Origin of the sequence: Mucilaginibacter sp., from assembly GCF_025362475.1 — a bacterium.
Taxonomy (GTDB): Bacteria; Bacteroidota; Bacteroidia; order Sphingobacteriales; family Sphingobacteriaceae; genus Mucilaginibacter.
Genome location: NZ_JANYGH010000011.1, coordinates 1 through 57,671, shown reverse-complemented (window position 1 = coordinate 57,671; position 57,671 = coordinate 1). Strand labels below are relative to the sequence as shown.

Sequence of the window (57,671 nt, the reverse complement as noted above, 5' to 3'; positions counted from 1 at the left end):
AGCCTCTGCAGGATAATTGACCGTATTATTTAAATGATTAAATAACCCAACATAATCGTCTTTAACAACTATAGGTGGCGGCGGAATATCCATTGGGATTTTTTTAACCTTTAATCCTGCCGGAAATTTATAACCGTAAACGTCATACAGCATCGACTCACCGGATACATTGCATTTGCTGGCGTCAGCTATAAGTTTTTTGCCTTTCTTATCGGTAATGGTGGCAATAAATCCCAGGTGGCCGTTAGCTGTGAAACTTTTTTCATCAATTATGTAACCCTTTGCGTTAACATAAGGCTTAGAAACATGTTGCACTATCGTATCTGTAAGCACTCTTTTTGGCGCAAGGTCAACCAATACATAGTTTTTACTGAATGCTAATGTGGATGCGCAAAGCATCCCCGCGCAAATGGGTAAGGCTACCAGGTATTTTAGTCTTGCTAAGTTTCCCGAACGTTTTTGGTTTAACATAATGATTCTCTTTTTTAACAGGTTATAATTGAAAAATGAATGTGTAATGGATGAGCCGTTAAGGCCATAAGCATTATTAACAAGGAAAGCAGAGTAGGCAAGGGTATCGTTTTCAAGGGTGGCGGTTTGCTCATCGGCTATATATTCATGCAGGGTTTTAAGGCTTATCTGCATCAAATAAATAATGGGATTAAACCAGTTGATGATCCTGATCAGTTCCAAAAAAAGGATATCAACGGAGTGTTTTTGCCGGATATGCACCAGCTCATGCCTGATGATGGTATCATTACCCGCGGTATTTTTGCCAATAAAAAGGTAATTGAAAAACGAAAATGCGGTGTTTGAACTATCAATATCAATCAATTTATACTTGTTCCCAATAATAGTTTTGGCACCGGTGGTCATTTTGATCAGCCTATATATCTTGATGATTAATATCAAAGTGAGTATCGCGATACCAATAAGGTAACCATACCAAATAGCATCCTGAAAGTTAAAATGGCTTAGCTCTGGCTGATAATTTACTGGCCCCGGAGCATTATTGGCATGCACATTTTGTATCACCGTAGTATATGTTTGGGTAGCCGGCTCTTCGGTTGATTTTAAGGAGCCAATCTGGAAAACAGGTAAAATAAACGATATGATACAGCTTAGCAGCAGGTAAATCCGGTTAAGCGTATAGTAAGTTTCCTTATTTAAAAACAGGCAATACCCGGCGTAGAATACCGCAAGGTAGATGTTTGCTTCGATGAGGTAGTGCAGCCAGTTCATTGATTTTTGTTTTTAAGGTTATCAATCAGGGAGGTTAATTCATCCAATTCTTTTACTCCAAGCTTCTTCTCGTCAACAATAAATGATACCAGGCTTTGGTAGGAGTTGCTGAAATAGTTTTTCATCATTTTATCAAAAGTGAATTTTTTGTATTGATCATCACTAATGAGGGGGAAGTATACATGTGAATTGCCATAGGCCTTATGATCAATGAAACCCTTGCCTTCCAGTACCCGTACCACGGTTGATACCGTATTGTAGGCGGGTTTAGGATCGGGCATTTGTTCAATAATATCTTTTACAATAACTTCTTTTAACTGCCACAGTATCTGCATTATCTGTTCTTCGGCTTTAGTGAGTTCTTTAAGATTCATAGCAAACTATTTTTATAGTTACATAAAGGTAGAACTATTTTTATAGTTTGCAAACTATTTTTGTAGTTTTTTATTCAGATGTACAGATATGTAAATTTCAGATATGCAGATGGGGGAGAAGATGTGCAGATTTCAGATGTGCAGATGCAGGGCGGGGTGTGGAGATTTTTGCGGTTAGATTGAAAATGAAATCTAAATATATTTGCTAATATTTTTAGGATTTGTATATTCGTGGTATTGATAGTGGCGTTTAATTTGCATATCTGCACATCTGAAATTTGCACATCTGTACTTAATCTGCACATCTGAAATCTATAATCTGCACATCTAATATGTCCTTACTCCATAAAACCGCTTTATCATTTGTTAAAAATTTGGGTCCGGTGGCGGCTAAATCATTAATGGCTTATTTGGGGAGTGCGGAGGAAATTTTCAGGTCTTCGCCGGCTAAAATGATGGCGATACCGGGTATTGGGGAAAAGAGGATTGCTCAGTGGAATTTTGAAGATGCCTTAAGGCAAGCCGAAAAAGAGCTGGCTTTTGTAGATAAACAGGGGATTGAGGTGATATTTTATACTGATGCCCGATATCCCAAACGTTTAAAAAACTGCGCCGATTCGCCCATATTATTGTATGCGAAGGGGAAAATGGAACTAAACCAACCGCAGGTGATAAGCATTGTAGGTACCCGTAACGCTACAGATTATGGCCGCCAATTATGCCGCCAGCTTATAGAGGAATTACAACAATACAACGTTTTAATAGTAAGTGGCCTTGCTTTGGGCATTGATGTAACCGCTCATAAAGAGTGTTTACGATTAAATGTGCCAACAGTAGGAGTGTTGGGGCATGGGCTGGACAGATTATATCCCAGCCAAAACCGGGCAACAGCTGATAAAATGTTAGAAAACGGGGGTTTACTTACCGAATATCCGTCTGGAACAGTGCCAGATAGGGAGAATTTTCCGCAACGTAATCGTATTGTAGCTGGCATGGCTGACGCTACTGTAGTAATTGAGGCCAGTTTAAAAGGGGGCGCATTGATAACTGCCGAAATTGCCAATTCTTATAACAGGGATGTATTTGCATTCCCCGGCAGGCTGGATGACGTTTATTCTGAAGGCTGTAACTTCCTCATCCGCAACAATAAAGCTGCTTTGCTCACCTGCATGGCCGATCTGGCTTTCAGCCTTGGCTGGGAAAAGGCTGATAATGCCAAACCTGTTGAGCAGTTTATGTTACCATTAGATTTATCAACGGATGAACGCTTTATTTTTGATATTTTACAAGAAAACAAAACGCCTTTAGCTATAGACGAGCTTACTATAAAAGCCAATATGCCTATGAGTATGCTTGCCATGAACCTGTTGAATATGGAAATGCAGGGCTACATCAGGTCGTTACCGGGGAAGACTTATAAGGTGAGTTAGTTGCGGGTGGTGAGGTTCGTGTTGTGTGTTGCGAGGTTCGTGTTGCATGTTGGATTGCGAAAATGTGGAAAATATGTTTGCCCAAAAAATCTTAACTTGATCTCTACAGCCCGCCACAGATCATCCTTTTGGTGAATCAAAAAAGCTTAAATGTCCGTCTTCTTCGCTGATGGATTGCCAGTCTTCGTTATCCAAAGTGATGAGTGCAACCGCACATGTAGGCATATCGCGAATTTGGCCGGTGAGGTAGTATAAAGCCTGGCTAATGCCTGGGTTATGGCCCACAATTCCGATAAAATCGTATTTATTTGGCAGGTCGTTAATCACTTTTATCCATCCTTGTTCGCCGGCTTCATATATTTTTTTGTCGGTATCTACTTTGGGTAGTTGCAGATGTTTGGCGAAAATTTTAGCGGTTGTAAGTGTACGCAATGCGGGACTGCTGATGATGATTTGAGGAATAATAGATTGCCCTTTTATAACTGAGGCCATTAATTCAGCATCATCTTTGCCTGATTGTTTTAGTGGGCGTTCAAAATCTACGTAACTGCTTTCGTGGGTTGCTTTTGCGTGGCGAATTAAGAGTAATTTTTTCATAACCGAGATAAAAGAGATACTTTATATTCTTTTTAAAATTAAGTTTATAATGATGTTTTTGTTTCTTTATCTCAACAAAAAGTTAAAAAATAAATCCCGCCGAAGCTCCAAAAACATGAGTTTTAAATTTGTTGCCCAAGGCATCGGGTGCAATATTCGATAGCCCGAGGTCGTAGTTTAAATTAAGAAGCAAGCCGCCTTTTAATTTTATTCCCGCAATTGCGCCAGCTCCATATTCGTCAGACCGGATATCGCCATCATCGCCAAACGTAATTTTATTATTTGATGTAACCATGGTATGCATGCCGTTATTGTTGTTATCGGCTGATAATTCCTTTTTTCCATACACGCCCATACCCACAAAGGGACCAGCGCCAATATAAAAATCACCTACGATAACAGGAACGTGATAAACCATATTCACAGGCACCTGTATATAATATAAATTATATTTGGTGTTTACCTCGCTTGTGGATCCATTAGGAAACGTACCGGTGGGGCCATAAAATGTGCCTCCTTTACCGGTAAAGTTAATGGCGGGTTGCAGCGAAAAGTGCCCGAGTTTTACATCTGCAAAAACGCCGACATTAAACGATGTTACTGACCCCGAATGAGCATAAACATTTGAACCTGAGATCATATTTGAAGGGGGGCCGGATGTACTCATTGTTGCAAAATTTATTCCCCCTTTTACACCTAAACCCGGTAATTGTGCAAAAGATACTATTGGAGAGATAGTTAAAAGCAACAGGAGCAATAGTTTTGTCATTGAACTAAGGTTAGGGAATTGGTAAAACAAATGTAAGCAATTTTAATAGCCAGAAATTCCTACCTGTTTGCAAATTCAATAATTCCACCTTCTGGCATATTATTCATGCATTTAAAATGCCCGAGCGGGCATTTCTCTAACCCGAATTTTGAGCATGGCCGGCAATCAAGCTCAATACCTGCAACCAGCACATCTTTAACCATATAGGGTTGTACACCCAATAATTCAGGCACCGTGCCTCCCCAAATTGAAACAATGGGTTTATTAAAAGCTTCGGCAATGTGGGTAAGGCCTGTATCAAAACCTATAATACTTTCGGCTTTTGAAACCAGGAAAACAGATTCATCAAGCGAGGTTTTACCGCAGGCATTATAAACAGATGCGCCAATGGCGTCCGCAATTACATCGCCATTAGCTTTAACATCATTACCACCTAATAATATAATGGGTAGTTTTAATTGGCGGCATATACTAATGATCTTTTCATTTGGCATTCGTTTGGTGAAATGTGTTGCCCCGATGATAAAGGCGATATACCCATTTTGGTGTGATGCAGGGAGTAGTTTATCAAGCTGATGTTCGGCTTTTATGTAGTAATCAATAGGCTTGCCGTCGTTTACAATACCCAAAGGTTTTGTGGCTTCAAGGTACCTGTCAACTAAATGAATAGGGGCAATCAGTTTTAATTTAAATTTTAAACTAAGCCACTTTTTGATAGGTTGTTTTTTATAAGTACTTGATTTTATGCCTGTACGCAATTTAATGAGGGTGGTGCGCAGGTTGTTATGCAAATCAACTATATGATCATATTGCTCTGCCTTTATCTCGTTAATAGTATCAGCGAGTGAAGGTTTTAGCAGCAGCAGCTTATCTACATAAGGGTTGTTATCATAGATGTATTTAAAGGCAGGCTTGGTTAAAAAGTGAACTTCGGCATTTGGGATCTGTTTTTTGAGACAGCGTACAACGGGGGTAGTATAAATAATATCGCCCATCGAGCTAAAACGGATCACCAGTATCTTCATGTTGTTGTGCTATCAGGTAATTTGATTCCTGATTTTATTAATTATAGATGTTGAGGAATAGCCCTCCACAAAATTAATGGTTTTTACCTCGCCTCCATTGGCTATTACTTCTTTTGCACCTACTATGTTTTCAACGGAGTAATCCGCACCTTTCACCAAATAGTCGGGCAGTAAAGTGCTGATCACATTCAGTGGGGTATCCTCCTCAAATACAACAATCGCATCCACAAAAAATAGGGCAGCTAATATAGCGGCACGGCTATTCTGGTCGTTAACCGGCCTGTTTTCGCCCTTTATGCGCCTTACAGAGCTATCGGCATTTAAGCCGATAACCAGCTTGTCGCCAAGTTCGGCTGCTTTTGCCAGGTAAGTGATATGGCCAATATGCAAAAGATCGAAAACGCCATTGGTAAAAACTACTTTCTTACCCTCAATTGCCCAGTTTTTCATCTTCGCCTTCAATGAAGGCAAATCGCTGATTTTATCGGTGATTGTTTTTTCGAGGTCGATTCTCATTGATATTTTTTGTAGCGACGCCTATTTGCGTCTCTCGTTTTGGTATGTTTTATAAGCGGTTTTTAATCAAAAAGATCATCGACTGCCTGGCACATAATATGACCTATGAGTATATGCATTTCCTGGATGCGGGCTGTTGCATTTGATGGAATTACAATATTAAGATTGCACAAGCCATTCATTTTACCGCCATCCCTGCCCGAAAGGCCTAACGTTTTACAGCCCAGTTTGGTTGCGGTTTCAAACGCGTTCAAAATACCCTGGCTATTCCCACTGGTCGAGATTCCAATAAACAGATCGCCGGGCCGGGCAAATGCCTCCACCTGGCGCGAAAACACCCTATCGTAATGGTAATCATTTGCAATAGCTGTAAGTGCCGAAGTATCAACCGTTAAAGCAATACCGGGAAGTGCCTGTCTTTCTTTCACAAACCTGCCTGTTAGTTCGGCGGCAAGGTGTTGGGCATCTGCCGCGCTGCCCCCATTACCCGCAAACAAAACTTTATTGCCGCTTTTTAAGGTAGTGGTCATCATTTCGCATGCCGTTTCAATATCGCCGGTAAGCTGGTCAATTACCAGCTGTATAGTATTTTGATGATCTTTAAGTTCGTCTAAAACCATTTTATAGTTCTAAGTTTCGTGTTGTAAGTGATTACGTTTTGCTGCCCGGCTTTTCCTTCACCCTAAAGCTAAACCTTTTATCACTAACCTATTTGCATGTCTTTTATTATCTCGTCAACAGTAGTGGTAGCGCTACCAACTTGCCTTATAACTATGGCTGCAGCATGGTTGGCCAGGTCGCAGGCTTCTTCGATGCTTAGCCCGCAAGCTATAAAATAAGCCATAGTTGCCAGTACTGTATCGCCGGCACCTGTTACATCAAATACTTCGGTGGCTTTTACAGGTAATAGCTTGTGGGTCAATTCACTTAATATCACCATGCCTTCTTCGGATAAGGTAACTACTATATATTCCGTACCGGTTTGCTCAAATATAACCTTTGCGGCTTGTTGTAAACTTTCCAGCGAATTAATCTTTTCGGTTTTGGCAGCTTCGGCCAGTTCTTTTCGGTTTGGTTTAATGATGAAAGCGCCTTTATACTTTTCGTAGTTTAACCCCTTAGGGTCTATTACTACTTTTTTACCGTGTTTATTAGCTTCGATGATAACCTTTTGGGTTAACGACGGCGAAAACAAACCTTTATTATAATCGGATAATACCACCATATCCGCCTGTGCAATGTAGCCGGCTAATTTACCAATCAGTTCATCTTCAATAGCTAAAGAAACAGGATCGGTTACCTCCCTATCCACTCTTACCAACTGGTGACTGCCCGCCAAAACCCTGGTTTTAACAGTGGTTGGGCGACTGCTATCTTTAATTATGGTATGCGTTTCCACGCCTTCTTCTGTTAATATATCTATCACCTGTAATGCAGAAGCATCATCGCCAATAACGCCGGCAACGGTTACTTTTGCACCCAATGACACCAGGTTTTGTACCACATTACCAGCACCACCCAGGGTATAAGTTTCCTTTTTAACGTTTACAATAGGCACCGGCGCCTCGGGCGAAAGGCGGGTGGCGCCACCTATTATATAGTGGTCTATCATTAAATCTCCTATTACCAGTATGGTAGGTTTGGTATTTAATGATTGTATGGCACGTATTTTATCTATCATTCTTTTTAGTTCGATGTGGGCTATAATTTTTTAGTCCCTTATTCTATTTTACTGCCGACCTTTTCTTTTCAAATACTTTTGTTATTTCTGGCAGTGATAATGCGTTTAGGCACATTTCCTTATTTAGGCCACCTTTACGGGCGGCCAAAACACCATAATGCATATCCAGATGTCCTTCCAAACGGTGTGCGTCTGGATTTATTGACAGCCAAACGCCCTTATCCAAAGCGTACTGGTGCCAGCGCCAGTCAAGATCAAGTCTTAACGGGTTGGCGTTAATCTCGATGATTACATTGTTTGCCGCACAGGCGTCAATAACTTTTTTATAATTGATAGGGTAACCGCCACGGCTCAACAATAGCCTGCCGGTAGGGTGGCCCAATATGGTAGTGTATGGATTTTCGATAGCAGTGATCAGCCTTGACGTAGCCTTAGCTTCATCCATTTTAAGTATTGAATGTACAGACGCAACAATGAAATCAAACTTTTTTAATATCTCATCAGGGTAATCCAGTGAACCATCATATAATATATCCGATTCTATACCTTTAAAAATATGAAAGCCATCAAGCTTTTTGTTGAGGCTGTCAATTTCCTCCTGTTGTTGCAGTACCCGTTCAATGCTTAAGCCCTTGGCATAAAAGGCGCTCTTGCTATGATCACACATGCCCAGGTATTCCAGTTTCAGGTTATCGCGGCAGTAAAGTGCCATTTCTTCAACGGTGTTTACGCCATCGCTCCAGGTACTGTGGTTATGCAAGCTGCCTTTTAAATCATGTGTGATGATAAGCGTTGGCAATTCATTCTTTTCGGCTTTTTCAATAAACGTGGTACCCTCACGCAGTTCGGGCTGCATCCAGGTTAAACCGGCTTGGGTATAAATAAGTTCCTCAGTTTCCGGTTCTTCTATTGGTTCTGTAATACGGGCGAGTACAGCCTGCACATGTTCATCATTGCCTGTATTTATAAATAATTCCTTATAGTATTCGCCGTTTGATGTGCAGATAATATCAACCAACAGACCATTGCCCAATTCTCCTGAAATATGGTTTTCATTTTGAGCTACATTTTTCAGGATGTTTGATTGCAGAAAAGTATTGTAGGCAATCTCCGGGTCAATGCTGCCTATCACAACTACTATCTCGGTAATGATGTCATTCGATCTGCGAAATTCACCTGCGAAATGTTTCAACGCGCTTGGGAATACCGCTTTTATTTCATCCATCAGTTCATTGGCTTCTTTCTCAACCTGGGCAAACAGGAATTTACCATTGCTGGCCATCCTGAACTCGATAGCTTTGCGAATCTCTTCCTGCGTTTTTAACCCAAAGCCTTTGGCCTCTATCAGTCGGTTTTCGTTGCAGGCATAAAAAAGCTCACCGGTATTTTCAATCCCCAATTCCTTCCATATAATGGCCACCTTTTTTGGGCCAATGCCCTTGATGCCCATCATTTCTACCACTCCATCAGGGGTGTTGGCCAGCAATTCGTCCATCTCGGCGATAGTGCCTGTATCAAAAAGTTCAATGATTTTTGCAGCGATGCTTTTGCCAATGCCATCCACTTTTTCCAGTTCCTGCAGTGTTTTGCCGGCGATAGGGAAGGGAAGTTTATCAACCTTAAAAGCAGCATTAGCTATCGACTTAATTTTAAAGGGATTAACCTCATGCAGTTCCATGAGTTGCGATAGTAAGCGAAGCGTGCGGGCTATGGGTTTGTTTTCCATTATAAAATTGAAGCTGTAAAAATACAAAAAGCCATTGTAAAGACAGTGCAGTAGAAGGGTTTGTTTTGTGGTGTATTGATTAAATTAACGAATGTTTCTAAATCTAATTGAGAGAAATGAGGGGGATGGATTTTTGATTAAGAATTCCCATAGTTGTTAAGTTGAAAAATTGGCGCGTTTTTATACCTAACTTTAGGTTAATATCCTTCAGGGAAAATACACTCATCAAGGTAGGTTAAACTTAACATCATGCCCGATTACATCCAGCTCCTTTACAGCATAGAGGTTCATGCTGTAGAAGATATTCAACGGTATTTTCGCGATGGCGGCAGCCCGAACGAGGTTCATGACGGTATTCCTCTTTTTACCACCATGGTGGAGATGTATTATCGCAGCCCCGAATTTAAAGATTGCGTCAGGGCTTTTATTGATGCGGGATTGGTATACGATGATCAGTCTTTGTTGGCTGTATTGGCCCATGATGCTGAGAAGTTAAACACCTATATCAGCAATGATCCTGCAATTGTTTCCAAAACGTATACCTTATATAATAACACTTATACCCCGTTAACCGGTGGAACCCTCATGCATTTTTGTGCCGAATATAACAGCTTGGACTGTGCTCAAATCCTTTTACAGTATGGAGCGGATGTAAATACCAAAGCTGCTGTTGATGAATATGGTTTTGGCGGGCATACACCTATATTTCACACCGTAAATCAAAATGGCAATAGTTCCATCGATATGCTTCATTTTCTGTTGCAAAATGGAGCCGAGCTGCTAATCTCCGTTAAAGGTCTCATTTGGGGTAAGGGTTACGAATGGGAAACGTTTATCCCGGCTGTTAACCCGATAAGTTATGCCATGATGGGCTCATTACCGCAAATGCACCGGAAAGAGAAAACGGTAATGGAGGTTGTATCCTTATTAATAAAACACGCTTTTGGAATTGATTATGTGCCTAAGAATGTGCCGAACGCTTATTTGAAAGGGTGATTTATGGAAATGTTTGGGTGATATAGGCTATCCTTAAAATATAAAAGCCATCTATCCTTGCCTACCGCACAACTCAAATAAAAAAGTGATGAATTTAAAGCATGTTTGTGGCTCTGTGGCTTTGCAGAGTCGGGATTATTTTTGAGGAAATCAATATTATTCTTTTAAATAAATCAGTGGCGTAGCCACGGCTAATATTGTAACAACTGATTTTAATCAGTTGAAATAAAAACAGCATACAAAAAGAACCATAGGTTCGGCCCATATGCTCAGCTGGTTAATTGTTACTTAGCATATATAATCAATGTGGGGATTCTTTTAAAAGCAAGATGCGCCGTGCCTATGGCACTCATTTTTATTTGGTTTAACATCAACGGATTAAAATCCGTTGCTACAAAATGTTCGAGCCAATGGCTCTATAAAGAAAATGATAATTAGCCTAAAATAAAAAAGCCATCCATCCGGACAGCTCTTTTATCAAAATATAAATAAAACTTACTTGATCACAATATCATAAGGCAATCTTGCCTGCGGAATCCGCATCATTTGGGTGATGCCTTTTATTTGTTCGTAAACCCGGTAGCTGTCGCCCAGCTCCGATTTCATCATTTTGGTTTTCATTTGGCTGGTTACATCGCCATCCAGTTGTTTAAAGAAACTTTTTTGTTCGGGATAGCTAACCAGGTTATAATTTGTAAGCTTAGCTTTTTTTGCTGCCGATGCAATAGCATCGTTGATATTGCCTAAGCGGTCAACCAAACCTAATTTTATGGCCTGGGTACCTGTCCACACACGGCCCTGGCCAATGCTATTAATGTAGGCCTGTGTTTTGCCACGCCCTGCGGCTACCGCTTTGGTAAAATCATCATAGCCATGGTTAACGTTGTTTTGCAAAATGGCTCTTTCTTCTGCACTTAGCGGACGGCTGATATCGCCCAGATCAGCATATTTGCCGGTTTTTACACCATCAAAAGTAACACCCAATTTATCATTAAACAGCTTTTGCATATTGGGCAATATGGCAAAAATGCCTATTGATCCTGTTATCGTGTTCGGTTCGGCAATAATGGAATCTGCAGCACAGCTAATATAATATCCACCCGATGCAGCATAATCGCCCATAGAAACAATGATAGGTTTTACCTTTTTTGTCATTGCAACCTCGCGCCAGATCACATCAGATGCAAGCGAACTACCTCCCGGTGAGTTTACACGGAGTACAACTGCTTTTACCTTATTATCTAACCGTACTTTGCGGATTGCCTTCGAAATTCTTTCAGATCCTATGCTGTTATCGTCGCCTTCGCCACCGTTAATTTCGCCGTTGGCGTAAACAATAGCAATGCGGTTATTTGATGAACCATCATCATCACCTTTGTCATCGGCTTTGCTTTTGGTGTATTCGTCAAGATCAACGCTTGCAAGGTTGCTTTTTAAACCGGTACCTGTACGGCGTTTCAACTCATCCAAAATTTCATCCTTGTATTTCAAGCCGTCAATAAGCTTTAATTTTAAAGCATCCTCGGGAAATTGTACACGGCCACTATTTGCATAGTTAAACAACGAGTCTTTATTAATCCCCCGGCTTTTGCTGATGCCTGTTAAAAAATGATCATACAAGGAGCCTAAATAAGAGGTAACCTGCAAGCGATTAGGATCGCTCATTTTGGTAAGGATTAAAGGTTCAACCGCACTTTTGTACGTTCCAACCTTAATGATCTGTGCTTCGATGCCCAGTTTATCAAGTGCGCCTTTTAAAAATGTTATCTGTTGACTAAAGCCGGTAAATTCAAACATACCCCGCGGATTCATGTATACCTTATCGGCAACGGATGCCAGGTAATAAAATCCCTGTGTGTAAATTTCGGAGTAGGCTACCACAAACTTACCCGATTTTTTAAAATTGATCAAGGCATTGCGAATCTCTTCGGTAGTAGCCTGGCCGGATGTCATGTAGCTTTCGTCAAGAAAAATGCCTTTGATGTTTGAATCGTTTTTGGCTTTTTTTATGTTGGCCAAAATATCATTCAGTCCGATCGACTTCTCGCTGTTCAATCCTAAAAAGCTTAGTCCGGCTAAAGGGTTATTGGGTGTACGTTCTGTAATAGGAGTAGTAAATGCCATGTGCAATACTGAATTTGATTCAACATCTACAGTTTTTTCACCACTTGCGGCTACCACTAAACCTACAACTACAAAAGCCAGAATCACTGTCACTAAAAATACCCCGAACATGGTGGCCAGAACGAATTTGAAGAATTGTTTCATTAATGCTATAAATCTTTTTAACTATGCAAACTTAGTAATTCAATACCGTATAATCTTAAGAGCCTGATCTATAATATTTGTTACAACATGATTGACGTTTTTTTACTTTTAGGCAGTAACCTTGGCGATAGAAAACTATTTCTGCAGCAGGCAATTGCGCGTATTGAGGAAGGTATTGCGCCCATTGTGCAGGCATCGGGAGTTTATGAAACACAATCATGGGGTAAAACAGATGCGCCCGATTATTTAAACCAGGTGCTGCTTTTACAAACAGATTTGCCTGCGCAAATGGTGCTGAAGAAAATTTTAAGTATTGAACTTTTGCTGGGCCGCAGGCGCGAGGAAAAATGGGGCTCACGAACTATAGATATAGATATTTTATTTTATGGCGATGCTGTTATTGATGAACCGGATTTAAAAGTTCCGCATCCCGAAATGCATAAACGGCGCTTCACTCTGGAGCCATTTGCACAGATTGCTCCTGATTTTATACATCCGTTAATAAAAAAAAATATTTTACAACTAAAAAGCGAACTTAAAGACGACTTGATCGTAAAAAAAGTATAATTTTGATTATTCATACATCTTTTATATGTCAGATATTTCACCCGAGCAAGACTTTGATCTTTCCTTTCTATATGAAATTGCCGATGGCAGTGATGAATTTATTGTTGAATCAATAGGTATGTTCCTGGAGCAAACCCCACTGTTACTTGGTAATATCAGCACCGCACTTGATTCTGGCGATTGGGCAGAAGCGGGTAAGGTATCGCACAAGCTAAAGCCCAACCTTGGTTTCTTTGGTATGCCTATAAGCCAGGCCACCATACAGGAAGTTGAGATAGCCTGTAAAGGAGGAGGACAAAACCCGGGCGAGATATTAGCTAAATTTAACCAGGTAAAGGCAACGGTTAATGCCAACCTGATTACGCTTAAACAAATTAAGGAAGAAAAAGAAGCAAGCCTTTAGAGAGCTGAAAGCTTAAAGCAGAAGGCTAAAAGCTTTATATACATAAAAGCAAAAGGCGACCATTATGGTTGCCTTTTGCTTTTATAATTTTTTAAGTGTCACAAATAGCTTTTGCTATCCGATGATTATGTGAAATATGTTGGCTTTTTGCTTTAAGCTTTCTGCCTTAAGCTACTACTTCTACTACTTTAAAAGTATAGCTTTCCATAATCAGGTTAGCAAGCAGGTTTTTACAAGCTTCATCAACTTTGCTATGGGCGATTTCAGCGTTGTCGGCTTCAATTTCAAGCGTGATGTGTTTGCCTATACGTACATTTTGTATTTCGGCTAAACCAAGATTTTTCATGCTTCCGGTTACTGCTTTTCCTTGAGGATCAAGTATTTCTTTTTTGGGCATTACGTCAATTTCAGCCTGGAACTTTGTCATTTGTGATTTTTGTTTGAATTAAAGATAAAGTGATGTAAATAAATATAACCACCGGAACTGCGACAAATTTAAAAAATAGAATCAGTATTGCCGAAAACAAGAGCAGTAAATAACGGAAAATGTTTTTATTGAAATCGCGGTTTTTAAATTTGAGCGACATGAGCGGCAATTCAGAAACCAGCAGAGTGCACATGATTATAATAAGCCCTGTTAAAATGTATGGGTTTAAGATGTAGCGGGCCAATACCTCATACTGCTCAATAATTAAAGGTAACGAAGCAATAAATATAGCATTGGCCGGTGTTGGCAAACCAATAAAACTATCCGATTGGCGGGTGTCATTATTGAATTTTGCCAGTCTTAACGCCGAGAAAACAGTTATAGAAAAGGCGAGGTAGCACAAATAAGTGCTTACATGATTAATTTGCGGAGCTTTTAAAAACAACTCATATAGTATAGCCGAAGGTAAAAAACCAAAGCTCACCATATCGGCCAGCGAATCAAGATCCTTACCTATAAATGAGTAGGAGTTAAGTACACGTGATGCAAAGCCATCAAAAAAATCAAAAATTGCTGCTAAAAAAATTGCATAGGATGCAATTAGCAAATTACCCTGAAAGGCAAACACTATCCCTATACAACCGCTAAATAAGTTTGCACAGGTTATTGTATTAGGAAGATGTTTTCTAACTCGTCTCTTCATTTGTGTTACGAAGTTATCAGGATTTTATTAAGTAATAATGAAGTTACAAATAATATTTACATTAAATATAACTTCATTATCGCAAAAATATTACGAATTCATAGAAATCAGGAATTCTTCGTTGGTTTTTGTACCCCTGATCTGAGCTTGTAGAAACTCCATTGACTCCTGTGAGTTCATGTCTGCCAGGTGGTTACGTAAAATCCAGATGCGTTGTAGCGTATCGCGATCAAGCAACAGGTCATCACGACGGGTACTTGATGCAGTGATATCGATAGCAGGGAAGATACGTTTGTTTGATAATTTACGATCAAGCTGTAATTCCATGTTACCGGTTCCTTTAAACTCTTCAAAGATAACTTCGTCCATTTTTGAACCGGTTTCTGTTAAAGCTGTAGCAATAATGGTTAATGAACCACCATCTTCAATATTACGGGCTGCACCAAAAAAACGTTTTGGTTTGTGCAATGCGTTGGCATCAACACCACCCGATAATATCTTACCTGAAGCAGGTGCTACCGTGTTATAGGCACGGGCAAGGCGGGTTATTGAATCCAAAAGGATCACCACGTCATGACCACACTCTACCATACGTTTAGCTTTTTCTAAAACAATATTGGCAATTTTTACGTGGCGCTCAGCTGGCTCATCAAAGGTTGATGATACTACTTCTGCACGCACGCTGCGGGCCATATCGGTTACCTCTTCGGGGCGTTCGTCTATCAGTAATATAATAAGGTATACTTCGGGGTGGTTGCGGGCAATAGCATTGGCCACATCCTTTAATAACATGGTTTTACCTGTTTTAGGCTGTGCCACAATTAACCCACGCTGACCTTTACCAATAGGTGAGAACAAATCCATGATGCGGGTTGAATAATTACCGGCATCAGTAAACAGGCTCAGTTTCTCGGATGGGAAAAGCGGTGTTAAGTGATCGAAAGGAACGCGGTCACGAACTTCGGCAGGGATACGGCCGTTAATGGCTTCAACACGTACCAAAGGAAAATATTTTTCGCCTTCTTTAGGCGGACGGATGCTGCCACGAACAGTATCACCGGTTTTTAAGCCGAATAATTTTATTTGTGATTGTGATACATAAATATCATCCGGTGAAGTAAGGTAATTATAGTCTGATGATCTTAAGAAACCGTAACCATCGGGCATAATTTCCAATACGCCTTCGTTTACAATAACATTATCAAAATCAAGGTTGATAGGCGGCTCCTGTGCTTTTTGCTGATTAGGGTTGCCATTGGCGCGCCTGTCAAATTTTTGCGGCGGACGAACATCTGCCGATGGCGTCTCCACTTTAGGGGCTGTTTCACCGGGTTGGTTATCAGTGGCTTCGCTGGCAACCGGCTCGGGTGCTGGTATATCATTCTGAGCGTCTTCGTTATTCTGTTGGTCTTCTTCTTCCTGATCAAACAGGTTGGTGTCATCCAAAGGAACTTCAACGCGGGGCTGAGTTTTAGGTTTTAATACACGGGTACGTTTACGTGCTTTTTCATTGGCTGCCTCGGCTGCCGGTTCTGCAGTAATAGGTGCATAATTTTGTTCAACAATGTTTTGTTGTGCCCTTGCGGCCTCAATTAACTGTTGTTGTTCAACAATACGGGTAATTAGAGAAGCCTTGCGTAGTTCGTCGGCCTCAGTAATACCTAAATTTTTTGCAATATCGCGCAACTCAGAAACGAGTTTGTCGTTCAATTCGATTTTATCAGACATGATATGAATTATAGTTCAAAAGGGATTTTTAATATTGTAATTAGTTTTCAAACGGTAATAAGGTTTTCAATGTGCATTTAAATTTTTGTATACACAGCGGCCTTATTGTAAATAATTGATCTTGAAACATTGATTAAATAAACATCTAAACCCAGTCAAAGTATTAATGAATAAATATCGTGGGGTTTTAAATTGTTTCTTTAGTGCAAGAAAAATTCAAAGGAAAACGATGCAATTGTAAACAATTATTTTTTAATTTCAAATTAATTAAATAAATATCTGATCCATTACAATGTTTAAGCTAAATTTTTAGTTTTTTTGACAATCAGAATATTTAAACACCCCGTCAGATGGTATCCCGCGAGCAGCTAATTGAGCAAATAAAGCAAAAGAAATCCTTTTTATGTGTAGGTCTTGATACAGATATTGATAAAATTCCAGAGTTTTTAAAGGAGTATCCGGATCCTATACTGGAATTCAACAAACGTATTATTGATGCTACTAAGGATCTGTGCGTATCCTACAAACCTAACGCGGCGTTTTACGAGGCACGTGGTATTAAAGGCTTGCAAAGCCTTATTGATACCTGGAAATACCTGCCTGCCGATACCTTAAATATAATAGATGCCAAAAGGGGCGATATCGGTAATACTTCCGATAAATATGCCAAAGCCTTTTTTGATGAAAATGCATCCGGGATGAGCTTTGATGCCATTACTATTACACCTTATATGGGTAATGATAGCGTAACTCCTTACCTGGCCTATGAAGGCAAATGGATCATCATATTGGCTCTTACGTCATCGGTTGGCAGTAAAGATTTTCAATACCTGCAAACCGGCGATGGTTATTTGTACGAAACCGTGATTCAAAAAGCCAATACCTGGGCGGGTGCCGATAGGATCATGTACGTGGTAGGAGCTACAAAAAGCACCGAGTTTACCAATATTCGCAAGTATGCCCCGGATAATTTCCTGCTGGTACCCGGGGTAGGAGCGCAAGGCGGAAGCCTTGAGGAAGTGTGTAAATATGGTATCACCAAAGATTGTGGCCTTATAGTTAACGCGTCGCGCTCTATTATTTACGCCAGTAACGGTAAAGATTTTGCCGAAGCGGCGCGTGCCGAAGCCAAAAGTATGCAACAACAAATGCAGGCGGAGTTGGAGAAGGCGGGAGTAATATAATTTGATGAGCAGTTAATTAAATTAATTATTGAAATTGACTGCCATAAGTTAACTTTCTGGTAAAAAGGCGGGCACCGGTAACTCCATGCTATCCAATGGTTTATTTGCACTTTTATTGAAATTTATTTTTGAAAGCACAGTTTCCAGAGCCGGGAGGGTGTTGTTGAGGCTTTTTGTTTTGATCAGGAAATTCCATACAGGTTCAAACTTTTTCCATCCTCCCGAATAAAATAAATGTTTTAATTTATGCAGATTGGATTCATGCTGCATACTGGCCTTGAATATATTGGTCCACTTGTAAAACTCTTTGTAGGCCCACCAGTAGCCGTCTTCCAGTTCCTGAGCGCTTAGGTTGATGGTTTGGTAAACAACTTTACGTGTATCATAAAGGTCCCAGTTTTTGGTGAGTATTCTTCCCTGGCGTTCCATACTTTTAAAAAGCTCGGTACCTGGGTATGGCGTTAAAACATGATAGGTTGATGTAGTAATTGAATGTTTCACGCCCCAGTCAACCGTTCTTTTAAAAACATCTTTGTCATCATCGTCCAGGCCGAAAACAAAACTTCCGTTTATCATTATTCCCAAATCATGCAGCCTGTTTACAGCCTTTACATAGTCTTTTTCAAGATTTTGCTTTTTATTACTTTGTTTTAGATTTTGGGGCGAAAACGTTTCAAATCCTACAAATAAACTTCTCAGGCCTGCTTCTGCAGCTTTTTCTACCAGGTTGCCTCTTAGTATGGAATCAACAGTTGCGGCTCCCTGGAAAACGCGGTTCATACCTTTCATCCCATCAAAAAGAGCGCCCGAGAATTTAGCATTACCTAACAGATGGTCATCCAAAAAATACAGGTGCCTGCCGGGGAGTCTGTCAATTTCGGCCAAAGCATCATCTACTTCCTGTGTGTAGAAAGTACGGCCTCCTTCAAAAAATGCATCCTTATAACAAAAGCTGCAATGGTGGGGGCAACCCCTTGTTACCACAATGGAATTAGGCACAAGGTAAAGGTGTCTCTTGATGAGGTCACGGCGTATGGGCGGAACTTTTTCGAGCGTGCGGATAGTGGAATTGTAAATTTTTTGAGGGCGATGGTTTTTAAAATCCAATAAAAATTGCGGAAAAGTGTCTTCTCCCGGCCCTGTAAAAATACTATCAGCATGCGGGGCGGCCTCCATAGGTAAAGATGTAACGTGCAAGCCCCCTAAAATTACATAGGCACCCTTGGCCCGGTAATGATCGGCAATTTTATAGGCGCGGTAAGCATTGGTTATATACACCTGGATAACCACCAGGTCGGGGTTATCATCCAGGTTGAGTTTTTCAACGTGCTGATCCTGCAGGTCTATTTCATCATCGGGCGAAAGATAAGCCGCAAGGGTTGCCAAACCCAGGGGAGGAAACAATGAATATTTTATTGGCCGCCAAAATGGGCTCTCTGCTTCTGTTAAGGCTGGTAATATCAATTTAACTTTCATTGTTTATTTATTTAAAAGTACTTTGAATAACAAAGTAAGTAATTAAATTTTATCTTTCCAAATAATTAAGTGAATGGTTAATCAGACGGAAAATAGTTTGTGAGAATTGGACTATGTAAATCCGGTTTATCTTTTGTAATATTTCCGGCATCGGGGTTTAATTCCTGCAGATTCTGCTACTAATTGTTAAATTACAGACTTTATTTATTGTATTCATCTATGAAAAGAACCATACTTTCCATTATTGCATTTACTGTTTCTTTTTATGCATTGGCCCAGGAGGTAAAGACCCGGTTAAAGCCTGCAGATATCAGCCGCATACCTACGGTAAGTGATCCGCAGCTTTCGCCGGATGGTAAATGGGTGGCCTATACCGTATCTGAAGTTGATACAGCAAAAGATAAACGTGTAGCGCACCTGTGGATGCAAAGCTGGGATGGTAAAGAATCTATTGAATTAACACACGGGGGCGAAGCTGCTTCATCGCCAAAATGGTCGCCGGATGGAAAATATTTATCGTTTCTTTCATCGCGCGACTCAAAGAATGGATCGCAGATTTGGCTGATCGACCGCAGGGGTGGGGAGGGTGTTAAACTCACAGATATTAAAGGCGACCTGGGCGATTATGAATGGTCGCCAGATAGTAAAAAATTGGTAATTGTAATTGGCGATCCTGCAAATAAGGGTAAGGAAGAACCCAAAACACCCAAGCCGATAGTACTTGATCGTTTCCACTTTAAGCAGGATGTGGAAGGTTACCTGCAGCACCTGCATCAGCATTTATACCTGCTTGATATGGTCACCAAAAAACTGGATACACTTACAAAGGGTGATAAGGACGAGGAATCACCGGTATGGTCGCCTGACAGCAAAACAATTGCCTTTGTAAGTAATCGCAGTACCGATCCTGATAGAAATGAGAACAGCGATATTTTTACGATAGATGCGCGGCCTAATGCCAGTATATTGCAGGTAACTACCTGGAAAGGACCCGACAGAAATCCACAATGGAGCCCGGATGGTAAGCTGATCTCCTACCTGCGATCAACCAGCGATGCTGATTATATGATGTATGATCAGAATGTATTGTGCACTATGGATATTGTGGGTTCAAACAAAAAAGTACTAACCCAGCAGCTCGACCGCCCGGTTGCTAACCAGGTTTGGGCTAAGGATAGTAAAAGTATTTCATTTTTAGTTGTGGACGACCGGGAGCGTTACGTAGCCAGCGTAAACGTAAACAATGGAAAAATCGCGACTGTAAATAAAGGTGAATATGGCATTACCGATATTGGTACAAATGCCATTGGCAACTGGGTAGTACAAAAAAGCGACCCCTATACGCCAGCCGAATTATTTGCTTTAGAAAGCGGTAAACTGCGCCGGCTTACATTTCATCAGCAGGCATGGTTAAATACGGTTAATCTTGCTCATGTAGAAGGCTTTGAGTCAACAAGTGTTGATGGTACAGAAGTTTCTGGTATTATATTAACTCCCGATAGCAATGCGAAAAAGCTACCGCTGATATTATTTATTCATGGCGGCCCTGTTGGCCAGGACGAATTTACTTTTGATGCCACCAGGCAGGTATTAGCCGGTGCCGGTTATGCGGTGGCTGCTGTAAATTACCGCGGCAGTAATGGTCGTGGGCTGGATTATTGTAAAGCTATTTATGCAGATTGGGGTAATAAGGAAGTAAAAGATTTGCTGGGCGCTGTTGATAAGCTGGAGAAGCTGGGCATAGCTGATCCCGATCATTTGGGCATAGGCGGTTGGAGCTACGGCGGTATCCTTACCAATTACACCATAGCATCAGATACCCGTTTCAAAGCCGCTGCCAGTGGCGCGGGTAGCGCATTACAATTGTCTGTTTATGGCAGCGATCAATATGTACTGCAATATGAAAGTGAATTGGGCGTGCCATGGAAAAACGCCGATAAATGGATCCAGTTATCGTACCCGTTCTTTCATGCTGATAAAATAAAAACACCGGTACTGTACATGTCCGGGTTGAAGGATTTCAACGTGCCAACCATCGGCAGCGAACAAATGTACCAGGCCCTAAAATCGCAGGGGATCCCAACAGAATTGATACTTTATCCAAACTCCTTTCACGGTATCAGCAAACCGAGCTACCAGGTTGACAGGTTGCAAAGGTATGTGGTGTGGTTTGATAAATATTTGAAGAAGTAGTAATCAGCCTGGATAAGGGAATTCACAATAACTCAATTGATTTAGTTCGTCATGAATAAATTTATATATATCGTTTTCGCTGTATTGGCTTTCAAAAACCTTTCAGCTCAAACCACTAAACGCCCCTTAAAACCATCCGACATCAATAATATCCCCACACTATCTGATCCGCAGTTATCACCCGATGGCAAATGGCTGGCTTATAGTTTATCAGAGGTTGATACAGCCAAGGATAGCCGGGTATCGCACCTGTGGATGCAGAGTTTTGATGGCAAGCAATCCATCCAGGGTACCTATGGCGACGAAGCGGCTTCTTCGCCTAAATGGACGCCGGACGGTAAATTCCTTTCCTTCTTATCTGAGCGGGATTCCAAAAACGGGGGCCAGGTTTGGCTGATGGACCGAAGGGGAGGCGAAGGACATAAGCTAACAGATATAAAAAAAGGAGACCTGGAAGATTATGCGTGGTCGCCTGATAGTAAGAAACTGGTGCTGGTAATTAAAGATCCCGAAAATGCAGGTAAGGAGCCCAAAACCATTCCTCCTATAAAGATAGATCGATACCACTTTAAACAGGATATTAATGGTTACCTGCAGCATTTGCACACGCATTTGTACCTGTATAGTATTGATACAAAGAAATTGGATACATTAACAACGGGCGATAGGGATGATGAGTCGCCGGTATGGAGTCCGGATGGTAAAGCAATTGCGTTTGTGAGTAACCATACTGCGGATCCAGATAGGAATGAAAACCTGGATATTTTTACGGTTGAGGCTAAGGACGATGGTGAGATAAAACAGCTTACCACATTTACCGGGCATGATATTGCTCCGCTCTGGAGCCCGGATGGTAAACACATCGCTTATTTGCGATCAACCAGTGATGCTAATTATTACATTTACCAGCATGATGTTTTATGTATCATGGATGTCGACGGTAAAAACAACAAAATACTTACCGAAGCACTTGACCGCCCGGTAAGTAACCACGCCTGGAGCCGGGATAGCAAGAACATCGTTTACCTGGTAAGCAATGATCGTATTCGTTATGTTGCTCAATATAACCTGCTCCTCCGCAAATCAACAACGGTTTATAAAGGTGCCGAGTGTAGTTTTGAAAGTTTGATAGGGCATTCGCCCGGTGTTTGGATAGCCAAAATGACCACCCCTTATATGCCGCATGAACTGGTAGCTATTGAGAACGGCAAGATTCGCCGGCTTACTTTTCACCAGGATAAGTGGTTAAATACCGTTAAGCTTGCGCACGTAAAAGGTTTTCAGTCTTTTAGTAGTGATGGTACGCTCGTATCGGGCATATTATATACACCGGATAGTATGGTAAACAAAAAGTTGCCTTTTATCCTGTACATACACGGCGGCCCTACAGATCAGGACGAATTTGAGTTTGATATGATCAGGCAAACGCTGGCCTCGGCAGGTTACGCGGTTGCAGCGGTTAATTATCGCGGCAGTACCGGGCGAGGGCTTGAGTATACCAAAGCCATTTATGCCGATTGGGGTAATAAAGAAGTACAGGATCTGTTGGGAGCGGTTGACGAACTGGTGAAAACAGGCGTTGCCGATAAAGATCACCTGGGCATAGGTGGCTGGAGCTACGGCGGTATCCTTACCGATTATACCATAGCAACGGATAGCCGTTTTAAAGCAGCATCAAGCGGGGCGGGCAGCGCGTTGCAACTGGCCATTTATGGCAGCGATCAATGGGTGATACAATATGATAATGAGTTGGGTTTTCCATGGAAAAACCCCGAGAAGTATATCAAGCTATCGTACCCGTTTTTTCATGCAGATAAGATAAAAACGCCTACACAGTTTATGTCGGGCTTAAAAGATTTTAACGTACCCACAGGCGGCGGCGAGCAAATGTACCAGGCGCTGAAATCGCAGGGGGTGCCTACGCAGATGGTACTTTACCCGGGCCAATTTCATGGTATAACAGTGCCAAGTTACCAGGTGGATAGGCTGCAGCGTTATATAGAGTGGTATGATAAGTATCTGAAGTAGCCGGCTTATGGGGGGCCACCGGAATGCCCCTGAAATAAGAAAGCCACGCAGTATATAAACCAGCGTGGTTTTCCTATTTGAAGAGATAGCTATATTGTTATTTTTCCTTCGATGGAATCATCGAGTGTTTGGCCGATGGCCGCGCCGGCTATCATTTTTACAAAGGCAATGGCATTCCCATGTTTATTATCCCAATAATAACCTTGGGTTGGCTCAACCTTAATTACAGAGATGCGCGGGTCACTTTCACCTTCGGTAAACCAAACTTTCAATAAGGGTTCCCAAAGCTCCTTTATCTTTTGTTTATCCTGGCTTACTTCTGCAATCCCATAAATATTCAGGAAATCTGAGTGTGCCGATCCCTGGAAAAGCAGGTGTACCATAGGGTCTTTCGCTATCTCGCCGTCCTTATGGCTATCGTTAGCACTCAGGAACCAAAGGTTACCCTCTTCATCTACTGTTTGTACCGACATTGGCCGAATTGATACCGGCAGGCCCGTTTTTATATTGGTTAAAAAGAAGCAACTTTTGGCGCTGCCGACTAATTCTTTGATTTTGGCAATGGCTTCCGGTCCGCCGAGATCCTTATAATTATCTTCCGGCTGTTGTTGATTAATGCTATTCATTATTTAAAGTTTTTGTTGGTAAATGTTATAGCTTATAACCAATCAAAATCTTTATTGTGTTAATAAAATTAACTTTGGGGATAATTTAAGGGAGTATCAAGTAGTTAGTATCAAGTATCAAGTATGAAGACGCTTGGGAGGTATTATAATTATTGTGAGCGTCTGATATAAAAACTCTTCAGGGCATATAGTTGCCTGGAAGAGAGATAACTTACGAAGTTTTTAAAACTTCGTAAGTTTTTAGGTGGTTTCATGAGTCTGAAAAATCACAAGTACTTACGTATTTCTTCGTCATTTACAATTGTTTTATGGTGATCAATAAAGCTATCTAATCCACTAAACCAATCTAAGACTTCTTGTTTGCTAATTACAGTTTCTTTACTTGATAAGTAGGCAGGATACGACGAATATTTATAACTCCCCAAGTTTTTTTCAAGCTTAGCCACTATAGGGTTTTGATGAATATAAATTATGATTTTGGTAAAGTAACTATTAGAAGTAACTTCAGATACCTTATATCTTCCTTGAAATAAACTCCCAACCCGATTGTATTTTTTGTTTATCGCTTTTGAATATGAAATAAAGAAGTTTTTAATTCCCTTTTCAAAAAGGTCTTTATCAATTACTTTGATAAAAAAGTGAAAGTGGTTTGGCATTAAACAGTAGGCGTAAACTTCAACAAAAGGAAGGACGTGCTTTTTGAATTGATCAAGAAAGTAGATGTAGTTTTCATTTTCAAAAAAGACAAGCTCTTTGTTGTTGCCTCGGTTGTACAAATGGTAACAGGTATCAGGGTTGATCTTCACATGTAAGATTTGAAAAGTTTGTTAATCAAACTTACGAAGTTTTTAAAACTTCGTAAGTTATCTCTGCGCTTATGCAAACACCACCATCCTATCGGGGTACCGGGTAGCATAGCTGGATACAATATTCTTAATATAATCATTCCCAGGATAGGGGGTGAGGTGATTTTTCAATTGCTGTATATTATCCGCATCAAAATAATGGGATATATAACCCATACCGTAAAACTGGCCTTTCTCTACCAAAATGCAGCTATGCTCATCACCTGTACGGCCTTCATCTCGGATGGCATAAGTGGGTAACGCACGTTTTAGTTCATCAATGGCGTTGTTTACCTTAAGGTTATAATCATCAACGCTTTCAACTCCCTCGCAGGCGCATTCGGTTCCTGCAGCACCTGTACAAGGGTTATTGTTGGTTTGGATAAAGCAAAGTTTAGGGCATAAGCCAAAGGTTTCTATAAGCTTGTTAAGCAGGTTGTAGCCATCCAGCAATGAATTGCAGGTATAGATCACATCGCTAAATTTTCGGCGCTTGTCAACAGCTAAACGGATATAACCACGCTGATCTTCAAAAGCATATAAACAATAAGCGTTTTCAAAGCGCTTTAATGACCGGTTGTATTTTGGCCACAGGCGTTTTATCTCAATGGCCTCCAGCACAAAAGCAATCAGCTCGGTGCCGCAAACCTGGTGGCTTACCTGGTAAATGTTGCGCAAAAACTCCTGTCGCTGTAAACCCGGGTTATTACCGGTGAAATGACTGCTTACGCGTTTCTTTAGGTTTTTGGCTTTACCTACATAAATAACTTTGCCCTTTTGATCATGAAAGTAATATACCCCCGGCGAAAACGGTAACGCTTCCACATCTTTTTTAGGCAAGTTTGCAGGCAATACCTGTTCCTTGGAGTTTTGTTTAAGGGCCTGTTTAATATACCCGTCGGTATCACTTTTCAAGAGCAGTGTAAACAACTCCGAAGTGGCTTCGGCGTCTCCGGCTGCACGGTGGCGGCTTTCATTATCAATACCCAGGTGTTTACATAATCGCCCTAAACTATAAGAGGGAAGTCCCGGTAGTATTTTACGCCCGAGGCGTACCGTACATAGTTTATTACACTGCAAATCATACCCGGCAGCAGCTAAATGATAGCGTACAAAAGAATAATCGAAATTAACATTGTGGGCAACAAATATTTTGCCGTGGATAAGATGGTATACATCGGCAGCCACATCTTCAAAAGGTGGAGCATTTTGCACCATCTCATTGGTGATGCCTGTTAAAGCGCTGATATAGATAGGGATTTCCCGGTGAGGGTTTACAAGGGTCTCAAACCGCTTGATAACCTTTTTGCCATCATGTATGCATATAGCAATTTCTGTGATGCCATTAGCGCTGGCATGCCCCCCGGTAGTCTCAATATCAACAATTGCATACATATTTCAAATGTAATACAAGTTTGCTAACTATTTTAGTGTTTTTTTATTTTTTAGGAGGAAAAAAGCTCGTCATATGAGTTTAAAAATCCGTTTGGCATCTGATGGGGAAATGATGTTGTTAAAAGGCCTGTCATGCTGAGCCCCGTCGAAGCATAGTGGGCAAAAGCCTCTCCGCGCGAGTCTTCGACAGGCTCAGACTGACAGGCCTACCTATATCGAAACACAAACGTCATTAAGAGTGCCTTATGAAAAAAATATTGGTTTTAAGTTATTGATTATCAGTTGATTTTGTTATGTAGAGACGCATAGTCTCTCGCATGCAAATTCCACAAGCAAATCGACCTTGCAAATCCTGAATGTCCTGAGGGAGACGCAATTATGCGTCTCTACAGTAGTGCCGGTAAGATAATAATTAGTGAAATTTACACCTCCTCAACCCGCCTGCTAACCGTATGTATTTCTGGGTTTTGGTAATCTTTTTCAATCAAGCCATCGCGCATACGTACTATACGATGGGCGTGAAGGGCAATGTCCTCTTCGTGGGTTACTAATATAATGGTATTGCCTTTGGCGTGAATATCCTCTATCAACCCCATAATTTCGATGGAAGTTTTGGTGTCAAGGTTACCGGTAGGCTCATCGGCCAGGATGATAGAAGGGTTGTTAATCAACGCGCGGGCTACAGCAACACGCTGGCGCTGACCGCCCGAAAGCTCATTAGGTTTGTGATCTATACGGTTTCCTAAGCCAACGTTTTTTAGCGCGTTGGTAGCACGCTCTGTGCGTTTCTCTTTGTTAATGCCTGCATAAATGAGGGGTAACGCAACATTATCAAGGGCGGTATTACGGGGTAATAAGTTAAACGTCTGGAAAACAAAGCCAATCTCGGAGTTACGTACTTCGGCCAGTTCATTATCCGTCATATGGCTTACGTTTATGCCATTTAATATGTACTCACCTTTGGTTGGCGTATCTAAACAACCCAAAATATTCATCAGCGTAGATTTACCCGAACCAGAGGGGCCCATCAAAGCCACAAATTCACCTTTATTAATAGTTAACGAAACAGATTTAAGGGCGTGTATTACTTCGGTACCTATAACGTATTTACGTCCGATCTCGTTTATGGTAATTAAAGGCTTCTCGTTTAATGGCTCCATGAATGTTTTTTTATTTGGACAACAAGAGGGTAGGATTTGTTACAAAGGTGTAATTCAAAATTAAAAATTAAAATGTCCTTTATCCTTGTTCCAAAGTCCTTTATCTATTTCTCAATCACCTTTGCCACCAAAAAATAATCCTCGTCGTGTTTAGGTGCGTTTTTTAAGGCTTCTTCGTGCGTAATAGTTTGTTTCACCACATCTTCCCGTAAAATATTTGCTCCGTCGGTCATATATATAAGAGGCTCAACTCCGGTTGTATCAAGCTCGTTAAGTTTGGCCATAAAATCAAGAATTTTGCTCATATCCTTAATCATGTCCTTTTTTTCAGTTTCGCTGAGTTCTAAACGGGCCAGATGGGCAACCTTTTCAACTGTTTCTTTATCTATGTTCATGCAGTTTGTAGTTTCATTTTAATAATAGCGTGAACTTCATCACGCAGCGCATCGGCATCGTCCAATGTTAAATGGGCTGTTTCGATGGGTTTATGTACAAATATATTACAAATTCCTGGTCTGCTGCCAAGTTCTTTACCTGTATCCCAAAGTACCTCCCAGGTATCTACCGAGCTAATTGGCAAAATAGGCACCTTCATTTCAATAGCCAGGCGAAAGGGGCCGTTCTTAAACGAATTTAATTCGGGCGGGTAATCTTTCGGAATAGTAGCTTCGGGGAAAATAACCACGCTTACCCCGCTTTTTATCCGCTCGGCCGCTGCTTTAAACGCCCTGAAGGATGACATTTTGCTTTCCCGGTTAACAGTAATATCAATAGTACGAAAGAAATAGCCAAGCACATAGTTGGTTAATAATTCTTCCTTACCCATAAAGCAGATATTATTTTTCATGATGGTACTTACAGCAGATACATCAAGATTTGAGGTGTGATTACCACAAATTACATAAGTTTTTTTCCAGTCTACCGGTTCTTCAAAACTGGCGCTATAAAAAATACCTGATATGCTTGAGCTTAAAAATATAATGAGCCGCCTTACCTGGTTAATGTATTTATACCAGCTTTTTTGTTGCCTTAATAAGTATAATGCCGGGTAGCATAGTGTAAAAAAGAAAGCGATGCTATACCTGTAAAAATTGGTATGTATCCTTTTCAGTGTTAATTTCATGTTCACCAAATGTAAAAAAAATACTCGTTTTTGTACACGTTAAACATCGCTAACTAATTTGAGTGTTCCAGTTTATCCCGCATAATGGCATAAACTTTATGGCGCAGGGTATCGGCATCGGCTATGGTTAGGTTTGATGTATCGATGGGTGTATGAATATAAAAATTGCAAATGCCCGGTCTGCTGCCATATTGGGTGCCTGTATCCCATAATATTTTCCAGGTGTTTAATGAGCTTACCGGTATTATGGGTATTTTATTTTCGATAGCGAGCCGGAAAGGACCATTCTTAAATTCGCCCAATTGGGGTGGATAATTGTCTGCTATCATTCCTTCGGGAAATATCACCAATGATATGCCATTCTGTAATTTTTCGGCAGCTTTTTTAAATGCCCTGAAGGATGACATTTTGCTTTCTCTGTTAACCGGGATATCAACGGTGCGAAAGAACAGACCGGTTACCAGGCCCTCTTCCAATTCCTGTTTACCCAAAAAAGAGGAGTCATTTTTCACCAGGATACACATCGCCGATATATCCAGGTTTGATGTATGATTGGGACAAATAATATAGGTTTTGCTCCAATCAATAGGTTGCTCATATTGGAATTTATAAAATATACCTACCATTGCCGAGCTGATGAAACCCCAGGCCCCGCGCAGTTTATTGAGGGTATGGTAACGCGACGGATTTTTAGAACAATAATAAAAAAAAGGCCAAAATAAAAAGTAGGATAAAGCTACACTAATCACATATAAAAAGCGGTGTACTTTTTTCAATATCATTTTCATCGTCATCAAAAATAGAAAAATTCCTTACTTTCGCCCATTATGGAAACTGTTGTTAGTGGCATCCGTTCAACCGGAAATTTACACTTAGGAAATTATTACGGGGCATTGCAGAACTTTATAAAAATGCAGGATGAATTTAACTGTTATTTTTTTATTGCCGATCTGCATTCGTTAACCACACACCCTACACCTGCCGATTTGCATAGTAATGTAAAACAGGTTTTGGTGGAGTATCTTGCCGCGGGTATCGATCCCGAAAAAGCCACCATTTACGCACAATCAGATGTGCCCGAGGTTGCCGAACTATACCTTTATCTGAATATGAACGCCTATTTGGGCGAGTTGGAGCGCAGCACTTCATTTAAAGATAAAGTACGTGCCAGTCCCGAAAACGTGAATGCCGGTTTGCTTACTTACCCGGTGTTAATGGCTGCTGATATTCTCATCCATAAAGCTACCAAGGTACCCGTAGGGAAAGATCAGGAACAACACCTGGAAATGGCCCGTACCTTTGGTAATCGTTTTAACAGGCTATATAACCACGATTATTTTCCCGAGCCTTATGCCTTTAATTATAGCAGTAACCTGGTGAAAATTCCGGGGCTTGATGGAAAAGGTAAAATGGGTAAATCAGAAGGGGAGGGCAATGCCATTTTTCTTGGTGATACCCCGGAAGCCATTAAAAAGAAAGTAATGCGCGCGGTTACTGATGCCGGCCCAACAACAGAAAATCAAACCAAACCCCAGGAGATCCAAAACCTGTTCGACCTGATGAAAGTTGTTTCATCGGCAGATACATTGGCTCATTTTGATAATTTATACAACACGATGAATATCCGCTACGGCGACCTGAAAAAACAACTGGCCGAGGATATGATCATTGCCACAGCACCAATCAGGGATAGGATTAATGCCATTGCCGGTGATGCCGAATACTTGCGTAAAGTAGCCCAGTTAGGAGCCGATAAGGCTCGCGAAAGCGCTTCTAAAACGATTAGAGAAGTAAGGGAAATCATAGGGTTTAAGAAATTTTAAAAAACGTTTGAACCCGAATTAAAAGAATTAAAGAATTTTCGGAATTTATAACAGGAGCCCTTTCAGGGCTTTTTTTAACATTTAAAAGTTGAAATAATAAAGTTTCGGACCTTTAAAAATTCAAGTAATTCTGTAAATTCGACAAATTACGGTTCAGACAAAACAAATAAAATAAGCATGCACATAGCTATTGTAGGAAATATAGGCGCCGGTAAAACCACCTTAACTGAAATGCTGGCCCATAATTATGGTTGGGAACCACTTTTTGAAGCCGTAGATAATAATCCTTACCTGGAAGATTTTTATAGCGATATGAAACGCTGGAGCTTTAACCTGCAGATCTATTTCCTGAACAGCCGTTACCGCCAGATCATCGATATTCAAAAAAGCGGGCGTAATATTTTGCAGGATCGCACCATTTATGAGGATGCCTATATTTTTGCAGAAAACCTGCATGATATGGGGTTAATGACCACCCGCGATTACGAAAACTACGAATCCATATTTGATAACATAACCGAGTTTATTAAACCGCCCGATTTGCTGGTTTACCTCAAAGCATCAGTACCCACGCTGGTAAGCAATATTCAGCGCCGGGGACGGGAGTATGAAAGCGGTATTCGTTTAGATTACTTATCTAAACTGAACGAGAAGTACGAAAAATGGATAAAAAACTATAAGCTGGGTAAACTACTCATCCTTGATAAGGATAACCTTGACTTTGCTAATAATACAGAAGACATGGCTACTATTGTGCAATTGATTGAGCGCGAGATTAATGGTTTGTTTTAACATGGATTCGGGGTACGGGTTGTCTGTTGTGTGTTATGGATAATATAATAAAGTGTAAACTAATTATCTTTGATCCGTCAATTACAACTTAAATAGCTGCCACTAAAAATGAAAATATTAGGTATCATTCCCGCCCGTTATGCATCTTCCCGTTTCCCGGGTAAGCCATTGGTTGATATCGCCGGTAAAAGCATGATTCGGCGGGTATATGAGCAGGTTAAAAAATGTGATGACGTGGCCGAGGCTATCGTTGCAACAGATGATGACCGGATATTTGATCATGTGCAGGCCTTTGGCGGTGTGGCTGTAATGACGGCTGATGATCACCAGAGCGGAACCGACCGTTGCGCCGAAGTAGCCCGCCTGCATCCCGAATATGATGTGATCATTAATATCCAGGGTGATGAACCTTATATCAACCCCGAGCAAATTGCCAAACTGGCTGCTTGTTTTGCGGATGCCGATACACAGATAGCCACGCTGATAAAAAAGATCGTTACAAACGAAGAACTCTTTAACTACAACTCGCCCAAAGTAATCATCAATAAATTATCCGAAGCAATATATTTTTCACGGGCCACGTTACCTCATATTCGTGCCTGTGAGCCTAATAACTGGCTAAAATGCCACACTTATTTTAAACATATTGGCATTTACGGCTATCGCGCAGATGTGCTGCAGCAGATCACTAAACTCCCTGTATCTGGCCTGGAAAAAGCCGAAAGCCTGGAACAGCTGCGCTGGATTGAGAACGGATACCGTATTAAAGTGGCCGAAACCGAACTGGAAACACATTCGGTAGATGTGCCTGCTGATTTGGAAAAACTCCCGCTGCATTTATAAAATTAACATCCCCATAAACTTTTGGTCGTTAATTTCTGCTTAATTCTGGCTAAATAAGCCGGGGCTTGAAATAGTTTTTTCATATGCCGGGTTATGCTAATTTGCAAAAAGCATAAAAATTAAACCTTATTAAATAAATTTCGTAATAAAGTTAATAGATAATTTTTGATAATTATTGATTTATTAAAACAGGTAAAGTGCTCTGTTTAAACTATTACAATAAAAATACCTATCAATAATTAAAGAATTTTACACTAACAACAAACGTGTAATTTATTTGCTTTGCGGTAAATTAATTGCTTTTTAATTTATTACATTCACCTAGCCTTAAATAATAAACTGTTATAGTTATGCGCATAAGTCAGCTTCATTTTACAAGCAATGGCTGGACCAGCTATTTTGCAGCTCCCGGTTTTAATGCCGAAAAGAGCCAGTTGGTATTTGTTTTTGGTGCTCCCCAGTTAATTATAGTACCAGAAATTCATAATTATCTCAAAATAAATTACCCAATAGCCAACATTGTTTTCTCATCAACCTCAGGCGAGATCATGGGCAGCGAAGTGTATGACGATAGTATAGTTGCAACAGTCATTGAATTTGAAAAATCTGCTGTAGTTGCAACCGCTACACATATAAGTAAACATGCCAATAGCTATGAAACAGGCAAGTACCTTATGTCGCAGCTTGATAAAGAGCATCTGAATTGCGTTTTCATTATATCTGATGGCACTTATATTAACGGCAGTGAACTGGTTGTAGGTTTTAATGATGACAATCCGGGTAAGGTGCCTGTTACTGGTGGGCTTGCCGGCGATGCAGCCAGGTTTGCCAGTACCTATACTGGATTAAACGAGGTGCCTGCGCAGGGCAACGTTATAGCAGTTGGTTTTTACGGTGATAGTTTGTTGGTTAATCACGGCTCAAATGGTGGTTGGGAAGAATTTGGCCCGCAGCGCACGATTACTAAATCTGATAAAAATGTGTTGTTTGAGATTGATCACAAAAATGCCCTTGATTTATATAAGGAATATTTAGGCGAGTATGCTAAAGAACTTCCCGGTTCGGCATTGTTATTTCCCTTATCGTTAAGTATTAATGGTTCGGATAAAAAGCTGGTGCGTACCATTTTGAGTGTTAACGATGATGAAAAATCAATGACTTTTGCCGGTAACTTACCCGAAGGCAGCAAGGTGCGCCTTATGAAAGCCAATTTTACAAAATTAATCAACGCGTCATCGGCAGCGGCAACAGACGCTATTGATAGTTCGACCGAAACCGAACTTGCTATCATGGTAAGCTGCGTGGGGCGCAAACTGGTGCTCAATGAACGTACCGAAGAAGAACTGACAGCAGCCAAAGATATATTTGGAGACAATACCATTATTGCCGGCTTTTACTCCTATGGGGAGCTTTCGCCTTTGAACAAAGGTTCAAACTGCGAGCTACATAACCAAACCATGACCATTACTACCTTTACAGAGAAATAGTTATGGATTATCACCAACTGCTAAATAAACAAATCAAAAAACTGCTTCCTGCACAATACCCGGAGGATGATGCTGTTGTACAGTTTTTGAATGCCATAAATACGAGTTTTAACAACTTTGATAAATCAATAAAACTGGCCGATCACGCGTTCAATATCAGCGAACGCGAATACCTTTCGGTCACCGATAACCTGAAGGAGCAAAATGAGATCAAACAGCGATCTATTTCGCAATTAAAAGAGGCTATTAAAGCGCTCAACCCGGATGTTGAACTGAAACTTTCCGATTCTGACGATGATCTTATTCATATTATAAGCTTTTTGCAGGAGCGGATAACAAAAGCCAAGGAACTGGAGGTTGCCCTCATAACTTCCAAAGAATTTGCTGAGAAGGCTGCCATGGCCAAAGCGCAATTTTTATCTATCATGAGCCATGAGATACGCACACCGATGAACGCGGTGATTGGCTTTACTCATTTGCTTATTCACCAGGACCCGAAACCCGAGCAAAGGGAATTTTTAGGTTTCCTTAAATTTTCGGCAGAAAACCTGCTGGTACTCATTAATGATATCCTGGATTTTAGTAAAATAGAGGCAGGTAAGGTGGAGTTTGAACAAGTTGATTTCAGCATTACCGATCTTACAAAAAATATCAGGCTGGCCTTGCTTCAAAAGGCCAGCGAAAAAAATATCCCGATAAAATTGATGATGGATCAGGACCTGCCCAATGCAATTATTGGCGATCCGGTGCGTTTGGGGCAGATATTAACTAACCTGATAAGTAATGCTGTTAAATTTACACACCAGGGAAAGGTAACTGTTACCGCAACTTTGGCTTGCCGCGACGAGGATAATTCAACCATTGATTTTGAAATAACCGATACCGGGATAGGTATTATGCCCGATAAGATTGAGCATATTTTTGAAAGTTTTAGCCAGGCAAGTACTGATACTACCCGCAAATATGGAGGTACCGGGCTGGGGCTTACTATTACAAAGCGCCTTTTGCAATTGTTGGGCAGCGAAATTACAGTTATTAGCGAATTTGGTAAGGGATCTGTTTTTAAGTTCAGTCTGGTGTTTAAAAATAGTAAAAAACAATTGAGCAGCACTTCGGATAGCGACGAGTTTTACAGTTTAAAGAGCCTTAAGGGCACCAAATTGCTTATTGCCGAAGACAACCAGATAAACGTAATACTGGCTAAACATTTTATGAAACAATGGGACGTTGAATGTGATGTTGCCGAAAATGGCGAAATAGCTTTAATGCTGGTGCAAACCCATGATTACGGTATGGTTTTGATGGATCTTCAAATGCCAGAGATGGATGGCTACCAAACTACAACGGCCATACGCGAGCTTCCCGGCGAAAAATACAGGGATTTGCCAATTATAGCGCTCACAGCATCAGCCATGCTTGATATTCAGGATATGGCATTTACTGTTGGGATGAATGATTATGTGAGTAAACCCTTTAACCCAAATGAGCTTCACCGTAAAATTGCAAAGTACAGCCGACAAAAGGAAAACGTGTAGGTTTTTGTCATTTTTGTTTGTTGACTATTTGTAAGTATCTCATTTAAAGTATGTTGCAATCCTAAGAATAGGTGGGGAGCTTTTTACGGCCCATTTTTTCTCAACATGTAAAGCAAAGCCTGAAAATTTTCTTACTTTTGTATCCCGTACACAAACATTTGGTTTCGGCATAAAACCGCAGCCATTTTTCAAAAAAATCATGACTAAATATATTTTTGTTACGGGTGGCGTTACCTCGTCGTTAGGAAAAGGTATTATCTCCGCTTCATTAGCCAAACTACTTCAATCGCGCGGTTATCGTGTCACTATCCAAAAATTTGATCCCTATATCAATATCGATCCGGGAACACTTAACCCATATGAGCATGGTGAATGCTATGTGACCGAGGATGGTGCCGAAACAGATCTGGACCTTGGTCATTACGAACGTTTTTTAAATACCCCAACATCCAAAGCAAATAACATTACTACCGGTCGCATTTACCAAAATGTGATCAATAAAGAGCGTGAGGGAGCATTTTTAGGTAAAACCGTACAGGTAGTTCCTCACATTACTGACGAAATTAAACGCAACTTCCGCATATTGGGCGAGAGTGGCGAATATGATATTGTGATCACCGAATTAGGTGGTACCGTAGGTGACATTGAATCATTACCTTATATTGAAGCTGTACGTCAGTTTAGGTGGGAAACAGGTTCTGGTAACTCATTGGTAATTCACCTTACATTGGTTCCTTTCCTTGCAGCTGCAGGTGAATTGAAAACCAAACCGACACAGCACTCGGTAAAAATGCTTTTAGAATACGGTATTCAGCCAGATATTTTGGTTTGCCGTACAGAGCACCACCTTAATGCCGATATCCGCAAAAAAATTGCCCTGTTCTGTAATGTGAACATTAATGCGGTTATTGAATCAATTGATGCATCAACTATTTATGATGTGCCATTATTGATGCTGAAAGAGCAGCTTGACAAAACAGTGCTTACCAAACTAAAATTATCGCACAAAAACGAACCCAATCTTGATAGCTGGAAAGATTTCCTGGGCCGCTTAAAAAACCCAACTGCCGATGTACGCATTGCGCTGGTAGGTAAATATGTAGAGCTGCCCGATGCTTATAAATCTATTACAGAAGCCTTTATACATGCAGGTGCCAAAATGGAGTGTAAAGTAAGGGTTGAATATATTCCATCAGAAACATTAACACCAGAGAATGCTATTGAAAGGCTAAAAGGCATGCATGGCGTGCTGGTTGCTCCGGGCTTTGGCGAGCGTGGTTTTGAGGGTAAAATTCAGGCTATCCGGTACGTACGCGAAAACAATATTCCTTTCTTCGGTATTTGTTTAGGTATGCAATGTGCCGTTGTTGAATTTGGCCGTAACGTTTTAGGGCTTGATAAGGCAAGCAGTACAGAAATGAACCCTGAAACGGAATTTCCGGTTATAGGGATGATGGAAGATCAAAAAAACATCACAAACAAAGGTGGCACTATGCGTTTAGGCGCTTATCCATGTGATATTAAAAAGGGAACTAAAGCAGCGGTTATATATGGTAAAAATCATATATCAGAAAGGCATCGCCATCGTTATGAGTTTAATAATGAGTATCTTAAACAGTATGAAACAGCTGGCATGATACCATCAGGTATTAATCCGGAAAACGGCCTGGTTGAAATTGTAGAACTTAAAAATCACCCGTTTTTTGTAGGCTCGCAATTTCATCCCGAATTAAAATCAACAGTTGCAAATCCACACCCACTTTTTATTAACTTTGTCGCCGCTTCACTGGCTTATGCCCGTAAGAAATAAGTAATTGTACGATACAATATAATGGATAAAAATACTTTCACAGGATTATTCCTGATTATGGCTATCATAGCCGGCTCTGTTTATTTTTTAAAGCCGAGTGAAGCCCAATTGAAAAAAGATGCCCTTTTTCAACATCAGGATTCTTTAAAAAAGGGGTTACTGGGTAAGGTAAATACCCCCGTAACCGCGAAATTTGATACAGCAAAAGCTGCTGTTAAAACTGTTGCGGATTCTGCCACGTTAAAAAGCCCTTTCGGAGCAGCATCAGTGGGCAGCGAGAAACTGATCACTATTGAAAACCAGGAATTATTAGTTAAACTGAGCACAAAAGGTGGTAAAGTAGCTTCGGTTGAATTAAAGAACTATAAAACCTTTGATAAAAAGCCACTCGTACTTTTCAGTGGTGATAAAGATCATTTTGGTTTGAACTTTAATGTTGGGGATAAAAAAATAAATACCGACGAATACTATTTCAACCCCAGCGCAGCTGATTTAAAAGTTGCCGAAAAAGATTCGGCATCAATTACCCTGCGTTTAAGCTATAGCCCAACACAGTATATTGATTATATATACAGTTTAAAAGGTACTGGCTTTAAATTAGGCCTGACTATTAAACCTACCGGACTTGATGGTGTTATAGCCAATAGCAGCAGCCTTAACCTTAACTGGGCAGCCAGCCTGCACAAACAGGAAAAGGATATGAAGCAGGAGCGCCAGTATTCGACAGTGTATTACTACAATACCGAAAATACTGTTGATTGGCTTAATGAAAATAAAGACGATTCAAAAGAAGTAAGTGATAAAAAGATGACCTGGGTTGCTTTTAAGCAACACTTTTTCTCCAATGCATTAATTGCTAAAAACGGTATCAGTAAATCGAGCTTTGGCGTAGTAACTGACGTTGCCGATACTACTGACGTTAAGCAGATGAAAGCCGATTTGACGCTGGTACGTTCATCAGACGGCAGTGTTCCGTTAGTATTTTATTTTGGCCCTAATCGTTATAAAACTTTAGAACAGCAAGGCTCCGATCTTAACAAATTGGTTAACCTGGGTTGGGGGCCATTAAAATACATCAACCAGTTTGCTGTATTGCCTGTATTTAACTTCCTGAAACAGTTTAACTGGAACTACGGACTGATCATTTTAGTTTTAACCATTGTGCTTAAGTTGGTATTATCGCCGCTTACCTACAAATCATACCTTTCAATGGCCAAAATGCGTGTGCTGAAGCCCGAAATGGATGAAATAAAAACTAAAGTGGGCGAAGATAATCCTACGCTTTTACAGCAGGAATACCTCAAGCTTTATAAAAAAGCGGGTGTTAATCCCCTGGGTGGTTGTTTACCATTGCTGATACAAATGCCTATTGTAATCGCATTCTTTAAGTTTTTCCCAAGTTTGTTTGAACTGCGCGGCGAAAGTTTTTTATGGATGCATGACCTGTCAACTTATGATTCGGTAATTAAATTTGCTCCTATAGCGCTTGTAGGTGGTGTTGATCACATCAGCTTAATGTGTTTGCTGATGACGATATCAACGTTGATTTACACCTACTTCAACAACCAGATTTCTGGAGCAACCGGACAGATGAAATATATAGGGTACATTACACCGCTTATATTCCTTTTCACCCTTAACAGCTATCCATCAGGCTTAAATTATTACTACTTTTTGGCCAACATGCTTACCTTTTTACAACAATACCTGATTAAATTTATGGTTGACGATAAAAAGATACATGCCCAGATACAGGAAAATAAAAAGAAACCAGAGGACACCAAAAAGAAGAAATCAGGTTTCCAGGCCCGTATGGAAGAAATGATGAGGAATCAACAACAAGCTAAGAAATCGTAATTTTGTAGAATGGACTTTTAGACAAAGGACTTTCGGACAAAGGATTTTAAAATATTAGACCAAAAATCCCGGGATAATCTCCCGGGATTTTTTGCGTTTAACCCCACGCGTATTTTTATGGCTGGCCTGCTTAGGAAGATTGCTTGATACCTCTTATTCACGAACGCTGTTATTGCGCTCTTGTAACAATCTTTAAACAATCTCAAATCATAAAAAAGCATTACTTTGCGTTTTAAAACATTAGTTGACACTCATGAATAAATATTTACTCACCATTCCGGCGTTCGCTATGGCTGTGGCCGTGCATGCCCAGCAGGGTGGCGCTTTAAGCACTAAGGATTACGAAAATGCCGAAAGCTTTCTGTACTATAATACAGAACAGCTTGTTGACAGGGCCTACGTTCGCCCTAACTGGTTGCCGGGCGATAAGTTCTGGTATAGGGTTTTAACCGCCCAGGGCAGCGAATTTATTTTGGTTGATCCGGTTAAAAAAACACGTGATGTAGCCTTTGACCATCAAAAACTGGCAGAAGTACTATCTGCCGTTTCTGGTAATAAATACGATGGCAACATGCTGCCTTTTCAAACCATTAGCTTTTCGGCAGATGGTAAAACGCTTTTGTTTTTTGCCGCAGATAAGCACTGGCAGTACGACTTGAAAACAGATGTTTGTACGCAGGCGATGGATACTGGTAAAGCAGCAGCTCCGGCTGGCCGCAGAGGAAAGACGGAAGAAGTGTTATCACCCGATGGAAACCGTGCCGCCTTTATCAAGGACTATAACCTTTGGGTGCGCGATGTTAAAACTAACAATCAAACCCAGCTGACTGCCGATGGAATTAAGGATTTTGGTTACGCCACGGATAATGCCGGCTGGCAATCATCAGATGCAGCGATACTGCGCTGGTCGCCAGATTCCAGGAAGATAGCCACCTTTAAGCAGGATCAGCGTAAGGTGAGCGATATGTACCTGGTTACCACCAATGTGGGTAAGCCAACTTTAAAGCAATGGAAATATCCTTTGCCGGGTGATGAAATTGCCATGATCACGAGGGTGATTGTAGAAGTGGATAATCCTAAAGTGATTACATTGCAGGTAGCGCCAGATGCGCACCGGGCTACCCTGAGCGATGATATCAGCAGCAGCGGAACATTTGATGATGTGGACTGGAACGCGGATGCCTCCAAACTTGCATTTGTATCTACCTCACGCGATCACAAGAATGAGAAATTCAGGATCAGTGATGCAGCCACCGGTACAGTTAAAGAGGTTTTTGAAGAAACCGTTAAAACACAATACGAATCGGGCCAGGGAACTATCAACTGGAAATACCTTGCCAAAACAAACGAGATTATCTGGTACTCCGAACGCGATAACTGGGGCCACCTTTACCTGTACGACGCCCTTACCGGCAAGGTTAAAAACCAAATTACAAAAGGCGACTGGGTTGTAACTAAATTGCTAAAGGTAGATGAAAAGAACCGCGTAATTTACTTTATTGCCGACGGCCGCGAAAAAGAGAACCCTTATTTTAGCCAGCTATGCAAGGTTGGTTTTGATGGTAAACATTTTGCCGCATTAACTCCCGAGGATGGCAACCATAACGTAACCTTATCGCCGGGTGGTAGTTATTTTGTTGATAGCTACTCTAAACCCGATGTTGCCCCGGTTACTGTATTACGTGACCTGAACGGTAAACTGATCTCTACTTTGGAAAAAGCAGATGTATCAAGGCTTACTGCTACCGGGTGGCACGCGCCTACCCCGGTTACTCTGAAAGCACATGATGGCAAAACCGATGTTTACGGATTGGTGTTTACACCAACAAAAATGGACGCCGGTAAAAAATACCCGGTTATTGATTATATATATCCTGGTCCGCAGGGTGGCAGTGTAGGCAGCTGGTCGTTTGTTTCATCAAGAGGTGATAACCAGTCATTGGCCGAATTAGGTTTTATTGTGGTGGAGATTGAAGGCACCAGTAACCCGCATCGTTCAAAAAGTTTCCATGATATGAGCTACGGTAACATGTCTGAAAATACCTTGCCAGATCAGATAGCCGGCATCAGGCAGTTATCGCAGAAATATCCTATTGATACCAATAAAGTAGGTATCTGGGGGCACTCTGGCGGTGGCTTTGCTACGGCGGCGGCGATGTTCCGTTATCCTGACTTTTTTAAGGTGGGCATTTCTGAATCCGGCAATCATGATAACCGCAACTACGAGGATGATTGGGGCGAACGTTATGATGGTTTGGTAGCCAACTCTGATTATGCTGCTCACGCTAATCAAAACTATGCTAAAAACTTAAAGGGTAAACTAATACTTGCCCACGGGTTGATGGATAACAACGTTCCTCCATACAATACCCTGCTGGTGGTTGAAGCCTTAGAGAAAGCTAATAAAGATTATGACCTGGTAGTTTTCCCTAACAGCCCGCATGGCTATGGTGCGTACTCGCCCTATATGATGCGTCGCCGCTGGGATTATTTTGTGAAGAATCTGCTGGGTGTTGAGCCTCCGCATGATTATGTGCTGAAAACAAAAGCAGATCCAAGGAATAAAATACAATAAGGATATACAGCTATAAATTAAAACGCCTGATTTCTGTAAAGATCTCAGGCGTTTTTGTTAAACATAGGTGTAGTATCTTACCAGAATTTGGGTATCTGGCCGTAAATAGTAAAAAGTTTTTATATCGAAGAGGCGGGCTAGACCTTGCCTTTTTTGTTTTATATTGCTTTTAAAATTATATCAAATTAATGGGAACCTGGAATACTGCAATCAACGGCAATGATACATTTCTTGATGTTTACTCAAATTTCTATGACCTTTATAATCAAGGTCAATATCCAGATTATGTTTCAAAGCAGGTTATTGAAATGTTTAATGGGGAATTTGAAGACTCAGATACTCAAAATAATGCTTTGTTTGCGCTTGCATTAGCACAATGGGAAACAAAAACTCAGGACGGTCAAATTTTAAGTAGGGTAAAACAGATTATTCTTAAAGATCAGGACCTGGAAGTTTGGGAAAGGTTAGGTGCAGATGCTGGATTGCTTAGTAAGAGAAAAGTCGTACTCGATAGCTTTTTAAAAAAGATCACTCAGATTAAAGATAAACCAAAAAGAAGAGTTAGGAAGAAGTTTGATTTTAAATGCATTTGCCTTGTTAATATTATTGCGCCAGACGGCTTAAAAACATTTGAAATCAATAAAGAATATTCTAATGGAAAATATATTCAAACAAGCTCAATTATGCAATGGAGAACAGGGGGAGGCTCTGTTCTGTATTATAGCGCTCAGGGAAAAGTTATTTCTGCACAATGGATAGATAGTCAAACCTTAGAGGTCGTACATGATAGAGGAATAGATTTTACCATGAAACGTGATACTGCTTATTATTGCGGCGATGCGGTAAATGTAATATACATGCCTAAATAAAACAAAAGCAGATCCAAGGAATAAAATGTAATAAGCATTTACAGCCATAAATTAAAACGCCTGATTTCTGTAAAGATCTCAGGCGTTTTTGTTAAACATAGGTGTAGAGTAGGGGTATTATTTATACTTCACATTAGGGAAATCCTTTTGCGCTTGTTTAAACTCTTTTTCCCATTCGTCGGGCCATCCAAAGGCGATGGTTGCCTGTGCTTTAAGGTTCACCCCGGCTGCACCGCTCCAAAAGTGGATAAACTCGCCATAGTTAAGGTCGCGGCTGTATTCTTTGCCGTTTTTGGGGAAGTTGGCAGCCAGTAGTTCAAAATACCGGTTTAAAACTGCCTTGCCGCCGTGCTGACTATAAATAGGGTAGAACCAGTTTTTAAACCACTGCGTACCAGGGCGGGGAAAATTATCCTTAGCGGTTTGCATCTGCTGGTATATAGCCACTGCCTCATCATTACTACCAAGTGCTTTCAGTACATCATAAATATAAATTTCCATCCATTTACTATCGCCCCAAAGCGGAAAAGAAGGAGAGTTTTTGATGCCCTTTGATGCCCCTTCAACAATGTGCCCAACTTCATGTACCGGAATCCGGATGTTGTTGCCGTTAGGTTCCATCCAGGCATTAAGATCGCCCAGGCCAACATCTATCACGTTACGGTTATCATGGCTATCATCAAAATAAGAAGCCGGATGGCCGCCGCCATATTTGCCCGAATGAAAAATAACAAATAGCCGCTCGTCACTGCCAAACTTGCCGTATGTTTTTTTGGTATACTTCCATACATCAGCCATTATTTTAAAAGGCCAGGTAATGCTGCGGTTTACATCGTCATCATAATATACGGCTACATTATCATCATAAAATACCCGTGTTAATAGTTGTTTATGTTCAAACCAGTGTTCCTGCCACTTAAGGGGCGGGATGCCGGCCGTATCTGCCATGTTTTGTTGTGGGTGAATTTGTTTCAAAGGCTCATTTTTGCCGTATGCCAGGGAAATGCCGCCTAAAAACAAACCAACGAGCGCGTACTTGATTTTTGTCATATAATGAAAAGGTGATTTGGTAAAACGTTTTATCTATTTTATTCAAATATAACCAAGTAATCAGAAAAATAAACAGGAAAATAACATTGTCTTAAATATATTTATTGATTTTGGTGGGTAGTTTTGTTTCCGTTGTTTTTATTTAACATCCATTATCGGGTAACAGTTATAATTTTATAGTTTTATAAAATTATTCCCTGCATAGAATAATTCAACACTTAAAATATTCAATCACTATTTAAAAAATGAAAAAAGTAATTCTTGTAACAGGGGCATCATCCGGATTAGGTTTGGCCACAGCCACAGCTTTGGCAGCCGAAGGGCATACGGTTTATGGTACAACACGAGATATTAAACGCATATCCGGCGTATCATTTAATCCACTGCAAATGGATGTTACCGATGATGCATCTGTAAACGCGGCTATCGATAAAATTATTAAGGCCGAAGGCAAGATAGATGTATTGGTTAATAATGCAGGTAATGGTATCACCGGGCCCCTGTACTCGATGCCTGTTGATGCTGCAAAAAAACAATTTGAGGTTAACTTTTTTGGTGTAGTACGGGTAAGCAGCGCCGTTTTACCGGGCATGATAGAAAAAAAACAAGGATTGGTGATTAACATCGGCTCATTGGCCGGCCTGTTTGGTTTGCCATACCAGGGATTATACAGTGCATCAAAATTTGCTATTGAAGGATACTCTGAAAGTTTGCGCATGGAGTTACAAAATACAGGCGTTAAGGTATCGGTAGTAAACCCTGGCGATTTCAAAACCGATTTTACAGGCAATCGCGAAAAACTTCCGTTCACCCTGAAAAATGATCAGCTTAAAAAAGAATTTGATGCTGCTGTAGCTGCCATGGAAAAGGACGAAAGCATAGGTGCAAGTCCGGATAAACTGGCCGCGCAGATCTGCAAAATAGTAGCCAAATCAAAACCCGCGCATAGTTACCTGGTAGGGGCTATAGGCCAAACCATTGTGCCTACTCTTAAGGCCATTTTACCCGGCCCCATATTCGTGAAACTAATGAACGATCATTACGGGATTAAGTAATTTTAGGAGTGAGTAGTTGATTGGTTGGATTAGGTGAGTGGTTGAGTTAATTTAAAGATTATCCGATTTTAAAATTTTAAGATGTTAATTCAATATCGATTTTTTTAATTCGGAAAATTCTGATTCAGAACGATATCAACTATTCACTCAATCAACCTAATCAACCACTCACTTAATCAACCACTCACCTTTACAATGAAAGAAAAAAACGATAAAAAAACTATCTGGGCCTGGGCTATGTTTGATTGGGCCAACCAGTCATACAATATGGTGATCACATCTACCATATTCCCGGCTTACTATGTGGGTATTACCCAGGATAAAAATCCGGGTGGGATGGTGTCCTTCTTTGGGCATAAATATGTGAACACGGTTTTGTCTAATTATATTCTCGGGCTCTCATACCTCATTATTGTAGTGCTCCTGCCTATATTAACATCTATTGCAGATTATAAAGGCCATAAAAAATTGTACATGCAGCTTTTTACCTGGCTGGGTACACTTGCTTGTTTTGGTTTGTTCTTTTTTAAGATGGAAACCTTTGAGTTTGGTATGATCTGTTTCGGCTTGGCTTCTGTTGGCTATTGTGGTGGCTTTGTGTTTTATAACTCCTATCTGCCCCAGATAGCGACCGTTGATAGGCAGGATGCCGTAAGTGCCAAGGGTTTTATATATGGCTTTGCAGGTAGTATTGTAGTGCAAATACTTTGTTTTGTATTTGTATTGGGGCACAAATGGTTAGGTATAACCGAAGATTTTTCGGCCCGGTTATCATTTCTCATCGTGGCCTTATGGTGGATAGGTTTCTCGCTGATTCCGTTTTACCTGCTGCCAAAAGGTGTGCCAAATGCAGGTTCACATGAGTACAATGTATTTACCGGTGGGTTTAAAGAGCTGGCCAAGGTTTTTAAACGGGTGAAACAACTTCCTTTGTTGAAACGGTTTTTACCCGCATTTTTCTTTTACTCCGTAGGAGTGCAAACCATTATGCTGGTGGCGGCCAATTTTGCTGCCAAAGAGCTTAAAATGCCCGATGAAGACCTGATCACTATTATTTTGATCATACAGGTAGTGGCCATCATCGGCGCCGCTATTACAGCAAAAGCATCCGAAAAATATGGTAACATAAAAACCTTATCGGTTATAGTAGCTGTTTGGTGTGTAATATGCGCCGGAGTTTACTTTATTGCCAATGCCCACCAATTTTATGTGGCAGCAGTATTTGTAGGGATTGTTATGGGGGCTGTTCAATCCTTATCAAGGTCAACCTATTCCAAATATATTCCACAAAATATCCCTGATACCGCATCATACTTCAGTTTTTATGATGTTACCGAGAAACTATCCATTGTGGTAGGCTTATTCACCTTTGGTTTTGTGGAGGCTATAACTCACGAAATGCGCGATTCTGCATTGGTGCTGGATGGTTTTTTTGTGATCGGCTTTTTGCTGTTATTGTCGCTGCTGGTTTTTGAAAAGAAAGCAAAGGTTGTGGAAGCTGTTGTAGCGTAATTGTTTGGACCTGGATTAAACAGATTTTTTGGATTATTGGATTTTTAAAGGATGCAAATCAAAATCCAACACATCTGATAAATCCGTTTAATCCCGGTTCAGACTAAATCATTAAGAGACAATCATAGCCCCTTTTACCTGAATTTAATAATTAGAGATTGAAAAGACACTGCATCAGTCAAAACTAAGTACATTTGCGGTTTGTTAAGTAAAAGTAATGGCTAAAGTTTCTATCAACCTGGCAACAGGTTCTATACAAAAGGAAGATATTATTGTAGGTATTGATTTGGGTACCACCAATTCGTTGGTGGCGTTCATCAATCCTGATAAAAATCCGCAGGTAATAAACGATTTAGGCCGGGGTGTCCTGGTGCCTTCAGTGGTGCATTTTGGCCCAACGGGTGATGTGCTTGTAGGTAACGAGGCCAAGGATTATCTAATTACCGATCCGCAGAATACCGTTTTTTCTGTAAAGCGCTTGTTAGGTCGTAGTTATCATGATATCGAAAATTACAAAGACTTTTTCTCGTACAAAGTTATTGATGATGATACCGAAAGCCTGGTTAAGATAAAAGTAGGCGATAAGTTTTATACACCGATAGAGTTATCGGCCCTGATACTAAAAGAATTGAAGGCACGTGCCGAGCACGCCATTAAAACCCCGGTGAACCGTGCGGTGATAACCGTTCCTGCATATTTTAACGATTCACAACGCCAGGCAACCCGCGATGCCGGTAAATTGGCCGGATTGGATGTTTTACGCATCGTGAACGAGCCTACAGCCGCCAGTTTAGCTTATGGCATAGGCCTTGATCCCGAAGAAACCAAAACCATAGCCGTTTATGATTTGGGCGGTGGTACCTTTGATGTTTCCATCCTGCAGATCCAGAATGGCATATTTGAGGTATTGGCAACCAATGGAGATACCTTTTTAGGCGGTGATGACTTCGACAGGATCATAGTTGATTACTGGATAGAAAAGAATAACCTTAACAAAGCCGAAATAATTGCCAATAACGAACTGGCACAGCAACTGCGTCTTAAAGCCGAAGAGGCCAAAAAAGCCTTTGCTCACCAAAGCCTGTTTAACGAAAAGATAGGAGAGATATGGTGTACGCTTGATAGGAATACTTTTGAGCAGCTAATTATGCCTAAAGTGCAGCAAACCATTACCAGTTGCCAAAACGCGTTAAAGGATGCCAAGCTTACCATACAGGAGATTGATGAAGTAGTAATGGTTGGCGGATCAACCCGCACAGCATTGGTTAAGAAAATGGTGGCAGAGTTTTTCGGTCGCCCGGTGCATGATGAGCTTAACCCAGATGAGGTAGTTGCCTTGGGCGCTGCCATCCAGGCTGATATTTTGGCCGGTAACCGTAAAGATATTTTACTGCTTGATGTTACCCCGCTTTCTTTGGGTATCGAAACCATGGGCGGCTTGATGGATGTAATTATCCCACGTAACAGTAAAGTGCCAACTAAAGGCGGCAGGCAGTATACTACCTCCATTGATGGCCAGGTAAATATGAAAATAGCTGTTTACCAGGGTGAACGCGACCTGATTAAAGAGAACCGTAAATTAGCTGAGTTTAACCTCAAAGGTATCCCCAGCATGCCGGCCGGCTTCCCTAAGGTTGATATTAACTTTTTGCTGAATGCCGACGGTATATTAACCATACAGGCTATTGAACTACGTTCTGGCGTAAAGCAAGAAGTGGAAGTAAAACCTACCTATGGTATTACCGATGAGCAGGTAGAACAAATGCTGATGGATAGCATAACCCACGCTAAAGACGATGTAAGTCAGCGCATGCTGATAGAAGCCCGTACCGAAGGCGAGCAGATGATTTACACCGTGGAGCGGTTTTTGCAAAAGAACGGCAGCTATGTATCAGCAGATGAAACCGAACAGACCAATAAGCACCTGGCATCATTAAAAGATGCTATTGCTACAGGCGATAAGGATTTGATACTGAAAAATATAGATGAAATAAATGAATACACCCGCCCCTTTGCCGAACGACTGATGGATCAGGCGATAAGTACGGCAATGCGTGGTAAGAGTATTGAATAATATACAGTACTTAATTTTATAGATGAGAAGGATTACAGCGGTATTTACATTTTTGGCAGTTACGGCTGTTTTTTTATCAGGTTCATTAAATAAAGCTTACGCTAATAATGCTACCGGCCTAAGTAAAAAAGATACTACGCTGAAAAGTGTAGCTATGATTGATACCATGCGGTATGATTCATTGATGAAGAATTTGGCCAATGGTGATAAAACCGGTAAATGGCCGGTTAAAAAATCGCCGGTACCGCTTCCTGGCGCTATTTTGCCTTTTAACCGCATTGTTGCCTTTTATGGTAATATGTATTCTAAAAACATGGGTATACTGGGCGAGTTTGAACCCAAGGTGATGATGGCCAAATTAAAAGCCGAATGTAAAAACTGGGAACAAGCAGATACGCTTACCCCTGTAATCCCCGCCCTGCACTACATTTGTGTAACCGCCCAGGCCGATGCCGGCAGGAATGGATTGCACAACCTAAGGATGCCTTTTAGCCAGATAGATAAAGTGATTGACATGGCGAAGAGCATGAATGCTTTGGTTTTTTTGGACATCCAGGTAGGGTTTAGCACAGTACAAACAGAGTTACCATTATTGGAAAAATATTTGAAAATGCCCAATGTCCATTTTGGCATCGACCCTGAATTTTCTATGAAAGAGGGGAGTTTGCCGGGCAAACGTATTGGTACCTTTGATGCCGACGATATCAATTATGTATCAGGCTATCTGAGTTCGCTGGTAAAAAAATATAACCTGCCTCCCAAAATGTTTGTGGTTCACCGCTTTACCAAACGCATGGTAACCAATTACCAGGATATTAAACTACGCAACGATGTACAGTTTATAATGGATATGGATGGCTGGGGTGGCCCCGAGTTGAAAAAAGGTACCTATAAATACTTCGTTGCCGGCGAACCGGTACAGTTTACAGGATTTAAGTTGTTTTATAAAAACGATATAAAGAATGTTCCGCATAGGATGCTTACACCCAAAGAGGTATTGGCTTTAAAGCCAAGTCCGATATATATACAATATCAGTAAGGAGAGTCTCCTAAGTGCTAACTAAAGGAGATGATTTTGAAAAAGCTATATGGGTAACAGAATATTGAGGCTTTAATTAGTCATTCTGTTAATTCTAAAATTCCGTAAATTCTCATTTAGCCAAATGCTATAGGGATAAAGAAGAAGCCTTGCGCCAAATTCGTTTTGCGCGTATAAAGGGTTGGCCAGCCCCATACAGCCAATTAATAAACACCTGGTTTGCTAACGGGAACCGCGATTTTGTTTTAATGCTTATGTAATGTATATTCTTTATATGCTTTTCAAGTCATATATTAGCATACCTGAATAATCACGATGAAACCTGTTTTTAAATATATTTTAGTCCTTTTAATTGTTTTGGCCGGGAAAATATCGTTGGCCCAGAATATGGCAGCAATAAATGCAATGGTAAGTAATCAGAGCATACAGATGAGCATTAACATGATGAACAGGATGAGCATGATGATGATGCTCAATAGGGGTGATTTTAACTTCAAACATAAGTTTTTTGCAACCATGGCAGATGGTAGCCGGAAGGAGATAGATTCACGGATTTTAACCGACGAAGCTACCCATAAAACTTACTTGCTTTATGTAGATAAAAATCTGCCAAGAAGTGATTCGAACAGAAATCAAAAAATCTATCCTGATCAAACTCTTGGCATTGAACGTATTGGCTTTGCTTTAGTTCCTGATCCCAGATTTGCTTTTAAAAGTAATACTGTGGAAAAAATTTGGAAAGGTATTGCTAAAGACTCTTGTTGGATGTTCAAGGTAATATCGGGCGATATTAATGTTTATTCATGTTTAAGTGAGGAATACTATAATCAGAGTCTGGTTGTTGGAATCCAACTACATGATGATGGCCCCATCGTTAAATATAATGAAGAAAATTTAAAGGAGATTGTAGGTGATGATATTGATGCTTTAAAAGATATTCAACAAAAAAAATATTTTAAAGCAATAAGGAAATACAATCATAACAGACAGAAAGAAGCCGAAAAATCCGCAAAAAAGTAAATCCCCGTTTCCGGGGATTTACTTTTTTTACAATTTGTCGATAGCGTCCTGTTCCTTTAATGCCGCGATATTGTTCTTATCGCTAAAGGTGTCTGTTTGGGTGGCAAAATCTTGCAGGATGCTTGCAATAGTGTCCAGGTTATCGGCTACACGTTGATGCATGTCGGGCAGGTCTCTCTCCAGTCTCTTATCGCCTAACTCTATATTGTCAACTTCAATTTTGGCAAGCTTGGTGATAATGGCCTGCTGGCTATTCTTCAAATCCTCTAATTCATGGACAATTTTTTCCATCAGTCCGAATTTCTTTAACTTATCCATAGTGTTGTGTTTTTAATTCTAATTATATATAGTTAACTCCAAATAATAAAAATTGTTTACCATTTGGATGTTTCATCTATAACTAATAATTTAGTTTAAAATAACTAATGCATTAGTTGATATGAGAAATATATTAATCCTCTCTTTTTTGATCTGCTTATTTAAAACAGCTATTGGCCAGCAATTGCCTGCTGCAAATGATGCTTTACTGCTGGATTATTACCAAAACCAGCGCTTTGCCGAAGCTGCCGATTTGCTCAAAAAAACCTATCCCGAGCCGGTAACCGATGTAAAGGTTTTGAGCAAGCTGGCTTATACGTCGCAAATGGCGGGTAAGCTGCCCGATGCGGAAGGCTATTATCAACGCATGTATAACATTGATTCCACAAACAATGCGGTGTTGTATAGCCTGGGCGCTATAAACCTGCGCAGGGGGAATAATGTAAAGGCCGAAATGTATTATAAAATTTTGAGCCAGAAGGATACCACCAACTTTTTAGTGTTTAAGCAATTGGGCAAAATTGCCATGGACAAAAGCGACTTTATAGCGATGGTGAATTACCTTGAAAAAGCAAACAGGATAAACCCCGCCGAAGCCGACGTAGCATCAGACCTGAGCGATGTGTATGTAAGTTTAAAAAAGATAGATCTGGCCGATAAGGTGCTGAACGCGGCAATAACCCAGGATCCTGATAATATTGTATTGCTGCAAAGCTTGCTTAAACTAACCTCTGCCGAAAATAAGTATGCCGAAGAAAAGGCCACGTGTTTAAAGCTGATCGCGTTAGGTGCTCAATCGGGCTATGTGCTAACCAAACTGGAATCTGCCTATTATAATTTAAAAGAATATGCCTGCAGTGCGGAAACTTTTGCAAACATACCGCAGGTTAATCAATCAGAAACCAGTTATTATATTGCTGCATTGGCCTACAAAGCTTTAAAAGATCAATCATCGGCCATTGAAAACCTGGCTAAAGCCATCGAAGCAGGTATCTCGCCCAACATCAGTGATTATTATGCAGAAATGGCCGATAGTTATGATATAAAGTTGCGATACAAAGCAGCTATCTCTGCTTACCAAAAAGCCTTGCAGTTTGAGGAGAAACCTATCATTTACTACCTCATGGCAACCATGTATGATGGATCGCTTAAAAACAAAAAACTCGCGATAAAGTATTACAGAAAGTTCGCGGGCAGCAAAATTACGGCTAAGCAACAAAAATATGTGGCTTACGCGCAGGCAAGGGTTAATGAGCTTTCGCGTTAGTGGTTCATTAAGCGGGCTACGTATTTGCCAATAATATCAAACTCCAGGTTAACTGTAGATCCTTCGCGCACATTATGCAGGTTGGTATGCTCAAAAGTATAAGGTATAATGGCTACCGAAAAACTGTTGGCTTTAGAGTTTACTACAGTTAGGCTGATGCCGTTTACGCAGATAGATCCTTTTTCAACAGTAACGTTGCCGCTGGCTGCATCATATTCAAAGGTATATTCCCAGCTGCCATCGTGCACATTAAATGCAGTGCACACAGCGGTTTGGTCTACGTGACCTTGTACAATATGGCCATCAAGCCGGGCGTTCATTTGCATGCAGCGTTCCAGGTTTACAGGTTCGCCGGTTTTTAGGTGTGCCAGGTTTGTTTTGCTCAGGGTTTCGTCAATAGCTGTAACCACATGAAAGCCATCGCCCAGGGCTATCACTGTGAGGCAAACCCCATTGTGCGCAACCGACTGATCAATCTTCAATTCATGTGCAATTGCCGATTCAACCGTGATATGTAAATTTCCCTGATCTTGTGTTAGATCGGTTACTTTCCCTAAAGTTTCTATAATGCCTGTAAACATAAACCCCTCCGGTCCCCTAAAGGGGGGACGTTTGATTAGCTTCAAAGCTAAAAATATTGTGGGTTTAATATGTCAGCCAAAAATGAATTTATTTGAAATTACTGGCCAGGTCTGTGCGTTTATTGCGAAGATCATTACCATTCTCGATAACCGATTTAAGATTAGTGAGATAAAACGTCCAGCCCACCTGGCATTGTACGTATAAGTTTTTGGATGGATCGCTTTCTTCTGGAATATTTTCCTGCGTTAGTTCCACAACTGTTAATCCATATTTATTCTGGATATCTACCGTAACTATGCTTCCTCCCGAAAAGGTGAATTTAAGCAAATCGCTGCCGTTATTCTCCAACACCTGGCCATTCTCAACCGTGGTATCATCATAGCCATGCCAGTACCAGGAATAGGTATCTTCTTTTTTTATAAATTCTTCGGGATCGCGCAGGCGGCCGGCAATAGCGTAAAAGTCTGCCTTACGCAAAAACCATTTCTCAAGACCTGCAGGAGTTGCCCAGGCCTCGTAAATACTGCGTACATCTGTATCAAAATCCGCAGTAACTTTAAATTTACTCCATCTTTCGTCTGCCATGATTTGAATTATTTTAGTGATTGGGTTTCGATATAAAAATAACAATATTACTTTACGCTTGTATATAAAAAGCTAAAAGCTTAGTGCAAAAAGCTGAAAGGCTGTTATAAGTTTATTTGTTGTGTTTCAAAATTAAAATTATGCCCAAACAGAGTGCCGGAATACTCCTATACCGAAAACTAAACAATATGATGCAGGTTTTCCTGGTACATCCCGGTGGCCCCTTTTGGAAAAACAAGGATGATGGCGCGTGGTCTATCCCTAAGGGCGAATATGAGGATGAGGAAGACCCGCTGGATGCCGCGAAACGTGAATTTTATGAAGAAACAGGCAGGTATATTGATGGGCGGTTTATAAAACTCAATCCCATTAAGCAAAAAAGCGGCAAAATAGTACAGGCGTGGGCCATTGAGGGCGATATTGACCATCATAACATCAAAAGCAATTTTTTTGAAATGGAATGGCCGCCAAAATCTGGTAAGATTCAGCAATTCCCGGAAGTGGATAGGGGAGAGTGGTTTAGCATTGAGCAAGCCTTGATTAAGATCAATCCCGGGCAGGTGGGTTTGCTGGAGGAGCTGGAGGAGCAAGTTAAAATATAATTTATCTCAAGCTCCTCTCAATACGTTATCATGTGTTTCCTTTTAGACAAACGTCAGCTTTGAACGCTGGCAATCGACTCACCCCGGCTACGCTCCGCTGGCCGACCCTCTCTTCACCTGCGGTGGAAAGAGGGTCGGAAAAATTTTCAAGCCCCTCTATGCGCGAAGCGGAGAGAGGGGTGACAAGCGCAGCTATGTCGGGGTGAGTCGACTCGCTGCCATTCAGTAACGTCATTTCCACCTCATAATTTCGCAAAATTTTGTTACTGGCGATGACGATTTAAGAAAACTTTTACCTTTCACCTCAAATATATAACTTAGTGCAATGAAGTTTTTCAAATATATCCCCGCTGCGTTTTTATTGGTTTTAATGGTGTCGTGCAAGCCAAAGCCCCGGGCTGTTGATGTGCCCGTGGTTGGTTTTGTTGATGCTTTTGAAGATGCTACCATATCCCAGGCCCGTATAGGTTTTATCGATGCCCTAAAAAAAAATGGATTTAGCGAAGAAAAGAAAACGGTACAAATAGAATACCGCAACGCTCAGGGCAATATCCCTACGCTGACACAAATTGTAAATTATTTTATATCAGAAAAGGTTGATCTGTTGGCCACCTGTACTACACTGGCCACAGTAACTGCTTTGCAAAATACTAAAACCATTCCCGATTTTGCCATGGTATCGCCCGTGCCAGAGCGGATGAAGGTACTTGATGCCAGTGGCAAAGCCCCGGCTAACCTGTTTGGCGCATTGGAAGAGTTGAACTATATTGATACTTCGTTTTCTATCATCCCTAAATTAATAAAACCAAAAGGCGCAAAGCTTGTGGTCGGGATGATTTATAACCAGGCGGAGCCGCAATCGGCAGATGCCGTTGACCGTATCAAATCACTGGCTGCCAGTCAGAATGTTACCATTGTTGCCCTTCCTGTAAATACATCTGCCGATGCACAGCTGGTTACACAAAGCCTGTTAAGTAAAAATATAGATGCATTTTTTGCTAACCCGGATAATACCGTATTTGCCTCGTTCGAGACGATATTGAAAAGCTGCAATGAAAAAAATGTACCCATATTTACCAGCGAAGCCGGTTTGGTGCAGCGTGGCGCAGTTGCCGCTTTTGGCGCGGATATTTACCAATGGGGATACCAGGCAGGTGAGCAGGCGGCCCAATATTTAAAAACGCATAAAACGAATGGTTTAAAGTGGGAGATGGTAAAAGTTAGGAAGAGGGTTTATAACGCTGCCGCTGCCAAAAAGTACAATATTACTATCCCATCAAATTTCGAGGCTGTTAAATAAATGGATTTTTACCTTACCGCCTTATTGCAGGGACTATGTTATTCGGCCATTGCGCTGGGTATTTATATCTCTATGAAGATATTTAACATTCCTGATATTACAACAGACGGAAGTTATACACTGGGTGGCGCGGTTACCGGTATTATGCTCACTCACCATCAATCTACCTGGGTTATTTTACCTGTGGTTATTATTGCGGGTGCATTGGCAGGCGCGTTAACCGGATTAATCCATACCAAGCTTAAAATAAATGCCCTCCTGGCTGGTATCCTGGTCATGACGGGGCTTTACTCTGTTAACCTGATTGTTTTAGGGCGATCAAATTTACCGGTGAGCAACCTGCCCTCATTGTTTAACAACCTGCACCTGATAGCTGATCCTAATCAGAATACATTGATCATTATTTCAATTTTTGTAGTGGTGGTCACTTTTTTAATCGGTTACCTGCTCAAAACAGATTTTGGTATAGCCATGAGGGCTACGGGCAACAGCGAATCCATGATTCGTGCCCTGGGCGTAAATACCGATAGGATGAAGATCACCGGGCTTGCGCTGGCCAACGCGCTTACTGCATTGAGCGGATATTTGATAGTACAGTTTCAGGGTTTTGCCGATATCAGCATGGGGATCGGGATTGTGATTGTAGGATTGGGCTCGGTCATCATAGCCGAAACGCTCATCAACTGGTTTCGAATTACTAAGGTGTGGCTCAGTTTAATTTTGGTGCTTACCGGCGCGGTAATATTTCAACTGGTACTTGCCCTTACATTAGCCATCGGCGTTGACCCTAACCTGCTAAAATTGGTTACTGCCGCTTTTGTATTGCTCATAGTTAGTTTACCCCGCTTATCATTCAATAAAGCCTCATGATAGTTATTAATGATGTTCATAAAGTTTTTAACAGGGGTAAGGCTAACCAGGTGAACGCTGTAAATGGCATCAGCCTGGATATTAAAAATGAGGAATTTTTGGTGATCGTAGGCTCAAACGGCTCAGGTAAAACTACATTATTGAACCTGGTAGCAGGCAGCGTGATACCGGATAAAGGGACTATCAGTATTGATGATAATGATGTAACCAAACTTGCCGATTATAAGCGCAGCCAATGGATAGCGCGTGTTTTCCAAAATCCAATGAGCGGCACGGCATCTGATCTGAGTATTCTTGATAATTTCCGGCTGGCAGCTATCCGCACAAAACCTAAAGGACTTTCCATAGGTATTGATGATAAGTTTAAGCAGGAGGTAAAAGACAAGATTGCCACATTGGGTATGGGGCTGGAGAATAAGATTGAGCAATCTATGGGTACACTTTCGGGCGGGCAGCGCCAGGCATTAACGCTTTTGATGAGTGTAATGGATAGCTGCAAAGTTTTACTATTGGATGAGCCCACAGCCGCGCTTGATCCACGATCTGCAGAGGTGGTGATGCGGACGGCTGATAAACTGATAGCCGATTTTAAACTGACTGCAATACTCATCACCCATAATTTAAAAGATGCCTATAACTATGGCACAAGAATAATACAAATGGGTGAGGGCTTGATCATCAATGATTTAAATCAAAAACAAAAGGCTGCCCTAAAGCAAAATGACCTTTTCAATTGGTTTGGTTAAAAATTGGCAAAATAATTGTAATGGAATCAATACCATGAAAAACAATAATTTTGAAACCATATCCGACGCTTACCAGTTAGTAAGCGGCGCCAAAATAAAAGGAAAACAGCAAGACGAAATTTTCGAGCTTGGAACGTATGACGCCCTGAAAAGAGGCTATACCCTTTACCCGCTGGAACACGGCATTAAGTACAATGATTTTAGCGTAATTGTATCAGAAAGAGAACTGAAAAACAATTTTTTGATAGAAGGTACTAAGGTTAACGCGGCTATAGCGGCTTAAAGACCTGGATATTATCCTTTGTTTAAAACGGTTGCCGCAGAGTGGCATAGCCACGGCTAATATTGTAACAACGGATTTCAATCCGCTGAAAAAGAACCAGCGCATAAAAAGAACCATTGGTTCGGCCTATGTGTTAAGCATGCTAAAGGTTATTTAGCATGCAAGAAACGCAGGTAGCCCATTAAAAACAAAATGCGCCGTGCCTACGGCACTCTTTTTTAATTCATTTACAATCCAACGGATTAAAATCCGTTGCTATAAGATCTTTCGAGCCTACGGCTCTATAAAAATTGTAAATTAATTGGTGACTTGGTTTTAGCCAAAGTTCTCCGCAATGTCATCATCAGCCTCACATTTTGCATTCTCCAACATTAATTGTAAATTTGTAAAAAAATAAATGATGCTGTTAAAATATTCATTCTGCGAAAAAACAATGTGGTCCAAGGGAGCACAGCAGAAGGGTTATGCATCAATAATACTCTTCTCAAGTCCGGTTTAGCGAAATAACTTAATTACACCGACAGAATTTATTACATCATTATTTATTCAATTAGTTTGCGTTAAGCAGGCATTTTATCACATAACAAATTTATGGACACTTATTATACTATAGAGGAAAAGTATTTGCAGGCCGTGGATAAGCTCTCCTATGGAAAAACTACCAAAGGACTTAAGTTACTGAACGAGATCATCAGCAATGATCCTTTATACGCACGTGCACACCACCAGCTGGGCATGATATATTATTACGAAATTAAAGATTACCAAACCGCAGGCTATCACTTTAAAACCTGTATGGAGCTTGAACCATCTTTTCCTGATAATTATACAGACTACCTTGATCTGCTTGTTTTTTTAAATATGGAAAAACTGGTAAACACCGTATCTGTCAAAGCCCTTAATACGCCCGGAGTAGATACCGCCGGTATTTACGATTTGCTTGGCTTATTCTATGAAAAAAACAAGCAATGGACAAATGCTTTAACCTACTACCATAAAGCATTTATGGATGTTACGGTAAATGAAGAAAGAGCAGATATTGAACAAAGCCTAAAACGTGTGCGCTCAAAAATGGAACATACGCTGGCCTACACTTATCATATTACGGAGTAAAAAGCAGAAAGCTTAAGGCTTAAAGTGGAAAGCTTTTCTGGAAATTAACTAAAAAAAATAGCGATGGTTTTACCATCGCTATTTTTTTTAGCCTTTAGCCTTTAGCCTTTAGCCTTTAGCCTTTAGCCTTTAGCCTTTAGCCTTTAGCCTTTAGCCTTTAGCCTTTAGCCTTTAGCCTTTAG

At 40.8% G+C, this 57,671-nt stretch carries 53 protein-coding genes (1 of these 53 running past the window's edge); 28 read left to right on the top strand and 25 right to left on the bottom strand.

Annotated elements, in window-relative coordinates; translation table 11 throughout:
- On the bottom strand, window positions 1–1,242 hold the 5' portion of the coding sequence (locus Q0R88_RS05000; protein WP_295713131.1) for a M56 family metallopeptidase. Its footprint begins 837 nt before the window's first position; only the first 1,242 of its 2,079 coding nucleotides appear in the window; its start codon is at window positions 1,240–1,242; its stop codon lies off the left edge, out of view.
- The gene (locus Q0R88_RS04995; RefSeq protein ID WP_295713130.1) at window positions 1,239–1,616 is read right to left on the bottom strand and encodes a BlaI/MecI/CopY family transcriptional regulator; all 378 of its coding nucleotides are present in this window, start codon (window positions 1,614–1,616) and stop codon (window positions 1,239–1,241) included. Before Q0R88_RS04995 ends, Q0R88_RS05000 begins: the two co-directional genes overlap by 4 nt.
- 332 nt (window positions 1,617–1,948) lie before the next feature.
- Between Q0R88_RS04995 and dprA the strand changes: the two genes are divergently transcribed.
- Window positions 1,949–3,046, top strand: a complete 1,098-nt coding sequence (gene dprA / locus Q0R88_RS04990; protein ID WP_295713128.1) for a DNA-processing protein DprA — start codon at window positions 1,949–1,951, stop codon at window positions 3,044–3,046.
- A gap of 120 nt (window positions 3,047–3,166) precedes the next feature.
- On the opposite strand, the gene Q0R88_RS04985 is transcribed toward dprA, so the two are convergent.
- From Q0R88_RS04985 to Q0R88_RS04955, 7 genes are all read right to left on the bottom strand, one after another.
- A complete protein-coding gene (locus tag Q0R88_RS04985; protein WP_295713127.1) occupies window positions 3,167–3,643 on the bottom strand; it encodes a histidine phosphatase family protein in 477 nt (158 codons plus the stop codon).
- An 82-nt stretch (window positions 3,644–3,725) separates the two neighbouring features.
- The gene (locus tag Q0R88_RS04980; protein ID WP_295713124.1) at window positions 3,726–4,412 is read right to left on the bottom strand and encodes an outer membrane beta-barrel protein; all 687 of its coding nucleotides are present in this window, start codon (window positions 4,410–4,412) and stop codon (window positions 3,726–3,728) included.
- Window positions 4,413–4,471: 59 nt separating this feature from the next.
- Window positions 4,472–5,437 carry a glycosyltransferase family 9 protein gene (locus Q0R88_RS04975; RefSeq protein WP_295713123.1) on the bottom strand — a complete coding sequence of 322 codons (966 nt, stop codon included), beginning with the start codon at window positions 5,435–5,437 and terminating at the stop codon, window positions 4,472–4,474.
- Window positions 5,438–5,449: 12 nt separating this feature from the next.
- On the bottom strand, window positions 5,450–5,953 hold the full coding sequence (gene rfaE2, locus Q0R88_RS04970; RefSeq protein WP_295713121.1) for a D-glycero-beta-D-manno-heptose 1-phosphate adenylyltransferase: 504 nt from the start codon (window positions 5,951–5,953) through the stop codon (window positions 5,450–5,452).
- Between the two features lie 62 nt (window positions 5,954–6,015).
- Window positions 6,016–6,573 (bottom strand): D-sedoheptulose 7-phosphate isomerase, encoded by a 558-nt coding sequence (locus tag Q0R88_RS04965; RefSeq protein ID WP_295713119.1) that lies wholly within the window; start codon window positions 6,571–6,573, stop codon window positions 6,016–6,018.
- An 83-nt stretch (window positions 6,574–6,656) separates the two neighbouring features.
- Window positions 6,657–7,634, bottom strand: a complete 978-nt coding sequence (gene rfaE1, locus Q0R88_RS04960) for a D-glycero-beta-D-manno-heptose-7-phosphate kinase (protein ID WP_295713117.1) — start codon at window positions 7,632–7,634, stop codon at window positions 6,657–6,659.
- 43 nt (window positions 7,635–7,677) lie between these two features.
- Window positions 7,678–9,360, bottom strand: a complete 1,683-nt coding sequence (locus Q0R88_RS04955) for a DNA polymerase/3'-5' exonuclease PolX (protein ID WP_295713115.1) — start codon at window positions 9,358–9,360, stop codon at window positions 7,678–7,680.
- A gap of 249 nt (window positions 9,361–9,609) precedes the next feature.
- Between Q0R88_RS04955 and Q0R88_RS04950 the strand changes: the two genes are divergently transcribed.
- A complete protein-coding gene (locus Q0R88_RS04950) occupies window positions 9,610–10,356 on the top strand; it encodes an ankyrin repeat domain-containing protein (RefSeq protein WP_295713113.1) in 747 nt (248 codons plus the stop codon).
- A 495-nt stretch (window positions 10,357–10,851) separates the two neighbouring features.
- On the opposite strand, the gene sppA is transcribed toward Q0R88_RS04950, so the two are convergent.
- Complete coding sequence (gene sppA / locus Q0R88_RS04945; RefSeq protein ID WP_295713111.1) at window positions 10,852–12,624, bottom strand: signal peptide peptidase SppA; 1,773 nt, start codon at window positions 12,622–12,624, stop codon at window positions 10,852–10,854.
- A gap of 87 nt (window positions 12,625–12,711) precedes the next feature.
- On the opposite strand from sppA, the gene folK reads away from it, so the two are divergent.
- Both folK and Q0R88_RS04935 read left to right on the top strand, forming a co-directional pair.
- Complete coding sequence (gene folK, locus Q0R88_RS04940) at window positions 12,712–13,191, top strand: 2-amino-4-hydroxy-6-hydroxymethyldihydropteridine diphosphokinase (protein ID WP_295713109.1); 480 nt, start codon at window positions 12,712–12,714, stop codon at window positions 13,189–13,191.
- Between the two features lie 25 nt (window positions 13,192–13,216).
- A complete protein-coding gene (locus Q0R88_RS04935) occupies window positions 13,217–13,594 on the top strand; it encodes an Hpt domain-containing protein (RefSeq protein ID WP_295713107.1) in 378 nt (125 codons plus the stop codon).
- A gap of 166 nt (window positions 13,595–13,760) precedes the next feature.
- On the opposite strand, the gene purS is transcribed toward Q0R88_RS04935, so the two are convergent.
- From purS to rho, 3 genes are all read right to left on the bottom strand, one after another.
- Window positions 13,761–14,021, bottom strand: a complete 261-nt coding sequence (purS, locus tag Q0R88_RS04930; RefSeq protein WP_295713105.1) for a phosphoribosylformylglycinamidine synthase subunit PurS — start codon at window positions 14,019–14,021, stop codon at window positions 13,761–13,763.
- Complete coding sequence (gene pssA / locus Q0R88_RS04925) at window positions 14,002–14,724, bottom strand: CDP-diacylglycerol--serine O-phosphatidyltransferase (protein WP_295713103.1); 723 nt, start codon at window positions 14,722–14,724, stop codon at window positions 14,002–14,004. The genes purS and pssA overlap by 20 nt, the downstream gene beginning before the upstream one ends.
- A gap of 90 nt (window positions 14,725–14,814) precedes the next feature.
- Complete coding sequence (gene rho, locus Q0R88_RS04920) at window positions 14,815–16,452, bottom strand: transcription termination factor Rho (protein ID WP_295713101.1); 1,638 nt, start codon at window positions 16,450–16,452, stop codon at window positions 14,815–14,817.
- A 350-nt stretch (window positions 16,453–16,802) separates the two neighbouring features.
- Between rho and pyrF the strand changes: the two genes are divergently transcribed.
- The gene (gene pyrF, locus Q0R88_RS04915; RefSeq protein WP_295713099.1) at window positions 16,803–17,636 is read left to right on the top strand and encodes an orotidine-5'-phosphate decarboxylase; all 834 of its coding nucleotides are present in this window, start codon (window positions 16,803–16,805) and stop codon (window positions 17,634–17,636) included.
- 48 nt (window positions 17,637–17,684) lie between these two features.
- Here pyrF and Q0R88_RS04910 read toward each other — a convergent pair whose 3' ends face one another.
- Entirely contained in the window at window positions 17,685–19,112 is a 1,428-nt protein-coding gene (locus Q0R88_RS04910; RefSeq protein ID WP_295713097.1) for a radical SAM protein, read from the bottom strand.
- A gap of 219 nt (window positions 19,113–19,331) precedes the next feature.
- Between Q0R88_RS04910 and Q0R88_RS04905 the strand changes: the two genes are divergently transcribed.
- Together Q0R88_RS04905 and Q0R88_RS04900 are read left to right on the top strand one after the other, a co-directional pair.
- A complete protein-coding gene (locus tag Q0R88_RS04905; RefSeq protein WP_295713093.1) occupies window positions 19,332–21,305 on the top strand; it encodes a S9 family peptidase in 1,974 nt (657 codons plus the stop codon).
- 51 nt (window positions 21,306–21,356) lie between these two features.
- Entirely contained in the window at window positions 21,357–23,333 is a 1,977-nt protein-coding gene (locus tag Q0R88_RS04900) for a S9 family peptidase (protein ID WP_295713089.1), read from the top strand.
- A gap of 89 nt (window positions 23,334–23,422) precedes the next feature.
- On the opposite strand, the gene Q0R88_RS04895 is transcribed toward Q0R88_RS04900, so the two are convergent.
- From Q0R88_RS04895 to Q0R88_RS04865, 7 genes are all read right to left on the bottom strand, one after another.
- Window positions 23,423–23,959: a pyridoxamine 5'-phosphate oxidase family protein gene (locus tag Q0R88_RS04895; RefSeq protein ID WP_295713085.1), complete on the bottom strand. Its 537-nt coding sequence runs from the start codon at window positions 23,957–23,959 to the stop codon at window positions 23,423–23,425.
- A 266-nt stretch (window positions 23,960–24,225) separates the two neighbouring features.
- Window positions 24,226–24,765 carry a transposase gene (locus Q0R88_RS04890; protein ID WP_295713082.1) on the bottom strand — a complete coding sequence of 180 codons (540 nt, stop codon included), beginning with the start codon at window positions 24,763–24,765 and terminating at the stop codon, window positions 24,226–24,228.
- Between the two features lie 69 nt (window positions 24,766–24,834).
- Complete coding sequence (locus Q0R88_RS04885) at window positions 24,835–26,199, bottom strand: exonuclease domain-containing protein (protein ID WP_295713078.1); 1,365 nt, start codon at window positions 26,197–26,199, stop codon at window positions 24,835–24,837.
- 422 nt (window positions 26,200–26,621) lie between these two features.
- The gene (locus tag Q0R88_RS04880) at window positions 26,622–27,359 is read right to left on the bottom strand and encodes an ABC transporter ATP-binding protein (protein WP_295713075.1); all 738 of its coding nucleotides are present in this window, start codon (window positions 27,357–27,359) and stop codon (window positions 26,622–26,624) included.
- Between the two features lie 104 nt (window positions 27,360–27,463).
- Entirely contained in the window at window positions 27,464–27,754 is a 291-nt protein-coding gene (gatC, locus tag Q0R88_RS04875; protein ID WP_295713072.1) for an Asp-tRNA(Asn)/Glu-tRNA(Gln) amidotransferase subunit GatC, read from the bottom strand.
- A complete protein-coding gene (locus Q0R88_RS04870) occupies window positions 27,751–28,482 on the bottom strand; it encodes a lysophospholipid acyltransferase family protein (protein ID WP_295713069.1) in 732 nt (243 codons plus the stop codon). The genes gatC and Q0R88_RS04870 overlap by 4 nt, the downstream gene beginning before the upstream one ends.
- Window positions 28,483–28,535: 53 nt before the next feature.
- Window positions 28,536–29,270, bottom strand: coding sequence for a lysophospholipid acyltransferase family protein (locus tag Q0R88_RS04865; protein ID WP_295713066.1), 735 nt, complete (start codon window positions 29,268–29,270; stop codon window positions 28,536–28,538).
- Between the two features lie 39 nt (window positions 29,271–29,309).
- On the opposite strand from Q0R88_RS04865, the gene trpS reads away from it, so the two are divergent.
- The 9 genes from trpS (at window position 29,310) to Q0R88_RS04820 (ending at window position 42,073) form a co-directional block, all read left to right on the top strand.
- Window positions 29,310–30,305 (top strand): tryptophan--tRNA ligase, encoded by a 996-nt coding sequence (gene trpS / locus Q0R88_RS04860; RefSeq protein WP_295713063.1) that lies wholly within the window; start codon window positions 29,310–29,312, stop codon window positions 30,303–30,305.
- Between the two features lie 177 nt (window positions 30,306–30,482).
- Window positions 30,483–31,097 (top strand): deoxynucleoside kinase, encoded by a 615-nt coding sequence (locus Q0R88_RS04855; RefSeq protein WP_295713061.1) that lies wholly within the window; start codon window positions 30,483–30,485, stop codon window positions 31,095–31,097.
- A gap of 108 nt (window positions 31,098–31,205) precedes the next feature.
- Window positions 31,206–31,940, top strand: a complete 735-nt coding sequence (gene kdsB, locus Q0R88_RS04850; RefSeq protein ID WP_295713058.1) for a 3-deoxy-manno-octulosonate cytidylyltransferase — start codon at window positions 31,206–31,208, stop codon at window positions 31,938–31,940.
- Between the two features lie 350 nt (window positions 31,941–32,290).
- On the top strand, window positions 32,291–33,427 hold the full coding sequence (locus Q0R88_RS04845; RefSeq protein ID WP_295713056.1) for an FIST N-terminal domain-containing protein: 1,137 nt from the start codon (window positions 32,291–32,293) through the stop codon (window positions 33,425–33,427).
- A 2-nt stretch (window positions 33,428–33,429) separates the two neighbouring features.
- Window positions 33,430–34,962, top strand: coding sequence for an ATP-binding protein (locus Q0R88_RS04840; RefSeq protein ID WP_295713053.1), 1,533 nt, complete (start codon window positions 33,430–33,432; stop codon window positions 34,960–34,962).
- A 199-nt stretch (window positions 34,963–35,161) separates the two neighbouring features.
- Window positions 35,162–36,772, top strand: a complete 1,611-nt coding sequence (locus Q0R88_RS04835) for a CTP synthase (RefSeq protein ID WP_295713050.1) — start codon at window positions 35,162–35,164, stop codon at window positions 36,770–36,772.
- Window positions 36,773–36,793: 21 nt separating this feature from the next.
- On the top strand, window positions 36,794–38,629 hold the full coding sequence (yidC, locus tag Q0R88_RS04830) for a membrane protein insertase YidC (protein WP_295713048.1): 1,836 nt from the start codon (window positions 36,794–36,796) through the stop codon (window positions 38,627–38,629).
- Between the two features lie 253 nt (window positions 38,630–38,882).
- Complete coding sequence (locus Q0R88_RS04825; protein ID WP_295713045.1) at window positions 38,883–41,204, top strand: DPP IV N-terminal domain-containing protein; 2,322 nt, start codon at window positions 38,883–38,885, stop codon at window positions 41,202–41,204.
- Window positions 41,205–41,392: 188 nt separating this feature from the next.
- A complete protein-coding gene (locus Q0R88_RS04820) occupies window positions 41,393–42,073 on the top strand; it encodes a hypothetical protein (protein ID WP_295713042.1) in 681 nt (226 codons plus the stop codon).
- Window positions 42,074–42,190: 117 nt separating this feature from the next.
- Here the strand turns inward: Q0R88_RS04820 and Q0R88_RS04815 are convergent, their stop codons facing one another.
- Entirely contained in the window at window positions 42,191–43,123 is a 933-nt protein-coding gene (locus Q0R88_RS04815; protein WP_295713039.1) for a hypothetical protein, read from the bottom strand.
- A gap of 245 nt (window positions 43,124–43,368) precedes the next feature.
- Between Q0R88_RS04815 and Q0R88_RS04810 the strand changes: the two genes are divergently transcribed.
- The 5 genes from Q0R88_RS04810 (at window position 43,369) to Q0R88_RS04790 (ending at window position 49,823) form a co-directional block, all read left to right on the top strand.
- The gene (locus tag Q0R88_RS04810) at window positions 43,369–44,178 is read left to right on the top strand and encodes an SDR family oxidoreductase (RefSeq protein ID WP_295713037.1); all 810 of its coding nucleotides are present in this window, start codon (window positions 43,369–43,371) and stop codon (window positions 44,176–44,178) included.
- Window positions 44,179–44,373: 195 nt separating this feature from the next.
- The gene (locus Q0R88_RS04805; RefSeq protein ID WP_295713034.1) at window positions 44,374–45,690 is read left to right on the top strand and encodes an MFS transporter; all 1,317 of its coding nucleotides are present in this window, start codon (window positions 44,374–44,376) and stop codon (window positions 45,688–45,690) included.
- A gap of 217 nt (window positions 45,691–45,907) precedes the next feature.
- Window positions 45,908–47,764 (top strand): Fe-S protein assembly chaperone HscA, encoded by a 1,857-nt coding sequence (gene hscA, locus Q0R88_RS04800; RefSeq protein ID WP_295713031.1) that lies wholly within the window; start codon window positions 45,908–45,910, stop codon window positions 47,762–47,764.
- Window positions 47,765–47,786: 22 nt separating this feature from the next.
- A complete protein-coding gene (locus tag Q0R88_RS04795) occupies window positions 47,787–48,803 on the top strand; it encodes a hypothetical protein (RefSeq protein ID WP_295713028.1) in 1,017 nt (338 codons plus the stop codon).
- Between the two features lie 315 nt (window positions 48,804–49,118).
- Complete coding sequence (locus Q0R88_RS04790; protein WP_295713025.1) at window positions 49,119–49,823, top strand: hypothetical protein; 705 nt, start codon at window positions 49,119–49,121, stop codon at window positions 49,821–49,823.
- 27 nt (window positions 49,824–49,850) lie between these two features.
- Here Q0R88_RS04790 and Q0R88_RS04785 read toward each other — a convergent pair whose 3' ends face one another.
- Entirely contained in the window at window positions 49,851–50,141 is a 291-nt protein-coding gene (locus Q0R88_RS04785; RefSeq protein ID WP_295713023.1) for a hypothetical protein, read from the bottom strand.
- Between the two features lie 121 nt (window positions 50,142–50,262).
- On the opposite strand from Q0R88_RS04785, the gene Q0R88_RS04780 reads away from it, so the two are divergent.
- A complete protein-coding gene (locus tag Q0R88_RS04780; protein WP_295713020.1) occupies window positions 50,263–51,408 on the top strand; it encodes a hypothetical protein in 1,146 nt (381 codons plus the stop codon).
- On the opposite strand, the gene Q0R88_RS04775 is transcribed toward Q0R88_RS04780, so the two are convergent.
- The gene (locus Q0R88_RS04775; protein WP_295713140.1) at window positions 51,405–51,989 is read right to left on the bottom strand and encodes a riboflavin synthase; all 585 of its coding nucleotides are present in this window, start codon (window positions 51,987–51,989) and stop codon (window positions 51,405–51,407) included. The two genes, Q0R88_RS04780 and Q0R88_RS04775, sit on opposite strands and share 4 nt — an antisense overlap.
- 88 nt (window positions 51,990–52,077) lie before the next feature.
- The gene (locus tag Q0R88_RS04770) at window positions 52,078–52,575 is read right to left on the bottom strand and encodes an SRPBCC domain-containing protein (RefSeq protein ID WP_295713017.1); all 498 of its coding nucleotides are present in this window, start codon (window positions 52,573–52,575) and stop codon (window positions 52,078–52,080) included.
- A gap of 140 nt (window positions 52,576–52,715) precedes the next feature.
- Between Q0R88_RS04770 and Q0R88_RS04765 the strand changes: the two genes are divergently transcribed.
- The 6 genes from Q0R88_RS04765 (at window position 52,716) to Q0R88_RS04740 (ending at window position 57,489) form a co-directional block, all read left to right on the top strand.
- On the top strand, window positions 52,716–53,177 hold the full coding sequence (locus tag Q0R88_RS04765; RefSeq protein WP_295713014.1) for an NUDIX domain-containing protein: 462 nt from the start codon (window positions 52,716–52,718) through the stop codon (window positions 53,175–53,177).
- 325 nt (window positions 53,178–53,502) lie between these two features.
- Window positions 53,503–54,477, top strand: coding sequence for an ABC transporter substrate-binding protein (locus Q0R88_RS04760; protein WP_295713011.1), 975 nt, complete (start codon window positions 53,503–53,505; stop codon window positions 54,475–54,477).
- A complete protein-coding gene (locus Q0R88_RS04755; protein WP_295713008.1) occupies window positions 54,478–55,347 on the top strand; it encodes an ABC transporter permease in 870 nt (289 codons plus the stop codon).
- Window positions 55,344–56,093, top strand: coding sequence for an ATP-binding cassette domain-containing protein (locus Q0R88_RS04750; protein ID WP_295713004.1), 750 nt, complete (start codon window positions 55,344–55,346; stop codon window positions 56,091–56,093). The genes Q0R88_RS04755 and Q0R88_RS04750 overlap by 4 nt, the downstream gene beginning before the upstream one ends.
- Window positions 56,094–56,127: 34 nt before the next feature.
- A complete protein-coding gene (locus Q0R88_RS04745) occupies window positions 56,128–56,376 on the top strand; it encodes a hypothetical protein (RefSeq protein ID WP_295713001.1) in 249 nt (82 codons plus the stop codon).
- 591 nt (window positions 56,377–56,967) lie between these two features.
- Window positions 56,968–57,489, top strand: a complete 522-nt coding sequence (locus Q0R88_RS04740) for a hypothetical protein (RefSeq protein WP_295712998.1) — start codon at window positions 56,968–56,970, stop codon at window positions 57,487–57,489.
- Window positions 57,490–57,671 lie beyond the last annotated feature (182 nt).

What these genes read in the sequence shown, in the direction of transcription:
- rfaE1 (WP_295713117.1), bottom strand. Translation starts at nt 7,634, where the DNA reads ATGATAGATAAAATACGTGCCATACAATCATTAAATACCAAACCTACC.
- Q0R88_RS04740 (WP_295712998.1), top strand. Translation starts at nt 56,968, where the DNA reads ATGGACACTTATTATACTATAGAGGAAAAGTATTTGCAGGCCGTGGAT.
- Q0R88_RS04880 (WP_295713075.1), bottom strand. Translation starts at nt 27,359, where the DNA reads ATGGAGCCATTAAACGAGAAGCCTTTAATTACCATAAACGAGATCGGA.
- Q0R88_RS04795 (WP_295713028.1), top strand. Translation starts at nt 47,787, where the DNA reads ATGAGAAGGATTACAGCGGTATTTACATTTTTGGCAGTTACGGCTGTT.
- Q0R88_RS04840 (WP_295713053.1), top strand. Translation starts at nt 33,430, where the DNA reads ATGGATTATCACCAACTGCTAAATAAACAAATCAAAAAACTGCTTCCT.
- Q0R88_RS04745 (WP_295713001.1), top strand. Translation starts at nt 56,128, where the DNA reads ATGAAAAACAATAATTTTGAAACCATATCCGACGCTTACCAGTTAGTA.
- Q0R88_RS04780 (WP_295713020.1), top strand. Translation starts at nt 50,263, where the DNA reads ATGAGAAATATATTAATCCTCTCTTTTTTGATCTGCTTATTTAAAACA.
- purS (WP_295713105.1), bottom strand. Translation starts at nt 14,021, where the DNA reads ATGACAAAGTTCCAGGCTGAAATTGACGTAATGCCCAAAAAAGAAATA.
- Q0R88_RS04985 (WP_295713127.1), bottom strand. Translation starts at nt 3,643, where the DNA reads ATGAAAAAATTACTCTTAATTCGCCACGCAAAAGCAACCCACGAAAGC.
- Q0R88_RS04770 (WP_295713017.1), bottom strand. Translation starts at nt 52,575, where the DNA reads ATGGCAGACGAAAGATGGAGTAAATTTAAAGTTACTGCGGATTTTGAT.
- Q0R88_RS04760 (WP_295713011.1), top strand. Translation starts at nt 53,503, where the DNA reads ATGAAGTTTTTCAAATATATCCCCGCTGCGTTTTTATTGGTTTTAATG.
- Q0R88_RS04810 (WP_295713037.1), top strand. Translation starts at nt 43,369, where the DNA reads ATGAAAAAAGTAATTCTTGTAACAGGGGCATCATCCGGATTAGGTTTG.
- Q0R88_RS04950 (WP_295713113.1), top strand. Translation starts at nt 9,610, where the DNA reads ATGCCCGATTACATCCAGCTCCTTTACAGCATAGAGGTTCATGCTGTA.
- rho (WP_295713101.1), bottom strand. Translation starts at nt 16,452, where the DNA reads ATGTCTGATAAAATCGAATTGAACGACAAACTCGTTTCTGAGTTGCGC.
- Q0R88_RS04825 (WP_295713045.1), top strand. Translation starts at nt 38,883, where the DNA reads ATGAATAAATATTTACTCACCATTCCGGCGTTCGCTATGGCTGTGGCC.
- Q0R88_RS04845 (WP_295713056.1), top strand. Translation starts at nt 32,291, where the DNA reads ATGCGCATAAGTCAGCTTCATTTTACAAGCAATGGCTGGACCAGCTAT.
- Q0R88_RS04870 (WP_295713069.1), bottom strand. Translation starts at nt 28,482, where the DNA reads ATGAAATTAACACTGAAAAGGATACATACCAATTTTTACAGGTATAGC.
- Q0R88_RS04980 (WP_295713124.1), bottom strand. Translation starts at nt 4,412, where the DNA reads ATGACAAAACTATTGCTCCTGTTGCTTTTAACTATCTCTCCAATAGTA.
- Q0R88_RS04775 (WP_295713140.1), bottom strand. Translation starts at nt 51,989, where the DNA reads ATGTTTACAGGCATTATAGAAACTTTAGGGAAAGTAACCGATCTAACA.
- hscA (WP_295713031.1), top strand. Translation starts at nt 45,908, where the DNA reads ATGGCTAAAGTTTCTATCAACCTGGCAACAGGTTCTATACAAAAGGAA.
- rfaE2 (WP_295713121.1), bottom strand. Translation starts at nt 5,953, where the DNA reads ATGAGAATCGACCTCGAAAAAACAATCACCGATAAAATCAGCGATTTG.
- gatC (WP_295713072.1), bottom strand. Translation starts at nt 27,754, where the DNA reads ATGAACATAGATAAAGAAACAGTTGAAAAGGTTGCCCATCTGGCCCGT.
- trpS (WP_295713063.1), top strand. Translation starts at nt 29,310, where the DNA reads ATGGAAACTGTTGTTAGTGGCATCCGTTCAACCGGAAATTTACACTTA.
- Q0R88_RS04885 (WP_295713078.1), bottom strand. Translation starts at nt 26,199, where the DNA reads ATGTATGCAATTGTTGATATTGAGACTACCGGGGGGCATGCCAGCGCT.
- sppA (WP_295713111.1), bottom strand. Translation starts at nt 12,624, where the DNA reads ATGAAACAATTCTTCAAATTCGTTCTGGCCACCATGTTCGGGGTATTT.
- Q0R88_RS04965 (WP_295713119.1), bottom strand. Translation starts at nt 6,573, where the DNA reads ATGGTTTTAGACGAACTTAAAGATCATCAAAATACTATACAGCTGGTA.
- Q0R88_RS04975 (WP_295713123.1), bottom strand. Translation starts at nt 5,437, where the DNA reads ATGAAGATACTGGTGATCCGTTTTAGCTCGATGGGCGATATTATTTAT.
- Q0R88_RS04955 (WP_295713115.1), bottom strand. Translation starts at nt 9,360, where the DNA reads ATGGAAAACAAACCCATAGCCCGCACGCTTCGCTTACTATCGCAACTC.
- Q0R88_RS04790 (WP_295713025.1), top strand. Translation starts at nt 49,119, where the DNA reads ATGAAACCTGTTTTTAAATATATTTTAGTCCTTTTAATTGTTTTGGCC.
- kdsB (WP_295713058.1), top strand. Translation starts at nt 31,206, where the DNA reads ATGAAAATATTAGGTATCATTCCCGCCCGTTATGCATCTTCCCGTTTC.
- Q0R88_RS04820 (WP_295713042.1), top strand. Translation starts at nt 41,393, where the DNA reads ATGGGAACCTGGAATACTGCAATCAACGGCAATGATACATTTCTTGAT.
- yidC (WP_295713048.1), top strand. Translation starts at nt 36,794, where the DNA reads ATGGATAAAAATACTTTCACAGGATTATTCCTGATTATGGCTATCATA.
- Q0R88_RS04765 (WP_295713014.1), top strand. Translation starts at nt 52,716, where the DNA reads ATGCCCAAACAGAGTGCCGGAATACTCCTATACCGAAAACTAAACAAT.
- Q0R88_RS04865 (WP_295713066.1), bottom strand. Translation starts at nt 29,270, where the DNA reads ATGAAAATGATATTGAAAAAAGTACACCGCTTTTTATATGTGATTAGT.
- Q0R88_RS04815 (WP_295713039.1), bottom strand. Translation starts at nt 43,123, where the DNA reads ATGACAAAAATCAAGTACGCGCTCGTTGGTTTGTTTTTAGGCGGCATT.
- pssA (WP_295713103.1), bottom strand. Translation starts at nt 14,724, where the DNA reads ATGAAGAGACGAGTTAGAAAACATCTTCCTAATACAATAACCTGTGCA.
- Q0R88_RS04835 (WP_295713050.1), top strand. Translation starts at nt 35,162, where the DNA reads ATGACTAAATATATTTTTGTTACGGGTGGCGTTACCTCGTCGTTAGGA.
- Q0R88_RS04805 (WP_295713034.1), top strand. Translation starts at nt 44,374, where the DNA reads ATGAAAGAAAAAAACGATAAAAAAACTATCTGGGCCTGGGCTATGTTT.
- dprA (WP_295713128.1), top strand. Translation starts at nt 1,949, where the DNA reads ATGTCCTTACTCCATAAAACCGCTTTATCATTTGTTAAAAATTTGGGT.
- Q0R88_RS04905 (WP_295713093.1), top strand. Translation starts at nt 19,332, where the DNA reads ATGAAAAGAACCATACTTTCCATTATTGCATTTACTGTTTCTTTTTAT.
- folK (WP_295713109.1), top strand. Translation starts at nt 12,712, where the DNA reads ATGATTGACGTTTTTTTACTTTTAGGCAGTAACCTTGGCGATAGAAAA.
- Q0R88_RS04935 (WP_295713107.1), top strand. Translation starts at nt 13,217, where the DNA reads ATGTCAGATATTTCACCCGAGCAAGACTTTGATCTTTCCTTTCTATAT.
- Q0R88_RS04785 (WP_295713023.1), bottom strand. Translation starts at nt 50,141, where the DNA reads ATGGATAAGTTAAAGAAATTCGGACTGATGGAAAAAATTGTCCATGAA.
- Q0R88_RS04900 (WP_295713089.1), top strand. Translation starts at nt 21,357, where the DNA reads ATGAATAAATTTATATATATCGTTTTCGCTGTATTGGCTTTCAAAAAC.
- Q0R88_RS04895 (WP_295713085.1), bottom strand. Translation starts at nt 23,959, where the DNA reads ATGAATAGCATTAATCAACAACAGCCGGAAGATAATTATAAGGATCTC.
- pyrF (WP_295713099.1), top strand. Translation starts at nt 16,803, where the DNA reads ATGGTATCCCGCGAGCAGCTAATTGAGCAAATAAAGCAAAAGAAATCC.
- Q0R88_RS04995 (WP_295713130.1), bottom strand. Translation starts at nt 1,616, where the DNA reads ATGAATCTTAAAGAACTCACTAAAGCCGAAGAACAGATAATGCAGATA.
- Q0R88_RS04855 (WP_295713061.1), top strand. Translation starts at nt 30,483, where the DNA reads ATGCACATAGCTATTGTAGGAAATATAGGCGCCGGTAAAACCACCTTA.
- Q0R88_RS04750 (WP_295713004.1), top strand. Translation starts at nt 55,344, where the DNA reads ATGATAGTTATTAATGATGTTCATAAAGTTTTTAACAGGGGTAAGGCT.
- Q0R88_RS04755 (WP_295713008.1), top strand. Translation starts at nt 54,478, where the DNA reads ATGGATTTTTACCTTACCGCCTTATTGCAGGGACTATGTTATTCGGCC.
- Q0R88_RS04910 (WP_295713097.1), bottom strand. Translation starts at nt 19,112, where the DNA reads ATGAAAGTTAAATTGATATTACCAGCCTTAACAGAAGCAGAGAGCCCA.